Here is a 50703-nt window from a genome sequence, read left to right as displayed (position 1 = left end):
GCGCCCCCGGCAGGACTCGAACCTGCGGCCAAGCGCTTAGAAGGTGTGCGAGGTTTAGCGATGTGCTCACCTGCGTTTATGCAGGTCGCCTCAGACCACACTAAAGAAAGGCGCTTGGCCTGAGATTCTTTGGACTTTGACGCGATCCGAGCGGCTGAACGTAGCCCGCCCCGGTCGCCACTGTACGGGCGTCCGGGGCGGTCAGGGTGCGGCTCCGTGCTTTGGACGGAACGGGCCTCGCGCGTGAGGGACCTACCGCACCCGCATGGGGGCACCGGTTAACCATGGCTAACCGGTGCGTGAGGGTGATCCCCTGATCGTTGCATATGCCAAACACAGCGCAAAATTCGAACCTCGGTTCGAATGTTGAGCGGATCGCCCGGCGGGACGTCGGGGGAGCGTCGACCGCCGGGCGACCCTGTCATCGGGAGCGCGCGAGTTCGCGCTGCAGGTCGACGCGCGTGCAGCCGTGCAGGGAGCGCACGAGCTGCCCGGCGAGTACCCACCGTGCGGCCGCCGTGCCGTAGGCGACGACTTCCTTATTCGCGGTGCGCACCGGGTGCCCGAACGCCGACGACGACCAGATGCGCCCGTACACCGCGCACACCTCGCTGTTGCGGACGCGTAGGGCGACGCTGCTGTCGACGAGGTGCGGGCACTGCTCGACCGCCTTGCCCGCGCACGGCAGGCACAGCGGCGGGTGCGTCGTCATCAGGTTCTCGGGCCACCCGTTCCAATCGCCCCGGTTGTCCTCGACCACAAACAGCACGCCGCCGTTCCGGTCGCGATCAGCCGGCCGCCCGCACACCTGACACATGAGGTACTGCATCGCCACGCGCTGTCGCTCCGGGTGAACCTCGCCGTACCGCGGGCGGCCGGCGCCCTGCGCGAGGGCGCGGCCGTTCCACAGCACGCCGAATTGGTCGCGGTCCTCGGGCGCCTCGTCGACGAACGCGATACCGCCCCGCCCCGAGTACACAACCCTGCGCGTGTGCCGCTGCTCGCCGCTCCATGCCGCGATGAACGGGACGACGTCCGGCCGGGCCGGCGCCGCCTTCACGAGGCACCCCCGACGGCGCGACCCACGCGGGCGAGAGCGAAGAACAGGCGGCCGGCCTCGCGGGCGTGATTCCGGTACTCGTCGACCTCGGCGACCGTGGCGACTTGCGACAGCTCGTCGATCCCGACCGCGAGCAGCGCGGCGCCGCTCTGTTCGAGCCCGCGCACCCATCTGGGGTGCTGCACCTTGAGCGCGTAGCCGGTCCCAGGGAACCACAGCAGCGCCACGCCGCCGCGCAGGGTCAGCCGCACGCCGATGTCGGGTACCGGCTCGCCGGTCGGGACGGCGCCGAGCGACTGCGCCACCTGCCGCATGCTGGCCTCGACGGCAGCCGGGTCGACGTCGTCGAACTGCGGCGCCGAGTAGTTCAGCATCAGGCAGGGGATCGGCTCGCCGGCGGCGGTCTGTTCGAGCCACGTGCGCACGTTGACCGACATGAGCGTCGAGAGGGGCACAGCCTCGGCGACCGCGGCCTCGGCGGTCATCGTGTGCCGTCCATGGCCATGCTCGCGCTCGCGGACGCGTACGCCTCGTACAGCGCCATGCCGTCCGTGAGCGTCGTGCCCGGCGGCACGATCCACGAGCGGGCGTTCAGCGTGTGCGGGGCGACAACGGCGGGCGGCGGTACGGTCAGCAGCTCGCCCTCGGCGACGACGGTCGCGCCGTCCTGGTCCCACGCGGCGACCGAGCCGAGCGGCACGAGCACCTCGACGTACGCCTCGGTGTGCAGCACGGGCCCGACGTCGACGCCCGCAGTGCGCAGCGCCGTGACCGTACGCCACCCGTGCGACCGGTCCATGCGGACGACGTCCCATGCCTTGCCCGCGGGCAGTTCGGCGAGCTGCCCCTGATCCCACTTTGCGAGGGTCCGCGACACGCTCGCGCCGCTGTCCCTGATCCAGTCTACGGACACGAATCCGTCGAACCCGCCGGCCGCCTCGGCGAGGTTCGCTCGGCGGATGTGGTCCTGTGTGGTGCGTCCTGTCGGTGCGCTCTGCGGCAGCGCGTCATTCGTCATCACGTCACTCGCTCCGCTCGGGAGTAGTCGGGGGAATCGACTCGACGAGCAGTCGCCCGAGTTCGGCGTGCAGCATTTCGGCGTCGGCGTTCGTCAGCACGAGGTCGCCCTCGCCGACTCGGTCGCCGTCCTTGCCCACGGTGAGCGGGATCGCGATACGTCCGGCCGACGTACGCCGTAACGATCCGATGCGGTCGATGCGTACTCCCTGCGAGGGGTTCGCGGTCACGCCGACACTCCCTCGCCGAACTCGCTGAGTCGTCGTCATGACACGGACCGTAGAAGGGAAATGACGAGGCGACCCGGAAGAAAATTCCGGGTCGCCTTGTGTTCCGGGTGCATCAACTCCGGGCGGCCGAGCGCCCGTTCGAGCTACGCGAGCACGCCGACGTGCTCGGCGATGCGGTGCACGTCGCCGCGCATCTGCGGGCGCGGCCGCTTCAAGAGCGCCTGCACAGCCTCGCGCACGAGCGGAAAGTACCTGATCTCTTCCGGCGACGCTTCCATGATCTGTTTGAGCATGTAGAGCGTGCCGAAGTCGTCGCCGGTCAGCCGGTGCGAGTGCATGACCTCGACGAGGTACCGCGTCGTCCGTTCGAGCGGCAGCACGCCGCCGGGCTCGGGCACCTCGACGTCGTCGGCGAGGCGCAGCGCCTCGGCCGCGTCGCCTTCCTCGGCGGCGAGGTGCACGCCGTGCATGGCGACGTTGGTCGGGCCGAACGAGGTGTGAAAGTCGTTCCGGTCGACACCGAGCCGCCGCGCGACAGTGCTCGCCTGCGACAGCAGATCCCATGCCGTCGGCGCCTTGCTGTCCCGAATGGCGGCGATGACCGCGGCGAGGTGCAGCGCGCCGTACGCCGACAGGTGCTCGGGGGTGGCGTCGTCGCCCGGCCGGCAGTGCTCGATCGTCGTGCGCGCGAGGTCGAGCGAGTCGGCGACCTCGCCGCTCGACGTGAGGATGCCGCAGACGTTCCATGCCGAGGCGGCGATTAGGGCGGGGTCGCCCGTGCTGTCGGCGATCTGCATCGCCCGGTCGGCGGCGCGCAGCGACAGCTTGCGCTCGCCGACGCGCCGCAAGAACACTTGGTGCAGGTGCAGCAGCGAGACGAGCGCGCGGGTCGCGTCGAGTTCGGCCTCGCCGCTCGTGGCGCGCAGCGTGGCGTACGCCTCGGCGAGCAGTCCGGGCAGCATGCCGCCGACGGGCGCGTACCGCTCGGTCTCGGTCTCGTAGATGCCCCACGCCTCGACGACTCGCTCGGCGAGCTGCGGCGCGGTGTACGGGTCGCCGGGCAGCCCGAGCCCGAGGTGCGACGGCGGGGTGTTCAGCGCGCGCCGGATCGCGGGCACCGAGGGGTGCTCGGGTCCGCCGACGAGGCTTAGGTCGATCGCCGATCCGACGAGGTCGGCGACGTTGTCGAGGTTCAGCTCGCGGGCGATCCGGATGAGCATGGACAGGGAGTCGATACGGATGATGTTCCGCTCGACCTTGCTGAGCCAATCCTCGGACCGACCGACGAGACCGGCGAGGGCGGACTGCGGCTTGCCGACCTTGAGGCGGTAGTACCTGATCCGCTCCCCGGTCGTCATGACAGATGGATTGATCATGGATTCCCCTTGCTGGGCGTAGAGCACTCGCCAACCAGCGTACGACCGTGACGGGTTGATGCGCTTGGGTCATACTGGGAATCGCCCCTTCGGGGAGCACTCACCCGGCCCTCGCCGTGCACCGCGGCGGGGGCCGACAAACGCACAAAAGCGCCCCTGCCCGGCCGTTAGGCCAGACAGGGGCGCAGTGCTGTCATGCGGTGCGGCGGCGCTCGGCAGGCAGCCCGAGCAGCGTCGACGACGGGCTCGGCGACGGGTCGCTCGGCTGCGGGGCGCCGTCGCGTCTGCAGACGAGGGCGTCGGGATCCCATGACGGCGCCTGCAGGCTGTACCCGTCCGGGCACGTCTGCCCGTCGCGTCCGTCGGTTCCGTCCTCGCCGTCCTCGCCGTTCTGCCCGTCTTGCCCGGCCGGTCCGTCGGGACCGGGTGGGCCGGCGGGTCCAGTAGGACCGACCGGCCCCTGCGGACCGGTGACCGTGTCGCCGGGATCGCCCTGCGGTCCGGTTGCTCCGGGCGCCGGGGTGATCGTGGGCGCGGCCTTGCCGGGCTCGCCCTGCGGTCCGCGAGGACCGGCCGGACCGGGGATCGGTACCGGCACCTCGGCCCGCCGCGGTAGATCCTCGACCGCCCGAGCCGGGTCCGGCGCGGCTGGCGTCTTTCCCTCGGCCTTGATCTGCTCGCGCAGCACCCGCACGTCGCCGGCGAGCGTCGTCACCGCGTCGCCGCGCAGGTTCGCCTCGGCGATCGCCTCCCTACGGGCGGACGACTCGGCGTCGATGCGGAGCCACACGAGGACAACCGCACCCGACAGCACGAGCAGTACGGCGGCGACCGCGAGCGACCGCCAACGCTGCGCGAGGATCGGCTGAGCATGACGTCGCGTCACGTGGGTTGCCCTCCAAGCTCGACGATCCGGTCGCGTAGCTGTCTGTTCTCGCTCGTGAGCGCCGTGATCTGCCCCTGCAGCGCTGCTTTGTCGGCGCGCTCACTGGCGAGTTCGGCGTACGCCGCGGCGAGCTTCACATCGTTCTCGGAGATCTGCCGCGCGAGCTTGTCTCGCTCTTCCTGCAGGTTGTCGACGAGCGTCGAGTACCCGCCGAGCACGGCGCCGGACTGCGAGGCAGCGTTCGCCCCGCGGTGTCCGATCAGTGCAGCGGCGGCCGCCGCGAGCCCGACGACGATCACGCCGACCGCGCTGAGCGTCGCAGCGTCCACGCGCTACCTCCGGGTTGTGCAGTGGGGTGTGACCGGGGCCGTAAGGCCGGTGTCACCCGCTCGTCGAGTCGCCGCCGAGGTACCGCGCGCCGTCGACCGGTTCGAGCGCCTCGAACTTGGGATAGGCCGGCGGCCGCGCCCACCCGAGGAACACACCCGCGAGGTTCTGCAGGAACGTGCCCGACAGCCGCTCGCCGAGCAGTTCGAGCAGCCTGAACACGAGGTAGTACGCGATGCCGGCCGCGACGGTCACGGCGGCCGTGACGGTCGTCGAGTCGATGTCGAACCCGGCGCGTGCGACCAGGGCGAGCAGCAGCCCGACGAGGTACGGCACGGCGGTTCTCATGAACGAGACGAACAGGCCGGTAGACATGCCGGCCCCCTTTCAGTGGTGGGTGAGTGGTCGGCGGTTCCCGCCGTCCGGGGATGTTCAGGCGACGACGTCGAACCCGTGCGCCTTGCCGAGCCGCTTGAGCGACGTCACGCCGGGGATGCCGTCGGCGTCCTTGCCGCTGTAGCCGTATCGGTGCTGCAGCAGCGCGTACGCGCTGTGCGTGGCTGTGCCGGCGTGCCCGTCGGCGTACTGCTTCGCGAGCAGCCTCTCGGCAACGAGGGCATCCTCGACGACCTCGACGAGCGCGTACGAGACCGGTGTTCCTGCCCTCGGCGGGTCCGCCTTGAACGCCTTGACCAGCTTCGCGAGGGACACCTGCGGGCGCTTCGAGCCCGAGCTGCCGCTCGCGTTCGCGGGCGCCGCCTTGTACTTGGGCCGGCCGTACCCGGCGATGTCCGCCTCGGTGCGCACGCGGCGGGCGCAGATGTTCGCGGTGTTGCCCTCGATCGTGTAGACGAGGCTGCCCGACACCGAGGTCACGATGCCGACGTGATCGATCTTCCCGATCTCGTTCGTGCCCGACCAGTCGAAGAACACGATGTCACCGCGCTTGATCCCCTTCGTACCGGCGTGCCACTGACCGGCCGCCTTGAAGCGGGCGGCGTGCGCCACGGTGTACGCGTAGTCGGTGCCGAAGCACACCGACTCGTACTCGCCCGCCTCGACGGCGGCGCGGGTGATCGTGGCGTTGCACCATGGGAAGTTGTAGGCGTACGCCGAGCCGTTGCGCTCGCGGTACCACGTCTGTATCGCGTTCGGCTCGCGGGTGCCGATCCACCGCTCGACCGCCTTGATCATGCTGTCAACGCTCATGCGGACGCGCCCCCCTTCGCGGTGTCGCCGTCGGTGGGCGCGTCCTGGTCGGCGACGTCCTCGGCCGGCTCGTCGGCTGCCTCGTCGACGCCGGTCTCGGGCCCGGTGTAGAACCCGGCCATGTCCGGGGCGCCGTGCACCTGCGCGAGCAGCGCGGCCTCGTCGTCGACGGTCGGCCCGTTCCCGGTGCGCACGAGGTGCAGCGCCTGTTCGTCCTGGTCGCCGAGCCGCTCGGGGATCGGCCTTTCTGTGTCACCCATGGGTGAGCCCCTTTCCGGGCATGAAAAGAGCCCCTGCCGTGTCGGCGAGGGGCGAGCGTGAGGTGCGGCGGCGTCGGGTTACGCGGGCTCGAACAGCACCCACGCCACGACGGACGTTTCGGTGTTGCTGCTCGACGTGATCGTGAAACCGACGCCGGGGTTCTTCGTGACCGACAGGTGCCCGAGGGCGCCGCCTGCCGCCTGCCGGAACGGCAGGACGCGGGTGTTCGCGGTGATCGAGGTGTTCGCCACGGTGACCGCGCCTGCGGCGAGCGTGGCGACGTTCATGCGGGCGTTCGCGCCCTCCTTGATCGCCACGCCGCCGCCGGCCGAGCCGAGGTTCAACGCCTTCGCGGTACCGTCCCAGATGTTCCACTGTCCGCCGGACTGCCCGGACGACGCAGCGAGGTACCCGCCGACGTTCAGGTTCCCGGCGACGTCGGTCGGGCCGGCGAACGCGTCGACCGGCGTCGCCGTCGGGCCGGTCCGCTCGGCGATGTTGAGCCCGCGGCGCAGCGTGCCGTTCCCGCCGCCGTCCGACCATCCCGTCGTGTTCGCGTGCAGGAACCCGGACGCGACGGACACGTACGCCGAATCCTCGACGCGCACCCCGTACTGCGGTGAGGCTGCCTGCGTACCGTCGTCGTCGACTCCGGGGTAACACGTGATCATGCCGACGATCACGGGCACCTCGGCGCCGTCGACCTTGAGCCCGGCGTACCCGCCGCCGCCTGCGCCGTTGTTGCGGCCGTCGCGGCGAGTCAACAGGTTCTCGATCTGCAGCGGCGGGTTCCCGACCGCGTCGACCAACACCCCGTTCTGTCCGTTGCGGTCCGTCGAGCAGCCCGACAGCAGCATCCCGCCCGAGCCGGTGCCGGTCGCCCAATCGCCGGTCAGGTGATAGCCGTTGCTCACGTTCCACTCGGCGCGACAGCCGATCGCGTGCGAGTTCGCCGCGTTGTCGATCTCGAACCCGTTCGCCCCGTTGCCGATCGCCTGACAGTCGATCAAGGTGAGGTCGGTCATCACCTGCATGGCGAACCCGTGCCACCCGCAGTTGTCGATCATGACCCGGTGACAGCGCCAACTGTACGGATGGAACCCGGCGTTGTACTCGGTGTGCACGCCGGCGCCGGAGACCCGCCGAACGGTGACGTCACGCAACCCCACGTTCTGGATGTTGCCCGCGGCCCGGATGCCGTCGAGGCCCGGTGCCACCACGCCCGATCCGTCGATCATCAAGTTCAAGATCCGGTGCTCGGCGCTGATCGTCGAATACCCGCCCGTCGCGGCGTCGACGAGCGAGATCACTGCGTTGCCCTCGAACGACGGCAGGGGCTTGATGTAGCACGGCGGGTCGGTCAGACCGGGCACAGTCATGAGGTTCGTGTGCGTGCCCTGCAGGGTGACCGCGGGCGGGATCGTGAGCGGCTCACTCGTCCGGTAGGCGCCGGCCGGCAGGTACACGATGCCGCCCATCGGCGCCGCGGCGAGCGCTGCCTGAATCGCGGCGGTGTCGTCCGCGGCGTTGTCGCCGATCGCGCCGAAGTCGCGGACGTTCAGCCAGTCCCGGACCGAGCCGGCCGCCGCCTCGGCGGTGCCGACGTTGTGCGCCTCGATCCACGCGCGCGAGCTGCCGCCTGCGTCGGCCCACATGCCCTCGACGCCGTCGGGCCCGAAGAACCGAGGCAGGAACCCGTACTCGTCGGTCGTGACCGTCGTGATCGGCGTGCTGCCTGCGTCGAGCAGATCGGCGTACGGCGTGCCGCCGGTCGACTGGTCGTAGAAGGTGACGACCGAGCCGGCGGCGACACCCCACAGACCGTCGGACGGGCGCACGACAAAGTCGCCGATGCCTGCGCCGAACTCGTGGCGAGCCATGATCAGTCCACCACCCAACTAATGCCGGATCCGGGGAGCACGTATTCACCCTTCGCGATGCTTGGATGCTGCGACAGCCACACTTGACCGGGGCGGTCCGTGGCAGCCGAGTAGATGGTCAGTCGGCTGATCTCGACGCCGGTCGTGTAGCAAATGGCGTACTGGTCGCGGTTGGGGTGCCGGTAGGCGGCCGGGATCAGCACGGGCAGTCGGGACTCGTCGCCGCCCGCGAGGGTGCCGGCCGCGCGCTGGAAGCTGCCGAGGCGCAAGTGCACGTTGCCGTTGCGCTTCTGCAGCACGCTCTCGGTGCCGATGGTCCACGCGGACAGCGGGGAATTGACGCCGATCACGCCCGAGTCGTCGAACAAGCCGGCCCAAGAGTCGCCGGTCCACACCCGCACGCGCCCGGTGTTCGTCTCGAAACACATCTCGCCGGGCGCCGGGTTCGGGTTGCGGGTCGTCGAGGTGCACGGCCGGATGCGGACACCGACGTACAGCTCGTTGCGGGCGACAGTGACCGAGTTCGCCCCGGACACGAGGTTGACGTTCGCGAGTGGCACCTCGTACAGGCCCGTGTCGCCCGTGTTCTGCGTGAGGGCGGGGGCGCCGCCGCCGGGGGCGCCCGCCTTGACGACGGCGCGCACGGTCCAGTCGGACCGGTCCAGCCGCAGCACGACCCGGTCGACTCTCGTCGATCCGCTGCTGTTCGCGGTGACCGGCAGGTTCAGCGTTGACGTGCCGGACGTCCACGCGTGCCCGCGCACCGAGGCGTAGACGTTGGCGCGCAGGTTCACAGACAGGCCGGTACCGGGGGTCACGACGGCGGCGTCGCCGGGTTCGCCGTACACGCCGTCGCCGCTGAATCGGGCGGCGATCTTCTCGTACTCGGTGTCAGTGACCGCCCTGTCGTTGTGGGCCGGACTCGGCCATGAGTCTTGAGCCACGCGGAAGCCTCCTTATCGGGTTTCGAGCCGGCCGAGTCGGCGGCCGAGCGTGCGCAGGGCTTTGACCATCGCGGGATCGGTCGTCGCTTCCGGCGAGCCGATAAGCGTCGTGACGTACTCGCCCGAGTTGGGGGTCGCCTGCAGGTGGATGGAGCGCACAAGGTTCGCGATCTCGACGCCGTACGGAAGAGCGACGGTGACCCTGTCGCCGAGATCGAAGTCGCGGCCGGCCTTGAGATCCTCGGTGTCAACGGTGACCGTGGCGAGTTCGACCGGGGCGGCGCCGCCGGCGATCTCTTCCTTACCGGCCTGCGTCAGTTCGCCGTTCGTGTCGTTCTCCGCCGAGCCGTCGACGTACTTCTCTACGCGCCACCAGGACGCAGCCGCCGCAGCGTCGGCGGCCTGTACGTACACGCGCCCCGTCGTGCCGGTCTCCGGTTCTGTACCGGCGATCAGCGCGTGCGTGACGTCCGGCGCGGACTGCTTCACTTGGATCGAGCGCAGGTTGCCCAGACCGATACTGAACCGCGCCGTCGCCGTCAGATCGCGCGGCTGATAGCAGCCGAACAGAATCTGCGTCGCCGACTGCCGCGTGCGAAACCCGATCGCGCCGCCGTCGACGGCGATGCGCCTGCAGGTGTCGAGCAGCGCCTCGAACCGCGTCTTGACGGTCGTCGAGGTGCCCACGCCGGCGACGCTGTCGAGCGCGAAGTTCGCGATGCGCCGCTCGGCGCGGGCGCCCGGCCCGCAGTTCTCATTGACCAGGGCCCGAATGATCGTCTCGGCGTTCGTACTGGCGATCTGCCGGTACGTGTTCGCGAGCTGCGCCGTCCACGCGTTCGCCGGGGTTGGCCACGTGATGTAACCGGCCACGATGGCGAGGTCATCGGAGAAACTGACAGTGACCCGCCCCGATCCTGGCGACTCGGTGACCGACCACGAGAAATCGGCCGGGATCTCAAGCGGGCCGGCCATCCACACCGCGCCGTCCCGGATGAGCACGAGCCGGTTGCCGGGCTGCAGTTGCGCCATGACGTCCGGCCGCGCGGGCAAGTCGACGCTGCCCGAGCCGGGCTCGTTGAACTTCTTCGTCGCGTCGAGGTTCGTCCAGCCGTCGAGCGGGTCGCCCTGCACGTCGAGGTTCTTGTCGGTGATGAGCAGTTGCACGGCCACCGGTTCCGCCGCTCCCTTCGGTTCAGGCTGTCTCGTACCTCGGGTTGAACCGCAGATCGACGGCGCTGCCGGGGCCCGAGCCGTTCAACAGGAACGTGACCGGGTTCTTGCCGGGGGCGAGCCCCCACAGAACGGCGCTCGGCCAGTCGAGCGCGCCGACCCAGTTCGAACCGTCCTGGTAGCGCACGGTCGGCGGGTCCGTGGAGATCGTGACTTGCTGGCCGGCGAGTAGGTTGCCGTGCCCGACCGCCGTCGGGTCGACCGAGAACGACTCGCCGGTGCCCTCGTGCGTGAACGTGATCAGGCTCGCGGGACCGGTGACGGTCCACTTCGGCCACACGATCACGTCGCCGGGGTTCGTGACCTCGGTCGCGCCGAGCACCTGCGACGACGAGATCGTCGGGTATGGCGTGAAGAACGAACTCAGGCTGCCGGTTTCCCGGTGCACGGCGACCTCGACCGGGTCGACCCAGTACGGGTCTTCACACCACAGCGAGATCGCTGCGGCGTCCGAGACGATCCCGGACCCCTTCGAGCCGCGACCCTCGAACCCCTCGCGGTAGTAGACCGCGATCCGCCGCCGCGTGCCGTCCGGCCGGGCGATCTCCAACCATCCGGGCGTGCGCGTGCCGTCCGGCCCTTCGCGCAGGGTGCGCGTGAACGCGGTTGCGAGCGCCCGCCATCGACCGATGAACTCGACGTGCGTCTCGCCGTAGACGTACAGCGGCCACACGATCGCCCTCGGCTGCGCACTGGCGTACCGCAGCCGTGCGCCGCCCCGCGGGTGCGCGTCGGTGGTCAATTCGTACGGCGTCGCGCCGAGCCCGGACACGCCGTCGGCGAGCGTGAACCATCCGGCCGCCTCGTCGTTCAGCGGCCATACCTTGCCAGTCGGGTCGGTGTACGTGGCTGTCGCGAACCCGATCTCGGGCAGGGGGACCGGCGTACTGCCGCCCCCGCCCGTATCGGGCGGGGTGACTACCGGTGCGGTGATCAGCGGCATTTACCGTGGCCTCCCCACCCGAGCGAGCGCATCCTGTCGCCGCTGCAGCAGCTCCAGATCGCGCACGGTCATGTCGAGCGTGCGCGGATAGATGTTGTACGTGTGGCCCGCGTCGACGGTCGGCTGCCCGCCGCCGGACGGCAGCGCCGCCCGTACCGCCGCGGCGGCCGGTACCGGCTGCTGCAGGCTCCGGGCCATGGTCCGCACCATCGCGGCGCCGACCGCGCCGATCGACGAGTCGTGATCGAGCACGGTCTGCCCGCCGCCGAACTGCAGCAGCTCGGGCCCGTTCTCGCCGACCCATGCGACCTCGCCCGGCCGGGGCCGACCGCCGCCTGCGTACCCGCCTGCACGGTTGTACGCCGAGGCGAGCGAGCCGTACCTCGACAGCGCGTACCGCATCGAGGCGTACACGTTGGCGAGCGGATCCCACACGCCGCGGCCGCGCAGCTTCCCGGCGTACGCGTTGAACGTCGGGTCGATGACCTGCATCAGACCCTTCGAGGGCACGCCGTTCTTGGCATTGATGTCCCAATTGTTGATCGCGCGCGGGTTACCGCCGCTCTCTTGGTTCATCCGGCGCAGGGTGATCCCGAGCAGGCTCGACGGTTGCCCGACGAGCTTGAGCGCCTGCAGCACGACCGACGACCAGCGCTTGACGCCCGAGCCGCCGATGTCTCCCGACGAGCCGCCGAACATGCTCGTCGCGGCGTTGACGACCTTGTCTTTCAGGCTCGACAGCATCTTGATCGGCACCTTGCCGATCATCTGCGCGACCCTGCTCTGCCCGATCTTCGCGATCTTGTCGCGGATGAACTTGGTTGCCTTCTCCCACAGCTTGCCGGGGTTCGACAGGAAGTCGACGCCGTCCATCACGACGCCGCCGACCTTCTTCGCCTTGTCGACCGTCCAGTCGACCGCCGACCCGCCCCAACCCTTGAGCGTGTCGACGACGCCGCCGCCGGCGAACTTCTGTACCGGCAGCTCGCCGGTTTGGTTGATGTAGTTCAGGGCGCCGAACCCGATCTTGCGGGCGGACGACCGCTTGACGACGAACTCGTCGGCCATCATCAGCGCCGGGATCGAGTCCCTACCGGGAACGCCGCCGTGAGTGCGGCCGCCCTCGGCGAGCAGCTTCGGAGCGGCCGGCAGCTTGCCGAGACCGACAAAACCGGCGACCTTATCCCAGACCGCTTTAATGCCCTTCGTATACACCCATTCAATTACAAAGTTGACGGGTGTTTTCGTGAGCGACTTGATCTTGCCGAACGCCGTGCCGATCGCGTCCTTAGCCTTGCCGAACGCGTCGCCGACCAGCCGTACGGCGCTCTTGATCCTGTCGAACTGCGGCTTGAGCGCGTTGTTATACAGCCACGAGGCGACCGAACTGATCCCCTCGAACGCCGGCTTGATCGCGTTCTTCCACAGCCACGTGCCGACCGAACCGACCGCGCGCAGTCCTGTCTTGACGTACTCGAAATAGACCTTGACGCCGCTCCACCACCACGAGGCGAGCGTCACGATCCCGCGGAACGCCGGCGCGATCGCCTTGTTCCACAGCCACGAGGCGGCGGCGCCGAGGGCGGACAGACCGGCCTTGACGAACCCGAAATAGACCTTGACGCCGGCCCACCACCACGAGGCGAGCGCGACGATCCCTCGGAACGCCGGGCCGATCGCGTTGTTCCACAGCCACCCGGCGATCGCGCCGAGCGCCTTGAACGCGATCACGAGCGGCGCAATCACGATGACGGCGAGGACGGTGAACAGCACCTTGCCCGCGGTCGCGATCGCCGAGAAAACCGGCGACAGGACCGTCGACCACAGCCACACCGCGGCCGTGCCGATCGCCTGCAGTCCGATCTTGAGGTACTCGAACCCTGGCTTGAGTGCCCCGTTCCACAGCAGATCCCAGCCGGCTTTTATCCCGGCCCACGCCGCCTGTACCGCGGTCCGGAACCAAGTCACCTTGTTGTACGCGACGATCGCGGCGGCGACGAGTGCCAGGATCCCGACGACGATCAGACCGACGGGGTTCGCCGACATGACCGCGTTCAAGATGCCCTGCGCCACGGCCCACCCGCGGGTGACCGCGGTCACCGCGAGGATCACGCCGCGATAGATCGAGAACGCGGCAGTCATGCCCCACGTGGCGATCGTCGAGGCGCCGGCCACGACGGCGACGCCGCCGATCGCGACGCCGAGCGGGATGAGCCACGCGCCGTATTCCTTGACCCACTGCACGCCGCCGGCGAACGCGTCGCCGACACCCTTCGCGGCGGGCACGAGGACGCTCACGAGGGCGCCGCCGACCTTCTGTGCGGGCGGCAGCACGTACGTGTTCAGGAACTGCCCGAACGTCTTGAGCGCGGGCAGCGCGTACTTGTCCGCGAAGTTGGCGAGCCCCTGCAGCGCCTGCCGCTTGAACACCTCGATCTGATTCGCGGCGGTGTTGTGCAGGGTCTTGCCCATCTTGTCGGCCGCGCCGCCGACCTTGCCGAGCCCGTCGGCCGCCTTGCTCGGGTCGAGCGCGAACAACGCCTGCCCGAGATCCTCGCTCTGCGTTCCGAAGAGCGCGACCGCCGCCTGCGACTGCAGAACCGGATCCTTGATCCCGCGCAGCCGGTCGAGGGTGAGGTCGAGCACGCCGTTCGCGGACTTGCCACCCTTGGCGAACTTCGCCGCCATGTCGTCGGCGTTGAGCCCGAGCATCTTGAACCCGGCCGCCGACGTCTTGCTGCCGTCGACCGCCCGGATCGAGAACTCTTTGATGCTGTCGGCGACGAGGTCGCCGTCGCGGGCACCCGCCTGCAACCCCTGATTGATCAGACCGATCGCGGTCGAGCCCGACAGACCAGCCTTGCGCCATTGCGTCGAGTACTCGTTGACCGTGTCGATCAGGTCGCCGGCCTTATCGGCGCCTGACTGGAACCCGGCCGTGAGCAGATCGAATCCGGCTTTACCGTCCTTGACGAGCCCGGTCCGGATGAGCTGCCCGACCGCCTTTGTCGACTCGCCGACATCGGCGTCGAACGTCTCGGCGAGGTTCAGCGCCGCCTTGCTGAGCCCGGCGATTTCCTTCTTCGGGGCGTTGATCGAGGCGACGCCGTTCTGCGCGAGCGCCTTGAGCGAGTCGTTTACCTGGTCGATCGACTCGCCGTACCCCTTGGAGTAGACCGAGCCCGCGATCTTCCCGGCGCGCGCCGACTCCTTCTCGGTGAGCCCGAGCTGCGCGCCCAACTTCGCGTTGCTCTTGTCCTGCTCGACCGCCTCGGCGAACCCGGCGGCGAACAGCACGCCCGCCCCGGCGGCGACGCCGACGACGCCCTTCTTCAGGGCGCCGCCGATGCCGCCGAGGAACCCCTGCCCGGCGTCCTGCCCGGCCGAGGTGCCGGCCCGTGCCGACTCGCCGCTGATCTGCTGATTGAGTTGCCGGCCGAACCCGCGTGCCTCGGGCACGACGGACACGTACCCGACGCCGACCTCGACCGGCATACGTCATTCCCCCTTGGTCTGCGCGAGGATGTGCTCGTACGCCGCTTTCGCGCGCGCCTTGTCCTGGTCGGCCTTGTCCTCGTCGGGCACCGGGTCGCCCGGCCGCCACGACGGTTGAGGCCACGGCAGCGGACTGCCGCTCTTCTTCGGGTCGCGGTTGGCGTTGACGAACGCCGTCAGCAGCAGCGCGAGCAGATCGCGGCTGTCGGCGGCCGCGTAGTCGATCTGCCGCCACGCGTGCCCGTTGTTCGCGCGGGCGGTAGCGCCGTCCGGGGGCAGGTTCTCGACCAGGACGCGCAGCAGTCGCAGCGTGATCTCGCCTCGCCAGTAGGCGGCGAGCGGTCCGCCCGGCCCGTGCTCGGGGTAGTGGTGGGCGAGGTCTGCCTCGACTGCCTCGGGGTGCTCGCCGAGGACGTCGAGGACGCTGTACGTGTAGGTCTCGACGACGTCGTCGCCGGTCCCTACCCCTTCGTAGGGCGCACCTTCTGCACCTTGTCCTGCGCCTCATTGCGGATGCCGACGTACAGCAGCATCACGCCGTTGACGTCGCCGCCGGCCGCGATGAACTCGTCGTACTGGTCGCCGAGCAGGATGCGCGCGCCGGCCTCGTCGCCCTGCGCGCCGTTGAGTTCGCGCTGCATGTCGTCGGGCGTGAAGATCGGGTGCGGGAAGCTGAACACGGCGGGCGCTTCCTCGGGCCCGACCTCGAACTCGACCCGCTCGCCGCCGACCGCGTCGACGTACGAGCGCTTGACGGTCTCCAGCCGGTACCGCTTGCCGTTGGGCTTGCTCATGATCGTGTCTCTCTCTCGGGTGAGCTGCGGGTGAGCATGTGAGGGCGAGGGGCGGTCGGGGCTCACCCAGAACCGCCGCCCCCCGCCCGATCAGGGGAGGGTTACGGAGTGGCCAGGGAGCGCCACCCCGGACCGTCGACCCAGTTGCGGCACGAGGTGCCGACGACCGAGTCGCGGTAGGCGTTGAAGGTGACCGGGCGCTGCGTCTCCGTGCTGCGCGCCCACTGCTCGTCGTCCTTCGAGGTGAGCCGGGCGCGCGGGAAGAACTTGACGACGTAGATCTCTCCGCCGTCGTCGCCGTAGTCGAGCCCGATGAACAGCAGCCGGCGGAACGGGTTTGCCGGGCTCGCCGCCCGGTCCCACGTCCACGCCTCGCCCATCGCGGGCAGCGCGCCCGTACCCGCGAGCGGCAGCCCCTCGAACAGGGCGATGGTCGCCGCGTTCGTCTCCTGCGGCGCGAACTGCGCCGACAGCACGTCCGATTCGACGTCCGAGCGGGTCGGCTCGACGGACTGCGACGAGGTGACGTCGGACATGGACAGATCGGACGTGAACGTCAGTCCGTCGTCGGTGGTGTAGCCGACCGGCACGTACCCGACAGGGATCGCCGCAAGTACGCCGGTCGCCGGCGTGAACGGTGCGGTGACCGCGGCTGCCGAGTAGTCGGCGGCGAACACGGCCTGTACGAGCTGCTTGCGGATGTACTCGGTGTGCAGCCCGGTCTCAAGAGGTGTGCTCATGATGGGGTTCCTCCGTGGGAAACCCCCGGCCGTCGAGCGGTCCGGGGGTGCGGTGTCTGGGGGCGGGTGAGCCGTGATCAGGGGGCGGCGAGCGCCTTGCCGCGCAGGGACACCTCGACGGCGAACGAGCTGCGTTCCTGCCCGCTCACCGGGTCGGGCGCCGAGTCCGGCCCGCCGACGTCGACGACGTCGTACGCCACCGCGCCGCGCCACCCTGGGATCGCGAACACGAGCGCCCGCACGACCTTGACGAGGTCGGCGACGGCGCCCTCGTCGGGCCCCCAACAGTGGATGTCCAGCCGCGGCCGGTCTGTGATCCGGTCGAGCCGGCTGCCGCCGACCCGCTCGATCCGTACGAACCGAGCCGGCCTCGTACTCGGCACGCGGGTGACGACCGGCACGGCGTCGCCTCGCTCGACGAGCGCCTCGCGCAGGTACCGGCGCACGATGTCGACGCCGTCGGGGAACTCGACCGGCGCCGCCATCAGTCGACCCCGCGTGCGGCGTCGAGGGCGCGCAGCAGTGCCCGCCGCGACACCTCGGGGTCGTTGGTCGAGTAGTCGCCGATCACGGCGCCTCGGGCCCGGCGATCGCCGGTCTCGACGTCGACTCGGAACTGCCCGTCAGCCTCGGATGCCGAGGCGGCCGCGGCGGCGACTGCCCTCGTCTTCCGCTCGATCAGCGCCCGCATTTCTGGCGTGCGCAGGAACGAGGCGATGTTCCGCCGGTTGGGCACGAACCTTGCTGTCACGGCCGGTCACCCCTCGACGCTCTTGAGCCTGATCTCGTAGTGGTGGAACTCGGCCGGCGTGTAGGCCGGACCGGGTGGGCCGATCACCTCGAACGACAGCTCGCCCCACTGCACGCGGGCCGAGCCGTGCACCGTGAGCGAGCCGCCCGCGGTGTCGACCGGGTTGCAGATCATGAGCCATTCGCCGATCTGTGCCGACCGCTGGTCGGTGTCCTCGGCGCCCGTGTTCTGCTGCAGCCACGCGGCGACCTCGGCGTGCATCGTCGCGCCCGGCGACCAGTCGTCGACCTCGTTGTCGTACCGGTCGGTCGTCGTGCCGGGATGCTCGACGTCGACGAGGTGCGGCAGCAGCTCGTCGGGGATCACAGCAACCGCCGCCCGAAGCACGCCGGATCGGGGCGCCAACCTGGCAGCCCCTCGTCGACGAGGGTGAGCGAGTACGCCGTGTCGGCGTCCGGGTCGGTCGCGTCCTCGGGCTGCAGTTGGGCGATCTCGTCCTCGGTGAGGTACAGCCCGCCGTCCTCCCCGAGCGACTCGGAGTACTGCCCGATCGTGCGCTGCCGGTACCCGCCGGGGTTGGCCATGACCCGGCGGACGACCGCGACGCAGATCGCCCGCAGCGTCGCCTCGTCGGGCGTGTGCCCGGTAGGGATGTGCCGCCGCATGATCGCCGTTGCGTCGTCGAGGTACGCCTCGACCTGCGCCCGTTTCGGGCTGCCCTCGGCGAGGGTGACGGCGGCGCGCGCGGTGTAGTCGTCGACTGTTGCGAACGCCGCCACCGCCCTACTCCTTCGGCTGCTCGGGCTCGACGACGCCGGCCGCCTCGGCGGCCGCGATGATGTCCTCGCGGCTCGCGTCGGCGGCGACCTCGACGTCGTGCTGCTCGGCGAACGCCCGCCATGCGTCGACGCCCGAGCCGCGGCCCGAGCGAGGCGGCGCCTCGTCACCCGACCCGCCGCCCGCGCCCGTGGGCGTGGGCGCCTCGGCCGAGGAATCAGCGTCGGCCCACGCGTGCTCGCCGATCCGCTTCGCCACCCCCGGCGGCACCTCGCTGTCGGGCCCGTACGCCGTGCCGTCGACGTGCACGTACGCGATCAGTCGCCGCCCGCTCATGCGATCACCTGCGCCTTGAACGTCAGGTTCGGCTCGCGCAGGATCGGCAGACCGACCGCCGCGGCGTGCGTCCACAGCCGGATCGGATCCTTGCTCTTGTACGTCGCCGCGACGACGCCGGGCTGCTCGCTCGCGACGAGGCTGTACTCGGATTCGAGCGCCTCGGCGGTCGTGCCGAGCAGCGTCGCCCCGAGTTCGGTCGGCTGCCCTGCAGTCGTCGCGCCCGCCTCGGGCAGCAGCGCGATCGCGTTCGCCGGCGTGATCCGGGTCGAGACGCCGTCGACCTTGACGCGAGCGTCGTATACCTCGAACGGCGGCAGGTTCAGCGAGCGCAGCACACTGTTCGCCTGCTCGGCGTTCAGCATCGGCGCCGTGCCCGCCGGGGCGAGCGGGAACACCTGCCGAATCACCTGCTCGCACATCGCGAAGTGCTCGACGACCGCGTTCGGCGCGAGGATCACGGCCGGCGACTCGCCGTTCGTGTCCTCGTAGGTGTTGACCCACGAGCGCAGATCGGTGAGCGGCGTCGCGTTCGCATGGTCCGACCACAGCGTCGCGGCGACGACCGAGTGCGAGGCGGACCGGCCAAAGTCGACGGTCTGCTGCAGCTCGGTGACCGGAGCCTGCGCGTTCACGAGCGCCTGCCCGCGCACGACCTCGAACCGCGCGCCGATGTTGCGGGCGAGGCGCTGCGCGTCACGAGCGATCAGCCGCAGCACGCGCTCGTCGTTCTGGTCGAGCTTCCGCAGCCGCAGCCGGTCGTACTCGTTCAGCGGGATCTTTTCGGAGATCGGGGGCAGCTCGCCCATGACCTTGCCGATCCCCTCGCGGCGGCCGATCTTGCTCTCGGCGTCCCACGAGCGGAACGAGGCGGTCTCGGCGAGCCCGCCGCCACCCTTGGTGTACTCGTACGCGATGTCGTCGACCTCGACGTTCGGGAGCCACCGCGAGAGCGTGAAGCGGTTCACCTGCAGGTCGGCGAGCGCGGCCCGAATCAGGCCGGTGAGTTCGGTCGGTTCGATGAACTCAGTGTCGAGAGTCCAGCTCATCTCAGATCATCCCCTCTCAGACGAACCGGATCGAGCCGGCAACGTCGGTCTTGCCGGCGGCGTCGACCGCGACGGGCAGTCGCGAGGCGCGCACCTTGCCGTGCGTGAGCATCGCGGCCGACGGGTCAACGGTGGTGACGTCGGGCGCCTTGACCGCGGCGTACAGGAACCCGACGAGGGTCGCCCGTCCGTCAACTGCGGCGTTGTCGTAGGGCCCGTACTTGCCCGGCGTCGCGGTGATCTCGCCGAGCGGGATGCCCGACTTGAAATACCCGTCGGGGTAGTGGGTGGCCTTGGTGAATGCCGAGGTGTCGAGCGAGATCGTCTCGGTCGAGTCCGTGCCATGCGCGGACCCGAGCCACGACTGATCGTCCGACCCGAACATCTCAGTCGTCTGACCGAGAATCATGAGTCTGTCCTCCGTGTGTTCAGCTCTTGTCGGAACCCTTGCCGAGCAGCTCGCGGTACAGATCGCGGCCGGCGTCGACGCCGCCGCTCTTGCTGCTGCCGCTCTTGCTGCCGCCGCGGCGGGCTCCCTGGTCGAATCCGCCGCCGCGGCGACGGCGCGTGTCGCGCCCGCCCTCGCGGTCGTCGTCCTCGTCGTTCTCGTCCTTGCCGGACTTCTTCGGGGCGAGCCGGTCGACGAGTTCGCCGATCGCGTCCTCGTCGACCTCGCCGTCGTCGTCGACGTACCGGCGCAGGTTGACGTCGTCGGCGACGTCCTTCGCGTTGTCGAGACGCCCCTTCGCGGCTGCCAGGAACGCCGAGCGGGCGACCCGCTCGCCGGACTTCACACGTTCCTGCGCCACGGCGGCCGCGACCGCCTCGTCGACCTTCTTGTCGGCCTCGCTCATGCCCTCGCGCTTCAGCCGGGCGAGTTCCTTCGCCGACCCGGCGTTCGCCTTCGCGCGCGCCTCGTGCTTTTTCGCGAGCGCCTTCCACTTCGCGGCCTCGGCCTTGTCGTCGGCCTTGTCGTCGCCCTCGCCGCCCTCGTCGCCGTCGCCGTCGTCGTCGTCCGTGTCGGACCCGTCGCCGTCGCCGTCGTCGTCCTGGTCGCCCTCGTCGCCGCCGTCGGCGTACCAGTACGGCGAGAACGGAGTGACCGCGTAGGGGTGCGACCAGCCGGCTTCCGATTCGATGCCGGGCAGATTGGGCAGCGTGCGCGTGCGCATGGTGGTGTCTCCCGTGTCGGGGTGGGTGAGCGGGTGCGTGCGCCGTGTCGGCGCGTCGATCACGGGCTCGGAACGTCGTCCGGGCCGGTGAACTCGTGTCGGCGAACCGCGAGCAGCGGCCCGTACTCGCCGTGTTGGCGAGTGATGATCACGTCTCGATAGTCGGGGGCGCGGCCGCCCGCATCCGACTCCCCGGTGCCTTTCGCGACGGCGTCGTGCGCCTCGCGCAGCAGCGCCTCGTCGATGACGTGCCCCGGATCCTTGTTGCCGACGAGCGGCTCGACCTTGCAGTCGCAGCCGGGGTGAATCGGCATGAGGTTCTCGACCCGGTACCGCTGTGTGCTCGCCAACGTGCACAGCGCGCAGTTCTTCGTACCGGTGAGCCGGCGCCGGAAGAACCGCGCCCCGCCCCGCTGCATGGACTGCTGCGCGGCGTGCGTACGGGCGAGCTGCAGGTCGGTCTCGGTGATGGACAGCAGCCGCGTACGCCCCTCGTTGACCGCCTGCGCGTACGCCTTGCCCTTGCTGAGCGCCGTCCACGTGCTGACGAACGGGCGCGTGTAGACCTCTGCGGGCGGCACGCCGCGCAGCGCCTCGGGCAGTTGCACGCCGACCGGCGCCGCGGAGGTGCCGAGCATGTCGGCGATCATCGCCGACAGGTACGCGTCGGTGATCTGCCCCATCTGCGCCTGCGCCGCGAGCACGGTCGGCAGCACTTGCTCGATGTACGCCGCGGCGTCGCCGTCGCGGTGCCCGCCGAGGCTGTCGAACGCGTCGAGGACGAACTGAATCACCCGCGCCCGCAGCGACGTCGACAGGGAGTCGTACCGCTCGGTGAGCGCCGTCTGCAGCGCCTCACCCACCGGTACCCGCCCCCTCGTCGTCGGGCAGGTTGCCCGCCGTCGGCGCCGGGTTCGCGGGCAGCAGCGAGGCGGCGAGCAGCTTCTGCGCTGCGGCGCCGCCCGCGATCCTGCGTACGCGCTGCGGTGTCTCGCCGAGATCCTCGGCGATGACGTCGAGCGGGTAGCCGATGCTCGACAACTTGGTCGCGGCGTCCGCCTGCACAGCCGGACTCAGGTACTGCGGGTTCGCCCACCGCACCTCGGCCTCGGTGTAGTCCTCGGGCACACCCGCCTGCGCGGCCGCGAGGGACATCACCTCTTCGAGTCCCTCGCCGAACGCGGCGATGTGCTCGCGCACCTTCGCGACGTGCATGATGTCGAGCGCCGAGACCGTGTCGGCGCTGATGTTGATCAGGTCGCTCGCGTAGTAGTACGCGGGTGTCTGCGACAAGATCAGCATGTCGCGCACGTCGGACTCGTGCTCTTTGAGGAACCCTGTCAGGTCGGTTGCGTCGAGCTGCCCGAACTGCGCGTTCTCGCCCTCGCTCACCCACACCGTATTCGGGCCCGGCGTGAACGGCTGCTCGACGACAGTGAGCCCGGTGTCGGGATCCTTGCGCCGGGCGAACTTGTGCCCGCGCACCCACTTCTGCCGAAACCCGCTGTACCGGCTCGCAGCCATGCGGTTAAGCACGCCCATGTTCACGCGGTCCTGCGTGTCCAGCACGCACGCGAACTCGGGCTCGGGGTCCTCGCCCAAATCCGGCATGCGGGCGAACTCGACGAGGGGCATCCGGCCGAGGTCGTGCGGCTCGCCCTCGTCGCTGTCGCCGACGTACACCCACGAGTCCGGCCCCCACGGCAGCCGGCGCCCGCTGCACCGCTCGGCGCTGCGGTACGGGAACGAGCGGTCGTCGTACAGCACTCGGGCGTACGCGTAGCCGTCGACGTCGTTGTGATACGCCTTCAACCCGACGAGCGGCTCACCGGTCTCGGGGTCGTACTCGACGACGCACTCGCTCGGGTGCTCGGGCGTGATGAGCGGGCTCGGCCGACGGTTGTCTTCCGTCCTGGTCGGGTGCGGTCCGACGAGCATGTACCCGACCGACTGTGCCATCGAGCAGCGCCATACGAGTTTCTGCCGCGAGTCGAGGCGGTTCGCCTGCCACCATCGCGACGCCCGGTCGTCCGGCTCGCCGTCGGGCCCGGTCACGCCGAGGGCGAGCAGCCGGTGCACCGACGCGCCCGCGATCAGTCCACAGAAGTTGGTGCGCGCCTTGCGTTGAAAGTCGATGAATGCCGCCTCGGCGTTCTTCGGCAACTGCGGCAGGGGCGGCCGGCCGCGGTAGTACAGCCACCACTCGTCGAGCTGTCCCACCCTCTTACGCAGCCGACGCCCGAGGCGCAACAGCATGTAATCCGGGTTGTCTAGCTCCGGAGTCTCGTCGAGCACAGCGCCCCCCTTCGGGTCGGTCAGAACGTGCCGCCGAACATCTCTTCTTCCTCGACCGCGACGCCCTTCGCGATCGCGTCGAGGCGGCACTGCCAAGCGAGCACCGAGGCGACCGCGGCGTCGATCTTGTTCGGGCTGTCCGGGTGTGCCTTGGCGATCTGCAGGCCCGAACGGCTCGGCCGCCGACGGGCATTGCACAGATGCCGCACGAGCGCCGACGCCCCGTCGTGCGTGAGTTCGCCCTCGGTGAGCGCCGTATGGAACTTCTCAAGCGCCCGCACGATCAGCGTCGAGCGGCCGCCGGTCATCCACCACTCGACCGGATGGTTCCGGGTCGCCTGCACCTGCAGGCGCGGGCCGTACGCCGCTTCCCAATCCGCAACGTGGCTTTCCCACTTGGCGGGGTCGGCGTAGAACCCGACGACGTCGTACGTCGCGAACGCCTCGTGCACCGCGGCGAGCACCTCGACGACGGGCACCTGCCAGTCGATCGGAGCGCCGTCCGGGCCGAGCTGCGGCCGCTCGGGCTGCTCCCACACACCGATCGTGAACAGGTGCCCGTCGGACAGCCGGCAGCCGATCAGTGCCGTCGCGTCGGTCACCCCGCGCGCCCGCTTCCGCGAGCCGTCGAACCCGAGCACGATCCGGTCGCCGGGCTGCACCGAGCGGCCGAGGTCGGACGACGCCCGCACCTCGGGCTCGGTGAGCCACGCGTCGGCGGCGTGGGTGATCTGGTTCAACAGGTCGGCGCGCAGATCCTGCGGCTCGTTCGAGGTGTCCCAGAACTCAGACGTGAGCCGCTCGATCGGCGACCATCCCGGCGAGCACGGCGGGTCGTGCAGCACGCACCCGTCGGGGTGATCGCTGCTGTCGCCGTACGCGTACCGGAGCCCGGCGACGAGCGACTGCTCGTCGGTCATGTCGGTCTCGGGCGGCGCCTCGCGGTGATCGGCAAGGATGCCGCGCGCCCTCGACCGGCCGTCGATGATCGCCTGATAGTCGGCCGCCGACTTCTCAGCTACCGACCCGACGCCCGGCGTGTACGCGTTCGGTGTCTCGATCAGCGACCCGCCGAGCTTGGCGGCGTTGAACCGCATCACCTTCGCGAGCCGAACGCCGCCGTTCGTCGCCGTCCATTCCTCGGTCTGGTCGAGCGAGGCGAAACAGGCGGGGTCACCCTTGGTCGACGTCGCGCTCGACGTGATCGGGGAGACCTCGCCGCGCGGCAGATAGATCACGGTGTCGAGCACTTCGAGCCCGTAGTCGGTCGACAGGCTGCGGCCGCGCGCCATCTCCAAAAGCGGGATCCACGTGTTGTCGGTCTGCTGCTCGGTCACCGCGGCGATACGCACGAGCGGCGTACGGATCGAGTGCCACGGCCGGCCGACCGGCTCGCCGTCGGCGTCGAACCCGTCGGCGACCACATCGGCGCACGCCTCGGTGAGCGCGATCGCCCCGACGAACGGGCTCTTGCCCCACCCGCGCGGCCGGCTGAGCAGCGCGCGGTGAATGACCCGCTTACCGGTGAGCGGGTGCACCTCGTAGTACCGCAGCAGAAACTCAGCCTGCTCGGCCGTCGGAATGAACGGCTCGCCGTCGTCCCGGCCGGGCTGTGCAAGGTTCTGCATCATCCAGTCGAGGACGTAGTACCCGAGCGTCGGGCGCTCGCCCTCGTACTGTGGGCCGCGCCACGGCATGACGCCCCCTTGCTACGCGCCCTCGCCCTGGTCGGTCTTCCCGCCCGGCATCATTCGCAGGTTTCCGTACCGCTCACGCGCGGACGGACCGCCCGAGCTGCCGCTGCCGCCGTCGGCGCCGTCCGCCTCGGCGAACACCATGCGCAGCCGCGCCCGGTCCGCGGGCGTCGCCCCGAACGCTGCGACGCGCAGCCGCAGTTCGCCGGCCGCCGACAGATCGCCCGACCACAGCCGGGCGTGAATCAGGGCGGTGTCGAGCAGGTACTGCCAGTCGGACGAACCGAAGTGCTCGGCCTGCGGGCTGTCGATCCACATCTGCCACCACACGCGCGTGCGGCCGGGCCACGTGAACTCGACGAGCTTGCCCTCTTTCTCGACCTCGAAGTCGGGCAGCTCGGGCGGCGCGGCGCGCTCCCACCTGAGTACGGTCTGCGGGATTCCGTCCTTGTTCCGTCGCGCCTTCCTACCCTCTGGCTTCGGCGCCGGTCCCATGCCGCCCATGGCTGTACCTCCCGTGTCGGGTGTGCCGCAGCACGCCCGTGTCGGGGCGCTACAGCAGCGAGTCGATTACGTGCTGCAGGTCGCCGAGGCGCTGCGGCGTGCCGCCGAACGTCCGCCCCGTGACCGCGATGTACCGGCCGGTGCCGTACAGCTCGACCGAGCCGCCGCCGACCGTGATGCGCCTGCCGTGCGGCAGCGCGCCGTACCCCCAGATGTGCAGTCCGTCGCCGCCCTGCGACACCTCGACCCACGTTCCGTCGGCGGCGTCGAGGACGTTGCGCGCCCAACCTGCGACCGCGCCCTCGTCGTCGAGGCAGTGATCGAGGTCGAGGCAGACGACGCCGTCGCCGTCGAGGACGAACCCGAGCCCGGCGCCCGCCGTCGAGCGGGCAGCGTCGCGGTACGTCGACCAGGACGCGGGGTCGGTGCTGCTCGCGGCGCCGCCGTCGACGGACACCGGTACCTTGCGCGAGGTGCGCCGCACCCACCGCGGCCGGCTGGTCAGTTCCGCCGGGATCGAGCGGGCGGCACGGTGAGCAGCAGCTCGGCACGCCGGCTTGCAGAACCGCGCGTGCGACCGGGCCGTGATCGGCATCGGCTCGTCGCAGTGCTCGCAGGTGCGCCTCGTCGTCATGTGTCCATGATACCGCGGCGTACGCTTTTAGCGCTCTGACCTGCATGTATCAGGTTCGTATCGGGAGTGCGGCAGGCTGAGAGGCGCTGTGCGGCCCCTCAACCGCGCGCCATCAAATCAGCCTGCCGCATCCCTGCCCGCCCGCCAGCGGACCGCCCGCGCCCCGCAGCGCGGCCGTTTTCCCCAGACCCGTACACATCCTTAGCCGCAGCACCTCCCGAGCCGCAAAGGGGGGCGGGGAGGGGAGTCACCCCCCAGGGGGGAGGCTCGAATTCGGCGAGCGAATCTCGCGGCGATGTGTCCGGCCTGCAGTTCTGTCTCGGTCGTCAATCCGTGCCGTGCGTACGGCAGTTGCGTGCCCCTGACCTGCAGTTATGTGCGATGTCTTGCAAACGTGCAGGTCAGAGCGTTGCGGGCATGTGTGGTGCGTGCGCCTCGTCGTACGTGGTCGATGTGCTGCTGTCGTGCTCGCACCTGCGACTGAACGATGCATAAACGTGCAGGTCAGAGCGTTGCGATCGTCGTGCAGCGTGCGTGATTTGCTCGCCCGTCCGGTACTTGTGTCCTCGCCTCGCAAACCGTGCGCTGCGTACGGGAGTTGCGACGCTCTGACCTGCAGCTTTGTGCATGTCCTTCGAGGCTCGACTGTGTGCTGCCTGCCTCGGTCGGGCAGTGTCTCGGGCTCGCCTCGTACTGCACTGCTCTGACCTGCAGCGATGTACGCACCTGCGCATACGTGCAGGTCAGGGGGGTGCAACTCGGGGCGGGGGGTGGCGAGTTGGTACCGGGGGCGTCAGATCAGACCGGGGTGTCGCTCGGCCGGGCGCTGCCTGCGTACGGCCCACCGTGCGGCGTTGCCCTGTCTGCTGCTCTTGATCGCGTGGCAGTCGGCGCATAGCGCCTGCAGCATCACGATCCGGTGATCATGCTTGTCGCCGATGTGGTCGACCTGATTCGCCGGGCGTGCGCACACGCGGCCGTCGATCCGGTTGCGGCACCGGTACTCGTCGCGCTGCAGTACGGCCGGTCGGATCACGGTGTACCAGTCGGGCGGCAGTTCGGCCCGTCGGTTGCTGCCTGCCCACCCGCCGCTCATGCGTCGTCGTCCTCGTCGTCCTGGTCGCGGCCGTCGTCGTACGGCTCGGCTCGCTCGGAGCTGCTGTCGAGGGCGGCGTCGGGGGTGAACCCGAACGTCGTGCCGGGCTGCGTTGGCTGCTCGCTGCGCAGCGCGTCGAGGATGCGCAGCGCTGCGTTCTCGGCGTCGTCGAGGCGGCGTCGGCTGTAGCCCTTCGCCTTGATCTCGACCTCGTGTGTCCCGTCGGTGAGGCGTACGCGCATGGGGCGGTGTCCTCTCGACGGGGGGTGGCACGCGCGGGGCGGGCAGCAAACCCGCCATGGTTCGTAACGTCACCACCCCGCGCGAGTGGGGGTGGCGCCGCCTCGGGGGGTGAGGCGGCGCCGAGCCGGTCGAGGGTGGGGTGCTCGGCCGGCGGGTGGGGGAACGACGAACGCCCCGCTGTGAGGGGCGGGGCGTTCGGTGAGATTCGGTGTCCGGGCATGGCGGACTTGCCGACAAGAGTGCGACACGTGATCGACAGAGTCAAGTTCGGGCGGCGAGTTGAGAGTGAGATCGGTTCGAGCGCTCGCCCGCTACTACCTGTAGGTGCTCTCTCTACGGCCACCCCCCTATATAGGGGAGGGGAGGGGAACGCGCGCGCGCGAGTCCCCCGACGGTCCCCTCGGGACAGAACGCGTTGACCTGCGTACTCGTCCGAGAATCGCGAACGATCCGCGTGCGATTCGTCGACGATTCGCGATCGATTCGCACGCGATTCTCGTGCGGAACTGCGTCAAAGGGCCGTCGCCTGCCCGGACATGCAGGCGCCCCGTACCGCGAGGGATGCGGTACAGGGCGCAGGTGCAGCCGGCCGGGGTGCTACTCGGGATCGGCGACGGTCACGACGAGCTGCTGCAGCTTCCCGCCGAACGACAGCCGGCCCGTGGGTACGTCGGTGCCGGTCGCCCCGGCGGCGAACGCGTCGGCGACGAACGCGGCGATCTCGTCGAGGGTCATGAACTTGCCCGCGGGCACGTGCTCGATCTTCTTAGACACCGGTCACCCCCTGCGCGGGGCGGCGAGCTGCCTGCCCGGCGCTGCGGAACGCGTGGATGCTGCCCGCGCCGACCTCGCGGGCGCGGCGTGCGGCAGAGATACGGCTGATCGGCTGCTCGGCAACCTGCAGCGCCGGCCCGTCCGCCCGTTCGCCGATCACCTGCCGCAGCAGTCCGGCGGCACGGTCGCCGAGCGGCACGGACACCGGGCCCGAGCCTCGTTTCGGGTACTCGACTCGGGCGGTCCCGGCGCCGAACTCGACGTCGCGCACGTCGAGCGACAGGGCGTCGCCGAGGCGTACCTCGCCCTCCCACAGCAGCGCCCACAGTGCACGATGCGCGACAGGCACAGACTCGTCGGCGAGCAGCTCGTCGACCCTCGCTCGGGTCAAGGTCAGTTGAGTCATGGCGGCAGTGTCCTCTACTTCCTCGGGCCGTTCTGCGACTTCCAGCCTGCCAGGAACCCGCGATTGTTCGTGATGTACGTCGGCGCCCCGCGTCCCGACCGGCGGCCGCTCGGCAGCGCCCACACGAGCCCGCACACCGCGGCGGCCGCGAGGAACTGCACGAGGCTGTCGACGAGGATCTGCAGCGCCTGCATGCCGAAGTACGCCCCGACGCCCGCCCCGGCGGCGAACACGCCCTTCGCGGCGGTGCGTTGCGCCTGCGGGTCGAGTCCGGGTGTTGCCGGGGGCGCAACGGGCGCGGCCGACACGTACTCGGGCCCGTACTGCGGGTGCAGCATGCCGTCGATCCGTACGTACCCGATCACGCGCATGCCGGGCGGCGGGGCGGGCACGAGCTGCTGCTCGGCGTACGAGGCGACATGGGTCGGGGTCACGGTGCGGTCGAGGGGCGCCGGCCGGGCGAGGGAGCGTTCGGGGTGCATGGCGGTGTCCTAGCTCGCGGTGTCGGGTCGGTGGCGTTCGATGTGGTGGCCGAGGTCGAGCAGCAGCAGACCGAGCCGGTCGACGCCGAGCCCGGCGAGCAGCACGACGACGAGGTGCAGCAGCGGCAGCGCGAGGTGCGGGCCGTCGACGGTGTCGAGGTGAAACAGCACGACGACGATCGGCCCGACGGGGGCGGCGGTCCGCACGACGTCGCCGGCTGCGCGAACGGCTCGGGCGGTACGGCGGCGGGCGGGCGAGGGGCGGGTCATGACGAGGTGCCTCCGTCCGAGGGGAGCACGGCGTATCGGCCGTACTTGGCCTTGTGCACGCGAGGGTCGGCGGCGAGCCATCGGCCGATCGTGGCGGCGTGCGGCGGGTCGATGTCCGGGTACAGGCGGGTGATGAACTCGCGGATCGCCTCGGGCCCGATACCGGCCGGTCCGGACTTGAGCACGACCTCGTACACGAGCGCCTTGCGCGGGTCGCCGCCGGTCTGCTGCGCCTCGTCGAGGGCGGCGGGCGGCGTGTAGCCGAACCCGCTCGCCTCGAAGATGCCGCGCACCTCGGCGTCGAGGTCGGGGTCGCGCCCGGTCGTCTCGTCGATCTCGCCCCGGATCCGGCGCATCGTGGCGTCGGCGTCGGCGATCGCGTCCTCGCCGGTCGGCACCGGGGCGGGTGCCGTCGGCTCGGGGTCGTCCCAATCGGCGGTTGGGTCGCTGTAGCCCTCGCGTACCGGCCGCTCGGCGGGCGGGTCGGCGACAGCGGTCGCGGCGGGTGCGGCGCTGCCGTTGAACAGGTGGTCGGTGTTCTCCCACCTGCGGGCGTACGGCTCGCCCGCGGCGAGGCGGGACAGCTCGTCGAGTTCGGGCCGGTACTCGGCGGTCGCGACGACGATCTTCGCGATCTCGCTCGGCGTCATGCGGTACACGACCAGGGCGCGGGCGGGGTCGTCGAGAACCTTGATCGCGCCGGTACCTGCGACGGGCATGTCTTCCGGCGAGATCTTGTCGCCCCACCCGAACAGGTACGCGACCTCTCGCTCGTCCGACTTCATGGCGATCTTGAGGCCGGACTGCACGACGAGCTGCGGCTCTTCGAGCACATCCTGTGTCGCCCGCAGCGCCGAGGCGATGACGTTGCACGCGACAGCGCGCGCGAGTTCGACGACCTGCAGCAGCACGTCGCCGGCCTTGCGCAAGATCGGGTGCTTGCGAGCCTTCGCCGAGTACAGCTCGGCGACCTCGTCGGCGTTCGCGACGATGCCGGGCACGGCGGCCGACACCGGGATCTTGTCGTCGTCCGCCTCGATCTGCAGGTCGGCGTATCCCGGCTTCCTGGCCTTAGCGATGCGCAGCAGCGCCTCGGCCATGGCGAGCACCTTCTCGGGGGTGTCCGCGACCCAGTCGATCGGCGAGCGGCCGGGCCGTCCGGCTTTCGCCCACGCGCGCAGCCACGGCAGCGCGAGCGAGCCGCCGTTGAGGTCGATCACCCACACGAGGACGTCGACCATGCGGAGTTGCCCGGCGATCGCCACGTTCATCAGGTTCGACTTGCCCGACCCCTTGCGGCCGGTGAAGATCGCCGTCAACTGCCGGATGCACGGCGCGGCCTCGCTGCCGTCCTTGTGAATGCCGAGCTGCAGCCCGTCGTTCAGCGAGCGGGGCGAGTAGTCGTCGGGGTACATGGTCGGGCCGGCCGCGACCTGATTCGCGGTCTCGATGTTCGCGAGGAACGAGCCGCGGTCGGCCCCCTCGGTGATCTCGACCGAGCAGCCGTTCGGCAGCCGAGCGTCGCCGGCCAATCCGTCTTGGTGCCGCTGAATGTCGCGCCACGTATACCCGCCCTCGGGCAACCGCCCTTCGAGGGTCATGCCGCCGCTCGGCCACATCTCGACGCCCACGACGAGCACGCCCTCGATCCCGCTCACGCGCGAGAACCGCGCCGACCACTGCTCGGCGAGCGCCCGGTACCCGCGCATGATCCCGCTGTGCGCGGCCGCCGTGTCCTCGGCCGCGGCCGCCGCCTCGGCCCGCCGCCGCGCAGCCCGGTTGCCCGCCATGGCGGCGCCGAGCCCGACCGCGCCCGCCGCGAGGGTGGCAACGCAATTGACGGTCCACGGACCGGCGTTCAGCGCCCACGAGCACCATGCCCCCGCGCCGACCCATGCGGCCGCGCGGAGTACGAGACTGCCGCGCCCGGCGCCGGACTGCCGGCCCGCGATGTGCGAGCCGACGAGCCCGGCGCCTGCGACGCCGACACCCCACCAGGGGGACGCGCCGGCCGCGTTCGCCGCGTATGAGGCGGCGAGCGCGGAACCGGCGGCGCTGAGCGGGGCAGTGAACGGACCGTGCCCCGACTCCCAATCGATCTGCACTGTCTGCCCTTTCACAGAGAGGTGTCGGCGTTCGCGCGCACGTCCCACTCGCGCTCGCCCTTGCGCTGGTTCTGCAGGCGCTCGATGTCGACGTGATGCAGCTTCTGAAACGCGCCGGGCAGCTCGCGGGCGAGTTCGCTCGCCTTCATCTGCAGGCGGTAAATGCCCTGCATGATCTCGATGATCCGGGGGTCGAGCGGCTGCTCTTCGTGGGCGCGTGCGGTCGAGATCTTCATCGCGTTCGCGATGTGTTCGAGGGCGTCGGGCAGCTTCCCGAAGTCGCGGCCGACCTGCATCATGCCGTCGGGCGAGTAGGTCGTCGCGATGCGTTCGAGTTCCATCGCAGGTGCAAGGAAGTGGTGTCCGCCGGACATGGCGTGTCCTCCGTGAGTCGAGCGGGAACCGCCGGCGAATGCCGGGCGGCGTACGAATGTGGCGACGGGCGGCGGCGACGAGGCGACCGTCGGGCCCGTCATGGCCGGACCGCCGGCCGTACGGCGAGTTGCCCGACGCTGTCGGCGGCGCTGCCAGACGGCGCGCAGCGTGGCGAGGCCGGCGCGCACGCTGCGGTTCCACACGAACGAGGCGGCGCCCGCAATCCCGGAAAGGGCGCCGTCCCACAGCGCGCCCGCGGCACGGCCGATGCGGCGAGCAGCAGCTCGTCGTGCCGTCGCGGTGTTGCGCCACAGTGCGCGGGCGGGGGCGGCCGCCCACCGACCGGCGCGACCTATACCTCGGGCAGTGCGCGCGATGCCGCGCCCCGTGGCACGGATGCCGCGCCCCGTGTTGACCATGCCGCGACGGGCTGCGCTCGCGGCGGGGCGCACCCGCCCGAGCAGGCTGCGCGAGCGGGGCGTGCGCGTCCTGGTCGACGAGGTCGAGGGCGACGTCGAGGGCGAGGTGCCGCCCCGCTTGGGGCGCTTGTGCTTGCCCCCGCTCGTGGGCGTGGGCAGCCGGGGCGACTTGAGCCGCCCCGCGCCCCGACCGCCGAGTGAGCCGAGGGCGCCGAGGGCGCCCCGCCGGGTCCGCCCCGGTGTCCGGGGCGCCGCCCCGCCCTGCGCCCCGGCGGCCGCCCCGCGGGATCCGCCCCGACGGGGCGCCCCGCCCCGCCCCGAGGTGCCGCCCCGCCCTGCGCCCCCGGACGCCCCGCCCCGAGTACGCCCTCGGTTCGAGGTGCCCGCCCCGCCCCGAGTGCGCCCTGCGACGGCGGTCGTACGACGGCGGACGGAACGGCGGCGCTGCAGGGCGCCCCCGGCCGCGAGGGCGACGACGGTCGCGGCCGCGCCCGCCAGTCCAGCCGGGCCGGCTGCCTGATACGCGGCGGTCGCCACCATGGCCGAGGTGTTGCTGACGCCGATCACGAGCGGCTCGACCGGCACGCCGCGGCTGCGGGTGGCGCGCGGTGCGGGCTCGGTTGCAGCCTCGGCAGCCGGCTCGGGCGTGGGTACGGGCGGCGGCGCTGCGGCCGCCTCGACGGGCGGTTCGGGCGCGGCCGCGGCGGGCGCGGGCGGTGCTGCGGTGTCTGACACCGGGGTTGCTCCTTCACTGCGACTGCGGTCGTTGTGATCGAGGGGTGGGTGCGAGGGGGGTGTATCGGCCGGTCAGAGGGGGGCGGGGTCGAACTGTGACTGCAGTCGCGGTCACAGTCAGACCGTCATGTGCCGGTGAGCGCCCGCACGTTGGGCGAGCCGAGTTCGAGCAGCTTCGGGTCGTCCGCCTCGACCTCGTCGCGCAGCTTCTGCGCGTGGCGGCGGGACTTGTACGGGTAGCCGAGCGCGTGCTCGGACTGCAGCAGCTTGACGATCACGCCCTCGCCGGGCCGGCCGTTCAGCTCGGCGTACAGCGCCTTGATCTTCTTCTTCACCTCGGCTCGGGTCGGCGGCCGCTGCTCGTCGCGGGGCGCCTCGGTCTCGTCCTCGTCGGCGGGGCGCTCCGGGGCGCCCTCGTCGTGCGGGGCGGAATCCTCGGGGGCGCCCTCGCTGTCGGGGGCGCCGCCCTGCGGGGCGCCCTGGTCGTCGGGGGCGGGGCGTTCGGGGGCGCCCTCGTTCTGCGGGGTGGACTCGGCCGGGGCGCCCTCGGGTTCCGGGGCGGGGCGCTGCGGGGCGCCCTGCGCCGGGGCGGCCGGGGGCGGGGGCGGCAGCTCGGGGGCGCCCTGCGGGGCGGGGGCGATCGCCGGGGCGCCCTCCCGTTCCGGGTCGTCGAACGGGGCGGCCTCATCCCATGCCGGGTCGTACCCGCCGGCGTAGTCGATCGCCGGGGCGGGGGCGGCCGGGGCGGGCTCGGCGACGAGGGCGCCCTCGACCGGGGTGAGGGGGCGCCCGTACCGGGTGAGCCGCAGCGCGAGCACTTCCTCGAACGGCGCCTTGCTGCGCCACCTGCGCCCGTACCGGTGCCGCAGCCGAGCCCGCTCGGTCAGCCGCTCCTGTTCGAGGGCGATCACCTGCTCGTACGACCGCAGTTCCCACAGCTTCATGCGCCGCCACAGACGGAACGTCGAGATCGGGTCGAGCAGCCACCGCGACAGGCGTACCGACTCCATGTGCTTCGCGGCGCTGATGTCCGCGGCGATGCCGATCGCGTGCCGCGCCGCCTCGACGACGACCACGAACAGAATCGGGATCACGGCATGCATGCCGACGCCGATCGGGTCGGGCCACGCGGCCGCCCCGTTGAACGCGATCGTCGCGACGGTCAGCAGCCACGCGGTTTGACGCAGCAGCCCGAGCGGCATACGCAGCCATGTGAGCAGCAGATCGAGCGCGAGCAGCACGAGAATCCCGGCGTCGAGCCCGATCGGGAAGAGCAGCGCGAACGAGCCGAAGTGCTTCGCTTCCGCGAGGGTGCGAACCGCGGCGTACGAGCCGATGAACCCGATCAGGGCGATCACGGCAGCGCCGAGCGCTACGCCAGCGATGAGCTTGCGCTGCAGGGCGGTGAGCTGCGGTCGGTCACGCTCGGGTTCGGTGCGGCGCTCGCCGTTACTATCAGCCACGGATCGGCCCTCTGCTCGACAGTTGGGGGCACGGTCCGCCCCGACCACATGGCGTTCGCGGCGCCGGCCGGGGCATTCCGTTGTGCGGGTTCGACCGTAGGTGAACCTGCTTTACAGTGTCAACAAGGTTAGGGCAGGATGAGCGCCATGCCAGAGCGGGAAGAGCCGCCGACACACGGTGCGGGCGAGGGAGAACCGAGGTTGGGGAACATGTCCCAGGTTGCTGCCGAACTCGGTGTGTCGCGGCAGTACGTGCACACGTGGCGCCGTACACACGAGGACTTCCCAGCGCCCCGCCGTCGGCCCGGCAGCACCCGTGACGAGTGGGATCTCGACGAGGTGCGTCGCTACTGGGATGCGCGAGACCTACGGCCCGGCGAGCGCACCGACCTACACGCCGACGACGAGCAGTGACCCGGACCCCGCCCGATGTGGCGGGGTCTCGTCGTACCCGGACGGGGCACCTCGCGCTGCGAGCGGCGGCAGCCGGCCGGACCATGACCGTATGGACGCGCAGCGCCCCGTGATCGTGAACCCGCCCTCGCCGACCGGCGGCCGCCGCGTGCGGGTCGACGGCGAGATTCTCGGGCTCGCGCACAGCCTCGTCGACGTCGCCGAGTTCCTGCGCCGAGCCGGCCTCGAACTCGAACCGAGCGAGGTCGCCGAGTCCGGCCTGATCGAATGGCGAGGCGGCGGCCCCCAATCGTGGGGAACCGCCGCCGACGGGTGAGTGCTACGCGGCCGCGCGATCCCGAGCTGCTGCTCGCTGTCGAGCCCGGTCGTCGGCCCGCTTCCGGCGCCGAGCCGCCCCGTCGAGTTCCCGCTGCAGGGTGGCGAGCTGCGCGGGCGTCGACCACGTACGGCGGCCGCCGTCGAGCCCGACCGGCGCCGAGCAGTCCGGACCGGCACACGTCACCGCGTCGTTCTCGCCGCCGCCCGCGTGCATCGTGAGCGCGCTGCCGCAGTACGGGCACGGCCGATCCATTGTCACGGCGTACCGGTCGATAGTGCCGCCGATCGTCCGCTCGATCCGGCGCGCAGCCTCGCGGGCGACGAGCCCGATCGCTGCCCGGTGATGGTCGCGCAGCGGCATGCACGGCCCCTCGTCGCCGCGCAGCCGGCCGAGCAGCCACTCGGCCGCCCGTACCGCGCTGCGGTCGCCCATGGTGAAGTGCCACCGGGCAGGGTCGGCCTCGTCGCGTGCGGCGAGCATGGCGAGGGCGAGCCCGACCGGGTCGCCGGGGATCGGCCGGCGCAGCGCCTTGACCGTGTCGCGCTGAATCTCGGCGGCGACCTGATCGGCGATCGAGCACAGAGCGACCTCGACCGCGCGGCACGCGTCGACGACGTGCAGCCGCAACGGCACCGGGCGCTCGCCGAGCTGTCCGGGGTGCCGGTCGGGGCGCGGCAGGTGACTGCGCCCCTCGCCGACGTACTCGCAGTGCAGGCACTCGTACCGCGGCCGGCCGTGCTCGTCGGTCTTGGTGACGAGGTGCTGCGCGTGCTGCAGCAGTAGGGCGGTCTCGTCGCGGTCGTGCTCGTCGAGGGTGCGCAGGTACTCGGCCTTGCCCATGGCGGGCGGCCACGAGTCCGAGGTCTGCGAGGTGTCGATCAGGGCGCGCAAGTGGGTCCAGTGGTCGACGACGACCTGCAGGTCGTCGAGGGCGGTACGGGGGCGGGCGGTGTGCTGCATGGTGAGCGCTCCTGTGGTGCGTGGGGCGTAGGCTGATCACACCGCGAAGGGGAACGGGGCGCCCGGTGCTTGCCGGCTTGGGGCGCCCCTTCGTCGTGTCAGACCGTTCGGCGCCGCTTGTCGCGAGCCCGCCGACGGGCAGCTCGCAGTTCGCCGCGCGCGAGCACGCCGTGCCGCTCGTTCGGCTGCGAGGGCGGCAGATGGTCGACCGGGCTGTACTCGACCCGCCCCTGCGCGTCCCACACATAGTTCCGGTACCGGTGCATCCCGCGGTGCCCGCGCCGGTAGGCGCAGCGCCAATGCCGGTATCCGCCGCCCGCCTCGTCCGTGCGCGGGCAGTGATTGCAGTAGCCGCGCGCGACGGCGAGCAGATCCTGCAGGCGGTCGTGCCACACCTTCCGGTAGATGCGCAGCCTCATGACGCGCCCCTCTCTCCCTGCTCTTCGGCACTGGCCTCGGCGGGCGGCATGAACCGCGCGATCTGCCGCATTGCTCGCGCCTCGACGAGATCCCACGCCCGCGCGGCGTCGGCGAGGATCCGGCGGCGCAGCGACATGACCTCGTGGTGGGCGTTGACCGCCTCGGGCAGCGAGGTCGCCTCGGGCAAGTCGAGGCGGCGCTCGATCCGGCCGACGGCGGCACGGTCGAGGATCGCGTCGAGCCCGGCGAACTGCGGTGCGTCGAAGTGCGGGTGCTGGTGTCGCCATGCCCGGATCTCGTCGAGCGCGGCGGTCAAGTGGTCGGCCGCCGGGGCGGTAGTGGTGTTGTCCACGGGGTTCCTCACAGTCTGTGGATGGCGGGCGGGACTACAGGGGCGGGAGGTCGACGACGCTGCGGCCGATCGCGTCCGGCTTGCGCCGCCGGGTCACGGGAGTGCAGTAGCCGGCGAGCGGGTTTTTCTCGTACAGCCAGTCGAGGGCGGCCGCGAGGTCGTCGTCGGAGAGGTCGGCGAGCTGCTCGACGTCGGCCTCGTCGAGGTCGTCGAACTCGTCGGGCTCGAACTCGTCGCTCATGCCGCCTCTCCTGTACCGGTGTTGAGCCATGGGGCGAGGGCGCCGAGCACGACGTCGATGCGGGCCTCGGTCCGGTCGGCGATGCACCTGCACTGAGAGGTGCGCTCGCACTTCGGGCACGGAACGGGACGGCGTAGGGCGTGTTCGAGGACGCGTCGAACGACGAGCGGGGCGGCGCCCACCTTATCGCCCACGCCCATGGGCATGGGCAGTACCTGCTCGTCGTCCTGGTCGACGAGCACGATCTCGGTCGCGCCCTGATGTCCGTGGATGAACTCGACCGACACGCGCCCCCGGTCCCAGAACACGGCCGAGGGGTGCTCGCCGCGCCACCGGACGTTCGCGGTTCCGTCCGGCCACAGCACGCCGTCGGCGACCGACCCGTCGCCGCTCACTCCGCTCACGTCGTGATGACGGCGCAGGGTGAACCGCAGCGGCACGAGCTGCTGATCGGGGCGTACGACGCGGCGCCCGGTGAGTTCGAGGGTGGCCTCGTCGAGCAGTGCCCGCGCGGCCTCGTCGTCGACGACGCGACGGGCGAACGCGAGCAGCGCCTCGACGGCGGTCATTGGCTTCTCGGTCATGCTGCTGTCTCCCTGGTCTGTCGGTAGCGGTTGTTCACGCCGTAGCCGTTCGAGTGATCGATCTCGGCGACAGCGGCGCCGAGTTCTGCCCAGTGGCGCGCGGCGTCGGGGTCCGGCTTGCGGCGCTGCTGCTCGCGGGCGCGGCCGCGGCGGGGTCGGGGTCGGGCGCCGCCGAACGTGCCGTCGGGCACGGTCTCGGCGAGCTGCTTGTCGACGGACACCTTCACGAGGACACCTCGCATTCCTGGGGTGCGGTGCGCGCAGCCTCGCGGGCAGCCCGTACCGCCTCGCGAGCCTGCAGGTACGTGTCGTTCGGACGACCGGCGGCCGCCGGCTCGGATCCGGTGAGCAGCGCCCGCAGCTCTACCGGATCGGCGCCGCCGCGGCGTACGCCCTCGCGTTCGGCCCGCAGCGCCGCCCGGTAGCCGGGGATGTTGTCGGGGTCGAGGTGCGGGTGCGAGGTCGGCTCGAAGGTGCCGACGTGCCGGTCGAGCCGGCGGCGAGCCTCGGTGCGCCACCGGGCGGCGATGTCTTTCGGCATGACCGCCCACGCCGACTCGGCGTAGTGGTCGCCGACCGCCCGGCCGGCGAAGTCGAGGGGGACGTCGCGCAGGATCGCCGCCCACATCGTGAGCTGCGCAGCCTGCTCGGTCTCGTTCACCTTCACGACTCGGTCGTCGACGAGGGAGATCTGCGAGAGCAGTTCGAGGGTCTCGTCAAGGGTCACGACGCGGTACCTCCGTTCAGGCGCTCGCGCAGCCGGTCGAGCCCGGCGCGCTGCTGCTGTGACTTGGTCATGGGCTGCTGCGCGAAGGGGACGACGACGCCGCCCGGCCCCTGCGCCGCCTCGGTGCGCTCGTTCTCGGCCCACTGCTGCCAGCGGCCGCCGAACCCGGCGGCGCGCACCTGGTCGTCGAGCATGCGCTGCCGGAACTTGCGGGTGACGGCGTCGATCTGCTGCCCGGTGAGCTGCTCGCGGCCGCTGTCGGCGCGGGCGAGCTGCGCGGCGCGCACGTCGTCGTCGCTCGGCTGCCAGTCGGCGGCGATCTGAGAGAGAGCCGCCCGGCCGCGCATACCGCCTGCAGGTGCCTCTCTACCTTCACCCCCCTCGTGGGAGGGGAGGGGAGGGGAGGGGTTCGCGTGCGCACGAGTCCCCGAGCTGTCCCCAGGGGACGCACCGCCGCGACCTGCGTAGTCGTCATATTCCGGCGTACGGTCCGTCGACGAATCGTCGTCGAATCGTCCGCGGTTCTCGTTCAGACCGTCGGCGAATCCGCCACGGTTCGGCAGCGGATCTTGCACGGCGCGCTGCCGCCGCTTCTTCTCTGCAGCCCGCTCGCGCTTGCTCTCTACCTCGGCGCGCGACGGGTTGTACGGGGCGAGGTAGTCGTGAATGAAAAAGTCGCCGGGCGCCGGCTGCGCGCACTTCGGGTGCCTGCACGAGTGCCCGCGTTCGTGCCACAGCCCGGCAGCGACCAACTTCGCGATCTGCGGCTTCGAGCCGTACATCTTCGCGATGACGCCGGGCACGATGCCGTCGGTCAGGTGCTGTGCGGCGTAGGCGCCGCAGCGCAGCCACAACCCGAGCGCCGCGTTCCCGGCGGCGATCATCTTCGGGTGGCTGTGGGCGTTGTCGTCAACGACGAACCATGGCATCGGGGTTCTCCTATCCGAGGGTGAGCTGTCCCTCGGGAACCGAGGTCGTACGGGGGCGGCGCCCGCCTCGCCCGCGCCCGTGGGCGTGGGCGCCAGTGCCGGGGGGCGCCGTGCACTGATGGTCGATCACGTGCGGGCGGGTGCACTCCGCCTTGCGTCGGTGGCAGTCGGCCCACTGCAGGTCGGGTCCGCCCGCCGAGGTGCGTACACACCAGTCGAGCCGGTTCGGCTCGCGCAGCAACGCGGCCGCCGCGGCGGTCAGTTCGTCGGCGTCGGCGGTCACAGCGAGCGCCGCACGGTTGCCGACGAGCTGCCGCAGTACGGTGCGGCCGCAGCGGCAGCGCTCACGACGAGCGCCGCCACTGCTGCTCGGGGGGCGGGGCATCAGAACTGCTCGGCTCGGTTTCCGCCTCGCTGCGCACGCTTGCGTTCCTCGTGCACCTCGAACTCGACCTCGGTCGGCTGCTCGGCGAGCAGCGCGGCGACGGTCGCCTCGACGTCCTGCGAGCCGGGCCCGATCTCGTCGAGCGTGCCGTTCATCTTGCGCTGCCGGTACATGGCGCGCTGCACCTCGCGCAGCAGCCGTATCGTGTCGCCCTCGGTGGCGACCTCGGCGAGCTTGACCCTGAGCTTTACCTGCGGGTCTTTGTCCTCGTCGGCCGCGTGCCCGGTGTACGTCGTACTCGCGAACTCGACGACCGCGACGATCCTCGATCCGGGCGCCTCGAACAGCCCGCGGCGCAGGATCGCGGGAATCGCCTGCTGCAGCATCGCGCCGGCACTGTCGAGCTTGACCTCGACCTCGGCATCTTCGTTCAGCCTCGGCATGGGTGAGTCACTTCCTTCGCTTCTTCTTCATGGACCGCTCAAGAGCGGCGTACTGGCGTGCGCCTTCTTCTCTGACCTCGGGGATCGGGCACTCGTCGCGGCGGTGCCGGCCGTAGCGGACGGCGAGCAACTCGACCTCGGCGTATCCGACGGCGTCCTCGGCGTGCCCGCACGGGCACGTGAAGTCGCCCGAGGCGAGGCTCTTCGCCTTGTTGCTGTCGAGGCGGACCCGCAGCCCGTAGCCGGGGTGCGGGTTGCCGATGGTCGGCCCGAGCCCCTTCACGGCTGCTCGCCGCCGAGGGCGTCGACCGCCTCGTCGTCGAGCAACCCGCAGTCGCGCCAGTGCTCGACGAGGTCGCCCTGATCAGGGACCGGCGGAACCGGCCGCGACATCGCCGCGGTGATCTCGTCGGACGTCCGGCGGCGCGGCTTCACAGCCGTGCCGGGGATGGTGGGGGCGCCGGCCGCGGCGCAGCGGCGCCTCATACCGCGACCTCGACGCGTAGCTCGCTGCCGTCCCGATCGACTACCGGGCCGGCCGCGGCCTCGAACACGACCTCGGCGAGCAGTGGCGGTATCGCGTTCCCGACCTGCCTGAACTGCGAGGTGCGGGTTCCGTGGAACGGGTGCCCGGCCGGGAACGTCTGGAGAGTCGCCGCTTCCGCCAACGAAAGGTTGCGCTCCTCGATGCCGTCGCCCACCCATTTGCAACTGATCGCCGACCCGGTGATGGTGAAAGCGGGTGCGCTGATCGCGCGTTCGTACCGCTCGACGGGCTGATCGGGGCGCGACTTCCAGACTTGACCGGAGCGGAGTTTCCAGGAACGGGCCCGGCCAGTAAGGGCGTTACTCGGGCCGTCGGCCGGGAACTCGTTCCCGCCCGCCGCCCGCCCCCGCTCGTCCTTCGGCCGGTCACCGCGGGTGTTCACCACCACGCCGGGCGGCAGCCCGAGCGCCTCGGCCATCGACACCCACGGCGTCCCCCACAACCAATCGCCGCGTGCCGGGTCGTAGTGCGTCGGCTCGGGCCACACGACCTCGCGGATCCGCGAGGCGGCGAGAACCGCCCGGCGACGGGTCTGCGGCACGCCGTAGTCGGCAGCGTTCAGCACGCGCGCCGACGCCGAGTACCCCCAGCGGGTGAGCACCTCGACGTACTGCTGCCACAGCGGCAGCACGTCGGGCACCTGTTCCATCACGATCCACTCGGGGCGCAGGTCGTGATGCCACCGCATCGGCTCGGCCGCCAGGATCGACAGCTTGTCGGCGCACTCGGCCCGCAGCGCGGCGCGGGTGTCCCGGCCGTGCGCGAGGTCGTCAATCGCCTGCGCGACGACCGGCTGATCGACCTTTCCGAGCCCCTTCCCGGCGCGCGAGTACGGCGTGCACACCGGTGAGTCGACCTTGCCCGTGATCCGGTCGCGGAACGGGGCGGTCGGGTAGGCGGTCACGTCACACCGGATCGTCGGGTGGCCGGCCGCGGCACGCGTGGCGCACGCGTCGCGGTCGGTCTCCATACCGACGTGCCGCGCGCCGCGCCGCTTGAGTGCGACGGCCCAACCGCCGGGCCCCCCGAATCCCTCGACGATCATGCGGCCGCCCCCATCACGTAGCGCTGCACGTACGCGTCGGGCCAATCCGCCTTGCCGAGGGCGTCGCGCTGCGCCTGCGGCATCGAGAACCGCGGCAGCCCGCACCAGTCGTAGCCGGCCGCGCGCAGCCACCATGCGTCGGCCTGGTCGGCGCCCTCGTCGTTCTCGAACTGCGCGCCGTCGGCGAGGAACGCGGCCGCGGTCATGTCCCGTTTCGAGGCGGCGCCGTTGTCGGCGGCGTACTTCTTCAACGTCGCCGGGGCCACGTACGCCCACGGCACGTCGGCGTCGAGCAGCAGCGCTTGCACGACGCCGTGCAGGGCGGCGATCGGCTTGAGCGACCTCGGGTGCATGCGGGTCGGCAGATCCTCAATCACGGCGAGGTGCGGCCGGTGCTCGGCGATCTCGGCGATCAGGGCCCCCCGGATGTGCAGCAGCCGGCGCGGTCCGTCCTTCTGCCGGGTCCGGATCCGGAACGTCGAGCCGTCGGGCCTGCACACGCCGGTCGAGGTGATTGAGAGGTCGAGCCCGAACACGCGGAACTCGTCGGGGCTGCCGGTGCGGCGGTCGGCGAGCAGCGGCTCGTCGCCCACGGCGATCAGTCCGGGGATCGAGTGCGTCATGCCGCACCGCCCGAGCGCGGACTGATCGGGCCGTACAGGGCGCGCAGCACGCCGAGCGGCTGCACCTCGCCGTCGTCCTCGGCCCGCAGCAGCGGCTCGCCGAGCCGGTCAGTGCTGCCGTGCCACTTCCACTCGCGGTCGAACTCGTCGCCCCACAACAGCGACAGGTCCCACGAGTCCCCGCGGGGGTCGCGGTACACGCCGCGGTCGCGGTCGAGGCGGCCGCCGCGCGGGTCGGCCGGCCGGTCCTCGCGCGGCCGGTCGTGCTGCTCGGGCGCCGGGGTGCAGGGGAACGGGCCGTGTTCGGCGTCGAGCCGGTCGGCGATCCCGCGCAGCAGCTCGGCGGCGAGCGACTTGCACACGCCCGGCGTGCGCACGGTGTACGAGCCGTCGCGCTGCACCGCGACCACGATCACGGCGCTGCCGTTGCGGTCGACGTCGAATCCGATGATGTTCCGGTCGGTCATGCGGGTGCCCCTTCGGTGCTCGGCTCGACCCACGGGCGCAGCGGCCACGCGCGGTCGACGACCGCGTTCGGGTCTGTCTTCCGGAAGTGCTTTTCGAGCCCGGCCGCCTGCTCGGCCGCCCACTCGATCTGTGCGGCGTGCAGCTCGGCGAGCGAGAGATCGCGGAACGCGTAGAACCGCGGCCGCCGGATCGCTTGGATCCGCTCGGGCAAGTCACGCCACCGCGTGTGTGCGATCTCCGCGATCGAGCGGGCGATCTGTGCGGCGGCGAGTGCGTCGAACGAGCAGCCGTGCGCCGCCTCGTCGTCCCACGGCACGCCGTAGACCTGCGCGAGCGTGACGAGCTGCCGCGCCCCTTGCTGCTCGCTCGGGCGCTTGCGGAACTGGTCGGCGTGCTGGTCGAGCACGCGAGTGTCGATCACGTGCAGCGGGGTGCCGTCGAGCCGGTCGTGCAGGGTCGGCAGTTCGTACCGGCGGCACTCGCGGTCGAGCAGCGTCAAGTCGTACGACACGTTGTGCCCGACGATCGCCGAGCCGGCGAGCAGCACCTGCCCGGCGAGTTCCGCGGCGATCTCGCGTACGACGTCGCGCGCCGGGTCACCCTTCGCTCGCGCATGCTCGGTCGTGATCTTGTGTACCTCGGTCGCCTCGGCGGGGATCTCGACACCGGGGTCGGCGAGCCATTCGCCGGCCTCGGCCTCGATGCCGCCGCCGCGCGAGAGCACAGCGCCGGTCACGATCCGGTCGTTCTCGACGTCGACGCCCGTCGTCTCCAGATCGAACGCGGACCATCGGCCGAAGTGCCACGTCATCGGCGTGCCCCCGATCCGGGCTGCGCCGCCGCCGGCCATGAGGTCGCGGGCTGCGCGGTCGGCGGTTCGGTTGCGTCCTGGTCGCCCTCGCCGAGCACCTCGACGTCGTACACGCCGTCGTCGTCCGGCCCGAGTTCGTCGCCCTCGCCGCCGTCGTCCTGGTCGCCGACCTCGCCCGTCGTCGGGTCGATCCCCTTGTCGATGTCCTCGGCGATCCGCATGAGGTCGCGCGACAGCTCGTCGGACCCGTCGCGGGCGACGTGCCCGGCGCGGTTCGCCCGGTGCCACACCTCGCGCACCTCGGCGGACGTACGGCACGCGCGGGCGTCGGCGAGGTAGTCGGGCAGCTCGGCGGGCGCGGCCTCGATCGCGGGCCGATTGAGGCTTGCCGGATCGAGGGCGGCCGCCGTGCTGATCGGACCGGTAAGGGCGTGCCGCAGCTTCGGCAGCGACGGCACGATCATGATCACTTGGAACTGCTTTGTCTTGCCCTTGCGCAGTGCCTTGCGCTGCTCGATCCACATGCGGACGGGCATCATGCCCTTGCCGCCCGTCGCCTGCAGCACGGTGTCGAGCCCGCCGGCGAGCGCGTCGGCCGCGTAATACGACTTCGTCTCGATCCGCCACACGCCGAGGTCGGGAAGATCGGGCAGGAACACGCCGACGCGGGACGTCGGGCGGCACACCTCGTCGGCGGGGCGCTCGTGCCAGTCCTCGCCGTACCGCGCGAGGCAGATGCACGGGTCGCCCGACAGGCGCTCGGTCACGCCGTCGCAGCGCCGCGCGCAGCCGCCGCCCGTCCACATCTCGTTTGACTGGTCGAGCGGGTCGCCGGCGGGCAGGATCGCCCGCAGCTCGGTCGCCTCGGTGATGACCCGCCACTGCGCGACGGGCTGCCCCTGCGGGGTCCACTGCTCGACCCGGCCGCCGTACAGCTCGGCCGCGGCCGCGACGTACTCGCGCGAGTGCGACGTGAGGATGAACGTCTTGGACTTGACCGGGATCGGCCGCCCGTTCGGCTTCGGGTTGGGCCGGCTGTAGCCGGTGCGGATGCGGCCGAGTTCGGCCGCCTGCCGCTTCATGGTCATGATGCGCGATCCCATGGTCACGCTGCCTTTCGATCGGATGCGCCCGGCGCCCACGGCGGGTCGACCGCCGGATACGAGGTCGGGGCGTCATGCAGGTAGCGGGAGGTTTCGAGAGCGCCGAGGAACGCCCGGAACTGACGCCGGCCGGACGGCACTTCGATGAGCCGACGACTGCGCGTCCGCAGGTTCAGGAGCGCCGTACGGTGCACCCGCGGCGCCGGCTCGCTGCTGTCGTCCGGCAGCAGCCACTCGGGGGCGTGCCGCAGGCCGGCGAGCTGCAGCGGCTGATCGTCGTAGACCGTGCTCGCCGGCTTCTTCGCGCTCGTCTTGTAGTCGATGAGCCACAACTGCCGCCGCCGATACCGGCCGGTCGGCAGCCACACCCACAGATCGCCGGTCCCGGCGTACCCGCGCTTGCGGTTCATGACAGTCATCTCGACCGCCAACACGTCGCGCTCGAAGTCGACGCGCCACAGCCGGAACCACGCGGCGAGCTGCACCGCGTACGGCTCGACCTCGGGGTCGTACGGGTAGGGCGTGTTCAGCACGAGCGACACGGCCCGCAGGTGCACCCGCGTGCCGAGGTCGCGAGCCTTGTCGGTGTACTCCCGTGACACCGCCACGAGTTCGCGTCGCAGCGCGGTCGGCTCGGTCCGTGCTCGCCGGGCGGTCGCGATCGGGTCGGCGATGACGGCGTCGGCGGTAAGGCCGGCTGCCCACGGCACGAGCGCCGGTTTCGCGATGCTCGACAGCGCGTTCGTGACGCTGATCAGGTCCGGCCCCCCGGCGGGGTCCTGGTAGTACCGACCCCGGTCGGTCGCGACGGCCCACTTCGGGTCGGTCACCGCAGCTCACCCACCCACAGGTGCGCGTCGCCGTGCCCGTTCTTGACGCCCGCGGAGAACGCGCCGATGCGGGCGCGGTACCGGGCTCGGATGAACGACGACTCGGGCAGCGCCGACGGGCGCGGGCACTGGCACGGCAGCACGGTCGGGAACTCGCACGGGCGCGGGTGCCGTTGCTCGTGAGTGGACTCGCCCTGTTGCGGCGATCCGCCGCGGGTGTCCTTCTCACTCGGCTCGACGCTGATCTGCCAAACGGCGCCGCCGGTGTAGCCGATGGGCGAGTCGTCGTCGGGGTGCGCCCAGAACTGCCGATCGACGTCGCCGTCTTCAGTCCGCCAGTCCCAATACCGGCCGTGCGCGTCCACCTCGGCGACGTCGTCGCAGGCGGCGCGGGCGGCCTCGCGGGTCAGGTGCAAGGTCAGCGGGGCGCTGTCGTAGTCGGCGACGTACAGCGGCGAGATCGCGCGCTCGGCGTCGTACTGCGCGAGCAGCCGCTCGACGACGTGCTGCGGGTCGCGGCTGTCGGCGTAGTACACGCGCAGCGCGTGCTCGATCACGGTCCGGGCGCTCACGACTGTTCACCCGCCCCGCGGTCGTCATTGAGCAGCGCGACGAGGTACTCGGCGAGCACGCGGTCGCCGACCTCGACGACCGGTCCGGGGCAGCACGAGTACACGCTCGCGTCGACCCGCTCGTGCTCCGGGTCGGGGCACACGGGCGCGATGCACCGCGGCTCGGTCCGGCCGGTGTCGTCGTCGGCGGCGAGGCGCCACTCGGGCAGTCCGTCGAGGTCGTACTCGCGCAGGCACTCGGCGGCCGCACGGCGGGCGTTGGGGAGCGGGATCACGCGCGCTCACCCGCCTCGGCGAGCTGCGGAATGCCCCGCTCGGTACGGAACTCGGCGATCGCCTCGCCGCAGCACACGGGCTCGCCCTCGACGCTGCGCTCGTCCTGATTCGTCGAGTCGTCGGCCGCCTCGTCTGCGGTGAGCACCTCCCACCGCAACCGGCAGTACGAGCACGTGTGCGTCTCGCTGCAGGTGACGGTCACCTCGTCGACCTGCGGGCGCTGCCGCAGCTCGGCGGCGATCTCGTCGCAGCGTCGCCGGTAGTCGCCCTCGACGTCGCGGCTCACGAGGCTGTCACTCATGGACAGGGCGCCGAACCCGAGGCTGCCGAGGCGGCGCGGCAGAACCGCGACCGTGATCGGCCCGCTCGCGGCGACGAACTCGGCGAGTTCGTCGAGGCCGGTGAGCCCGAGGTCGGCGGGGCGGCGAGGCTTGAGAGTGACCATCACTCGCCACTCGTCGCGATACGTCAGCTTCACGCGGCCGCGCCCCTCTCGGTGCGCTGAGCGGCGGCCGCCCGGCGGTCGGCGAGGGACTGCAACTGCCCGGCGAGGCTGAGCGTCAGCAGCCGCTCGGCGAGGCGCCCGCACTGCCGGCCGTAGACCGGCAGTTTCGTGCGCACCTCGGCGACGAGGTCGTCGACGAGCCCCTCGAACGGCAGATCTTGCGGCCGCTCGATCAGGTGCGGGTCACGCGCCTGCATGTCGACGAGCCCGTCGAACCGGTCGAGGAACCGGTCGGTGAGCAGCGCCTCGACGACGTCGGTCACGATGCCCTGCACGAACGGCTCGACGTCGAGCGTTACGCCGGTCGGAATCGGCTCGGTCGTGATGCGGTACGGCCCGTCAACGGGCCTGTTGGTGTTGGTCATCGGGAACCCCCGGCAGAAGAAGCGAGCAGCAGAGCGATCGCGACGAGCGCGATGATCACGGCGCTGATGACGTTGTCGATCACGGCCGGACCGCCATCCGGCGACCGAGGTCGGCGAGCTGCTCGCCGTACAGCGCGGGCACGCCGACGCCGACGAGGCGGGCACGGACACCGCCGTACGTGCAGCGGACGGTCATCGACACCCCGGTCGAGTCGGCTCGCGAATCGCCGACGCCGAGGGCGTGCATCCACTGCTTCCAGTCGGCGAGTGACCTCGGGTGAACGACGAACCGCACTTCGCCGCCGACCGAGGACACGTCGGGCGTGCCCGGCATGCCGTCGATCTGCGCGCGGGCGGTGTCGGCGATCCGCTTCGCCTTGCCGCACTCGGCGAGGGCGGCGACGGCGGCCGGGCTCGGCGCGGGCCGGTTCTTACCGGGCGTCGAGAACGGGTCGGTCGACCGGGTGAGCAGTCCCAACTCGTCGAGCTGCTGCGCCGCTTCGAGGGCGGGGTCGCCCGTCGTGCCGTGCACGACGGCGGCCGCGATCGCGCGGGCTGCCCGTTCGATGTTCGTGTTCGTCATGCCGACGCCGCCCCTCGGAACTCGGCCGGCACGAACTCGTCGTGCACGAGGGGGACGTGTACGAGGATCCGAACGGTCGAGCCGTCGGCGCGCTGCGGTGTCTCGGTGCGCAGCGTCCACAGCGACGCCCCGTCGAGGGCGGGCGCGCGGTTCACGTCGCCGCCGAGGGCGTACGTCCACTGTGCGAACTGCTCGCCGTCGGCGACGACGACGTGTACGCCGTCCTCGCGAACGAGCGGCGGCCGCACGGTCGGCAACATCAGGTAGTCGATCGCCGCCTCGACCGCGACGAGCTGCGGGTCGATCTTCGGCGCTTTCGCGGAACGGAGCGGGATAGGCTGTGCGCTCAAGGCACTCGCCTCGCTTTCTGCAGTAGTTGAGTGGGGCGCGAGCCGACAGGGGTCGTTCCGGATGCCGGTCCGGGTCGGCCCCGACTTGCGTCCGGGGTGATGTCAGGCGGCGGCCGAGCCGGGGCGGTACTGCGCGAGCTGCTGCCGCGCCTCGGCCCGCTTCTTCTCCTTCGCGGCCTCGCTCTTCGCGCGGCGGGCGGCCGCCGACTTGAGGGCGAGCGCGCTGTAATGCGCCTTGCGCAGCGACTCGGCGACCTGCGTGATCTCTGCCTCGGTCGCGTCGGGGTGCTGCTCGCGCGCCATGGCGAGGAACCGCGTGTGGTGCGACGCCCTACGGGCGGCGGCGGTACGGGCCGACCGGTTCGGCGTGTTCGCCCAACTCATGTGGGCCGCGAACCTCATCTGCTGCGAACGCTCGCTCGTGTTCACTTCGAGCCCCTTCCTTCGGATGACCGCCCACGCCCATGGGCGTGGGCAGTGGGTCGTAAAAAAGAGCGTCTCGGCGTACGTCGAGCACCTCGCATATGCGGTCGGCAACGTCCTCCGTGACCGAAGGTCGTTCACCGGACAGCAGCGCGCCGATCTTGCTCTTCGAGACGCCGACGGCGTCGGCGAGCTTCCGGATATCCAGTGAGCTGCCGCCCGGCGCCCATGTCATCAGTCCGCGCAGCACGTACCTGTCGGTCAGATGCAGTCGCCGGGCATGAGCCATGGATGAGCCTCCGCTTTGCTGCCCACGATCGTGGACAACGCCAGTACAGCACATCGTTCGAGCGGTGTCCACGATCGTGGGCAGCTTATGCGGGGGTTAAGAATCAGCCGGGAATCCCCCCCGGCCCCCATAGCTGCCCCTGATCGTGGACAATGTCTGCCAAGTGAAAAAGGTTGTACGCCCTGACCTGCGAATTCGCATATTCGCCCGGTTTTGGGCGTGGACTTGTGAGCCTTGAGAGGCGGAGGGATGCCACAGCAGCGGGACGCGCTCACGGAACTCGTGAAGGCGCATGTCGGCCGAGACCGACGCATGTCGACACGCGAGTTCTCCGCTGTCGCTGTGGACCCGGATACCGGATGGTCGCCGAGCAAGAGCCTTACGGCGAAGATCATCGGTGATCAGGGGTACGACATCACGCCGCAGCTCGTCGGCGCCGTCGCGATCGGCCTCGGCCTCGACCGCGAGATCGTCGCGGCGGCGGCGCACCTGCAGGTGATCGGGTACACCGACGCCGAGCTGTCGGCCGGCGCACCCGCGCGGCTGATTCGCGCCATCGGCGCAGAGGGCGAATCGACCGATAAGGCGCAGGCTGTAGCAGATCGGTGGGACGCCGAAAAGTAAGCGCTCACCCGAACGGGTGACGCTGCCGGGAACTGCGTTTAGCTTGCATATATCTGGTGACGAGGTCACCCACTGTTGCGTGTGATACGCCCTGTGTTTACGGCTCGCCTCGTCGTAGAGTGATCAGACCTCGCGCGTGTCGAACGCCGGTTCGATTTGTGGTGCTCGTAAATCGGACGGCGGGAACAGGGGGTCACGTGACAGATGTGCGGGTTGAGCAGGTCGAACTCGACCGCGGTACGCCAGTGGTGTACCGCGACTTCGGCGGGTACGTCCGGCTCGCTCATGATCCCCAGCAGATCGACGAGGCTGCGGCGCTCGCACTCCTGTGCCTCCGTATGCCACAGCTCGTCGGGAACCTCGAAGTGCAGCGAGGCTAACCCCCCACCCTGCACAAGTACGCCCCGGTAGCCGGCTCTCGTCGACGAGCCGGGCACCGGGGCGCAGTCGTTTTTCAGCCGAGGCGGTCGGCCGGGCTGAGACGAGCGTGAGCGGAGCGGGCGCGCTCGGCGCCGGCCGACGACGCGTATCGGGACAGCATCTGCCGGGAACTCCACCCTGTGATGCGCATGAGGTCGTCCTCGTTCCCGCCGTTCACCTTCCACAAGTGTGCGAACGTGTGCCGGAATTGGTGGGGGTGGATCGGGTCGATCTCCGCCTCGGCGCACCGCCGCTTGAGCATGGTCCCCACGCCCCAGATGGTGAAGCGGTGCATCTTCTGCCCGCGGTCGCCCCACCACAGCCACATGTCCTCTTCGAGCGCCTTGCCCTTGTGCTTCGCCGCCGCCCGCAGGTACCGGTCGAGGGCGGTCGCCGCGGTCCGGCCGAACGGCACTGAACGCCATTTGTCCTTCTTCCCGAGGACGCGCAGCACCATGAGGTCGAGGTCGAGGTCGACGACCTTGCGGTCGGTGAGTTCCGACAGCCGCACGCCCGTGTCGAGGAACAGCAGCAGGATCGCCGTGTCTCGACGGTCGGCGTACGTCTTGCCCTTGCACGCCCGGAACAGCTTCACGAGGTCGGCCTCGGGGATGACGGGCACCTCGTTCTCGGTGACCGTCGGCGGTTTCATCGTCCGCATGGGGGTGCGGTCGATCTCTTCCTCGTCCGTGAGCCAGTTGAAGAAGGTTTTCAGCGCCCGGAAGTGCTGGTGTGCGTTCGCCGGCGACGTACGCGCGATCGTGGCGGCGATGTACGCCTGCACATGCTCGCGGTGCACCTCGTCGAGTTCGGACGGCGCGGGCCGTCCGGGTGTTCCTTCCTCGTCGGCGACCGGCCGATACCCGGCGTCCTGGTCGAGCAGGAACCGCGCGAACGAGTTCACGGCGTTCGCGTAGATACGAATGGTGTTGTCACTCTTGTTCTCTGACTTGAGGGCGCGCAGCCAAGAGGCAGCCATGGGCCCGATGTTGTACCGCTCATCTGCCATGAGAACACCATGTGCCCACGATCGTGGACAGTCAAGGCGCTTGGCCCGAAAGCGATGTGCATAGGTCGGGAAAAAGAAATGACCAGCGTTTCCGCTGGTCAGAAGGCGTTT

Annotated in this window: 70 protein-coding genes; 4 read left to right on the top strand and 66 right to left on the bottom strand. The window is 70.9% G+C overall.

The features are described 5' to 3' along the window. Positions 1-421: 421 nt before the first annotated feature. From OHA98_RS42085 to OHA98_RS41895, 39 genes are all read right to left on the bottom strand, one after another. Positions 422-1060: a hypothetical protein gene (locus OHA98_RS42085; protein WP_266931055.1), complete on the bottom strand. Its 639-nt coding sequence runs from the start codon at positions 1058-1060 to the stop codon at positions 422-424. Next, on the bottom strand, positions 1057-1545 hold the full coding sequence (locus tag OHA98_RS42080; protein WP_266931054.1) for a hypothetical protein: 489 nt from the start codon (positions 1543-1545) through the stop codon (positions 1057-1059). The genes OHA98_RS42085 and OHA98_RS42080 overlap by 4 nt, the downstream gene beginning before the upstream one ends. Continuing rightward, on the bottom strand, positions 1542-2078 hold the full coding sequence (locus OHA98_RS42075) for a hypothetical protein (RefSeq protein ID WP_266931053.1): 537 nt from the start codon (positions 2076-2078) through the stop codon (positions 1542-1544). The genes OHA98_RS42080 and OHA98_RS42075 overlap by 4 nt, the downstream gene beginning before the upstream one ends. Before the next feature lie 4 nt (positions 2079-2082). Then, a complete protein-coding gene (locus OHA98_RS42070) occupies positions 2083-2307 on the bottom strand; it encodes a hypothetical protein (RefSeq protein WP_266931051.1) in 225 nt (74 codons plus the stop codon). A 143-nt stretch (positions 2308-2450) separates the two neighbouring features. After that, positions 2451-3683, bottom strand: coding sequence for a helix-turn-helix domain-containing protein (locus OHA98_RS42065; protein WP_266931049.1), 1233 nt, complete (start codon positions 3681-3683; stop codon positions 2451-2453). A 193-nt stretch (positions 3684-3876) separates the two neighbouring features. After that, positions 3877-4569, bottom strand: coding sequence for a collagen-like protein (locus OHA98_RS42060; protein WP_266931048.1), 693 nt, complete (start codon positions 4567-4569; stop codon positions 3877-3879). Continuing rightward, positions 4566-4898, bottom strand: coding sequence for a hypothetical protein (locus tag OHA98_RS42055; protein ID WP_266931046.1), 333 nt, complete (start codon positions 4896-4898; stop codon positions 4566-4568). The genes OHA98_RS42060 and OHA98_RS42055 overlap by 4 nt, the downstream gene beginning before the upstream one ends. Positions 4899-4950: 52 nt before the next feature. After that, positions 4951-5271 (bottom strand): hypothetical protein, encoded by a 321-nt coding sequence (locus OHA98_RS42050; protein WP_266931044.1) that lies wholly within the window; start codon positions 5269-5271, stop codon positions 4951-4953. A gap of 57 nt (positions 5272-5328) precedes the next feature. Continuing rightward, positions 5329-6105 (bottom strand): CHAP domain-containing protein, encoded by a 777-nt coding sequence (locus OHA98_RS42045; RefSeq protein ID WP_266931042.1) that lies wholly within the window; start codon positions 6103-6105, stop codon positions 5329-5331. After that, positions 6102-6365 (bottom strand): hypothetical protein, encoded by a 264-nt coding sequence (locus OHA98_RS42040; protein ID WP_266931040.1) that lies wholly within the window; start codon positions 6363-6365, stop codon positions 6102-6104. Before OHA98_RS42040 ends, OHA98_RS42045 begins: the two co-directional genes overlap by 4 nt. A 78-nt stretch (positions 6366-6443) precedes the next feature. Beyond that, a complete protein-coding gene (locus tag OHA98_RS42035; RefSeq protein WP_266931039.1) occupies positions 6444-8246 on the bottom strand; it encodes a right-handed parallel beta-helix repeat-containing protein in 1803 nt (600 codons plus the stop codon). Between the two features lie 2 nt (positions 8247-8248). Next, positions 8249-9190, bottom strand: a complete 942-nt coding sequence (locus tag OHA98_RS42030) for a hypothetical protein (protein WP_266931037.1) — start codon at positions 9188-9190, stop codon at positions 8249-8251. A 12-nt stretch (positions 9191-9202) separates the two neighbouring features. Next, complete coding sequence (locus OHA98_RS42025; protein ID WP_266931035.1) at positions 9203-10363, bottom strand: siphovirus ReqiPepy6 Gp37-like family protein; 1161 nt, start codon at positions 10361-10363, stop codon at positions 9203-9205. Positions 10364-10385: 22 nt separating this feature from the next. Continuing rightward, complete coding sequence (locus OHA98_RS42020; protein ID WP_266931033.1) at positions 10386-11366, bottom strand: phage tail protein; 981 nt, start codon at positions 11364-11366, stop codon at positions 10386-10388. Further along, complete coding sequence (locus OHA98_RS42015) at positions 11367-14861, bottom strand: phage tail tape measure protein (RefSeq protein WP_266933683.1); 3495 nt, start codon at positions 14859-14861, stop codon at positions 11367-11369. It lies immediately after the preceding gene. A gap of 461 nt (positions 14862-15322) precedes the next feature. After that, positions 15323-15655 (bottom strand): hypothetical protein, encoded by a 333-nt coding sequence (locus OHA98_RS42010; RefSeq protein ID WP_266933681.1) that lies wholly within the window; start codon positions 15653-15655, stop codon positions 15323-15325. Positions 15656-15756: 101 nt separating this feature from the next. Further along, on the bottom strand, positions 15757-16395 hold the full coding sequence (locus OHA98_RS42005) for a phage tail protein (protein WP_266933679.1): 639 nt from the start codon (positions 16393-16395) through the stop codon (positions 15757-15759). A 77-nt stretch (positions 16396-16472) separates the two neighbouring features. Then, complete coding sequence (locus tag OHA98_RS42000) at positions 16473-16880, bottom strand: hypothetical protein (protein WP_266933677.1); 408 nt, start codon at positions 16878-16880, stop codon at positions 16473-16475. Then, the gene (locus tag OHA98_RS41995) at positions 16880-17146 is read right to left on the bottom strand and encodes a hypothetical protein (RefSeq protein ID WP_266933675.1); all 267 of its coding nucleotides are present in this window, start codon (positions 17144-17146) and stop codon (positions 16880-16882) included. Before OHA98_RS41995 ends, OHA98_RS42000 begins: the two co-directional genes overlap by 1 nt. 6 nt (positions 17147-17152) lie before the next feature. Continuing rightward, positions 17153-17512, bottom strand: coding sequence for a hypothetical protein (locus OHA98_RS41990; RefSeq protein ID WP_266933673.1), 360 nt, complete (start codon positions 17510-17512; stop codon positions 17153-17155). Next, a complete protein-coding gene (locus tag OHA98_RS41985; protein ID WP_266933671.1) occupies positions 17509-17925 on the bottom strand; it encodes a hypothetical protein in 417 nt (138 codons plus the stop codon). Before OHA98_RS41985 ends, OHA98_RS41990 begins: the two co-directional genes overlap by 4 nt. 4 nt (positions 17926-17929) lie before the next feature. Next, positions 17930-18259 carry a hypothetical protein gene (locus OHA98_RS41980; protein ID WP_266933669.1) on the bottom strand — a complete coding sequence of 110 codons (330 nt, stop codon included), beginning with the start codon at positions 18257-18259 and terminating at the stop codon, positions 17930-17932. Next, positions 18256-19308: a major capsid protein gene (locus OHA98_RS41975; protein ID WP_266933667.1), complete on the bottom strand. Its 1053-nt coding sequence runs from the start codon at positions 19306-19308 to the stop codon at positions 18256-18258. The genes OHA98_RS41980 and OHA98_RS41975 overlap by 4 nt, the downstream gene beginning before the upstream one ends. Positions 19309-19324: 16 nt before the next feature. Beyond that, entirely contained in the window at positions 19325-19717 is a 393-nt protein-coding gene (locus OHA98_RS41970; protein WP_266933665.1) for a head decoration protein, read from the bottom strand. A gap of 19 nt (positions 19718-19736) precedes the next feature. Next, positions 19737-20480, bottom strand: coding sequence for a hypothetical protein (locus OHA98_RS41965; RefSeq protein ID WP_266933663.1), 744 nt, complete (start codon positions 20478-20480; stop codon positions 19737-19739). A gap of 59 nt (positions 20481-20539) precedes the next feature. Beyond that, positions 20540-21343 carry a hypothetical protein gene (locus OHA98_RS41960; protein WP_266933661.1) on the bottom strand — a complete coding sequence of 268 codons (804 nt, stop codon included), beginning with the start codon at positions 21341-21343 and terminating at the stop codon, positions 20540-20542. After that, complete coding sequence (locus OHA98_RS41955) at positions 21336-22775, bottom strand: phage portal protein (RefSeq protein ID WP_266933659.1); 1440 nt, start codon at positions 22773-22775, stop codon at positions 21336-21338. Before OHA98_RS41955 ends, OHA98_RS41960 begins: the two co-directional genes overlap by 8 nt. Before the next feature lie 20 nt (positions 22776-22795). Beyond that, on the bottom strand, positions 22796-24472 hold the full coding sequence (locus OHA98_RS41950) for a terminase (RefSeq protein WP_266933657.1): 1677 nt from the start codon (positions 24470-24472) through the stop codon (positions 22796-22798). A gap of 12 nt (positions 24473-24484) precedes the next feature. Further along, a complete protein-coding gene (locus tag OHA98_RS41945) occupies positions 24485-24973 on the bottom strand; it encodes a hypothetical protein (protein ID WP_266933656.1) in 489 nt (162 codons plus the stop codon). Between the two features lie 49 nt (positions 24974-25022). After that, positions 25023-25607 carry a DNA primase gene (locus OHA98_RS41940; protein ID WP_266933654.1) on the bottom strand — a complete coding sequence of 195 codons (585 nt, stop codon included), beginning with the start codon at positions 25605-25607 and terminating at the stop codon, positions 25023-25025. A gap of 793 nt (positions 25608-26400) precedes the next feature. After that, a complete protein-coding gene (locus tag OHA98_RS41935) occupies positions 26401-26703 on the bottom strand; it encodes an HNH endonuclease (RefSeq protein ID WP_266933652.1) in 303 nt (100 codons plus the stop codon). After that, a complete protein-coding gene (locus tag OHA98_RS41930) occupies positions 26700-26945 on the bottom strand; it encodes a hypothetical protein (RefSeq protein WP_266933650.1) in 246 nt (81 codons plus the stop codon). The genes OHA98_RS41935 and OHA98_RS41930 overlap by 4 nt, the downstream gene beginning before the upstream one ends. Before the next feature lie 598 nt (positions 26946-27543). Beyond that, positions 27544-27720, bottom strand: a complete 177-nt coding sequence (locus OHA98_RS41925) for a hypothetical protein (RefSeq protein ID WP_266933647.1) — start codon at positions 27718-27720, stop codon at positions 27544-27546. Next, positions 27713-28126: a tyrosine-type recombinase/integrase gene (locus OHA98_RS41920; RefSeq protein ID WP_266933646.1), complete on the bottom strand. Its 414-nt coding sequence runs from the start codon at positions 28124-28126 to the stop codon at positions 27713-27715. Before OHA98_RS41920 ends, OHA98_RS41925 begins: the two co-directional genes overlap by 8 nt. A gap of 14 nt (positions 28127-28140) precedes the next feature. Next, positions 28141-28608 carry a hypothetical protein gene (locus OHA98_RS41915; protein WP_266933644.1) on the bottom strand — a complete coding sequence of 156 codons (468 nt, stop codon included), beginning with the start codon at positions 28606-28608 and terminating at the stop codon, positions 28141-28143. A 9-nt stretch (positions 28609-28617) separates the two neighbouring features. Beyond that, positions 28618-28878 (bottom strand): hypothetical protein, encoded by a 261-nt coding sequence (locus tag OHA98_RS41910; protein WP_266933643.1) that lies wholly within the window; start codon positions 28876-28878, stop codon positions 28618-28620. Then, on the bottom strand, positions 28875-30983 hold the full coding sequence (locus OHA98_RS41905; RefSeq protein WP_266933642.1) for a hypothetical protein: 2109 nt from the start codon (positions 30981-30983) through the stop codon (positions 28875-28877). The genes OHA98_RS41910 and OHA98_RS41905 overlap by 4 nt, the downstream gene beginning before the upstream one ends. A gap of 11 nt (positions 30984-30994) precedes the next feature. Continuing rightward, positions 30995-32512, bottom strand: a complete 1518-nt coding sequence (locus tag OHA98_RS42845; protein ID WP_323179661.1) for a hypothetical protein — start codon at positions 32510-32512, stop codon at positions 30995-30997. Between the two features lie 125 nt (positions 32513-32637). Further along, positions 32638-33912 carry a DUF2637 domain-containing protein gene (locus OHA98_RS41895; RefSeq protein ID WP_266931008.1) on the bottom strand — a complete coding sequence of 425 codons (1275 nt, stop codon included), beginning with the start codon at positions 33910-33912 and terminating at the stop codon, positions 32638-32640. Between the two features lie 273 nt (positions 33913-34185). Between OHA98_RS41895 and OHA98_RS41890 the strand changes: the two genes are divergently transcribed. Together OHA98_RS41890 and OHA98_RS41885 are read left to right on the top strand one after the other, a co-directional pair. Then, positions 34186-34389: a hypothetical protein gene (locus OHA98_RS41890; protein WP_266930813.1), complete on the top strand. Its 204-nt coding sequence runs from the start codon at positions 34186-34188 to the stop codon at positions 34387-34389. Between the two features lie 91 nt (positions 34390-34480). Further along, positions 34481-34705: a hypothetical protein gene (locus tag OHA98_RS41885; RefSeq protein ID WP_266930812.1), complete on the top strand. Its 225-nt coding sequence runs from the start codon at positions 34481-34483 to the stop codon at positions 34703-34705. A 3-nt stretch (positions 34706-34708) separates the two neighbouring features. Here OHA98_RS41885 and OHA98_RS41880 read toward each other — a convergent pair whose 3' ends face one another. From OHA98_RS41880 to OHA98_RS43050, 26 genes are all read right to left on the bottom strand, one after another. Then, entirely contained in the window at positions 34709-35668 is a 960-nt protein-coding gene (locus OHA98_RS41880) for a hypothetical protein (protein ID WP_266930811.1), read from the bottom strand. Positions 35669-35766: 98 nt separating this feature from the next. Next, positions 35767-36087 (bottom strand): hypothetical protein, encoded by a 321-nt coding sequence (locus OHA98_RS41875; RefSeq protein ID WP_266930810.1) that lies wholly within the window; start codon positions 36085-36087, stop codon positions 35767-35769. After that, entirely contained in the window at positions 36084-36440 is a 357-nt protein-coding gene (locus OHA98_RS41870) for a hypothetical protein (RefSeq protein ID WP_266930809.1), read from the bottom strand. Before OHA98_RS41870 ends, OHA98_RS41875 begins: the two co-directional genes overlap by 4 nt. 34 nt (positions 36441-36474) lie before the next feature. Then, on the bottom strand, positions 36475-36681 hold the full coding sequence (locus OHA98_RS41865; protein ID WP_266930808.1) for a hypothetical protein: 207 nt from the start codon (positions 36679-36681) through the stop codon (positions 36475-36477). Continuing rightward, on the bottom strand, positions 36678-37265 hold the full coding sequence (locus OHA98_RS41860; protein WP_266930807.1) for a hypothetical protein: 588 nt from the start codon (positions 37263-37265) through the stop codon (positions 36678-36680). The genes OHA98_RS41865 and OHA98_RS41860 overlap by 4 nt, the downstream gene beginning before the upstream one ends. Continuing rightward, the gene (locus tag OHA98_RS41855) at positions 37262-37492 is read right to left on the bottom strand and encodes a hypothetical protein (RefSeq protein ID WP_266930806.1); all 231 of its coding nucleotides are present in this window, start codon (positions 37490-37492) and stop codon (positions 37262-37264) included. The genes OHA98_RS41860 and OHA98_RS41855 overlap by 4 nt, the downstream gene beginning before the upstream one ends. Continuing rightward, entirely contained in the window at positions 37489-37992 is a 504-nt protein-coding gene (locus OHA98_RS41850; RefSeq protein WP_266930804.1) for a hypothetical protein, read from the bottom strand. Before OHA98_RS41850 ends, OHA98_RS41855 begins: the two co-directional genes overlap by 4 nt. After that, entirely contained in the window at positions 37989-38921 is a 933-nt protein-coding gene (locus OHA98_RS41845; RefSeq protein WP_266930803.1) for a hypothetical protein, read from the bottom strand. The genes OHA98_RS41850 and OHA98_RS41845 overlap by 4 nt, the downstream gene beginning before the upstream one ends. Positions 38922-38931: 10 nt before the next feature. Further along, positions 38932-39306: a hypothetical protein gene (locus tag OHA98_RS41840; RefSeq protein ID WP_266930801.1), complete on the bottom strand. Its 375-nt coding sequence runs from the start codon at positions 39304-39306 to the stop codon at positions 38932-38934. After that, positions 39306-39749 carry a hypothetical protein gene (locus OHA98_RS41835; RefSeq protein WP_266930799.1) on the bottom strand — a complete coding sequence of 148 codons (444 nt, stop codon included), beginning with the start codon at positions 39747-39749 and terminating at the stop codon, positions 39306-39308. The genes OHA98_RS41840 and OHA98_RS41835 overlap by 1 nt, the downstream gene beginning before the upstream one ends. 7 nt (positions 39750-39756) lie before the next feature. Next, complete coding sequence (locus tag OHA98_RS41830; protein ID WP_266930798.1) at positions 39757-40032, bottom strand: hypothetical protein; 276 nt, start codon at positions 40030-40032, stop codon at positions 39757-39759. After that, on the bottom strand, positions 40029-40235 hold the full coding sequence (locus OHA98_RS41825) for a hypothetical protein (protein ID WP_266930797.1): 207 nt from the start codon (positions 40233-40235) through the stop codon (positions 40029-40031). Before OHA98_RS41825 ends, OHA98_RS41830 begins: the two co-directional genes overlap by 4 nt. Then, a complete protein-coding gene (locus OHA98_RS41820) occupies positions 40232-41341 on the bottom strand; it encodes a DNA cytosine methyltransferase (RefSeq protein WP_266930795.1) in 1110 nt (369 codons plus the stop codon). Before OHA98_RS41820 ends, OHA98_RS41825 begins: the two co-directional genes overlap by 4 nt. Next, positions 41338-41964 (bottom strand): crossover junction endodeoxyribonuclease RuvC, encoded by a 627-nt coding sequence (locus tag OHA98_RS41815; protein WP_266930792.1) that lies wholly within the window; start codon positions 41962-41964, stop codon positions 41338-41340. Before OHA98_RS41815 ends, OHA98_RS41820 begins: the two co-directional genes overlap by 4 nt. Next, complete coding sequence (locus OHA98_RS41810) at positions 41961-42431, bottom strand: phiSA1p31-related protein (RefSeq protein WP_266930791.1); 471 nt, start codon at positions 42429-42431, stop codon at positions 41961-41963. Before OHA98_RS41810 ends, OHA98_RS41815 begins: the two co-directional genes overlap by 4 nt. Beyond that, complete coding sequence (locus OHA98_RS41805; RefSeq protein ID WP_266930790.1) at positions 42428-43243, bottom strand: exonuclease domain-containing protein; 816 nt, start codon at positions 43241-43243, stop codon at positions 42428-42430. The genes OHA98_RS41810 and OHA98_RS41805 overlap by 4 nt, the downstream gene beginning before the upstream one ends. Next, positions 43240-44331 carry a hypothetical protein gene (locus OHA98_RS41800; protein WP_266930788.1) on the bottom strand — a complete coding sequence of 364 codons (1092 nt, stop codon included), beginning with the start codon at positions 44329-44331 and terminating at the stop codon, positions 43240-43242. Before OHA98_RS41800 ends, OHA98_RS41805 begins: the two co-directional genes overlap by 4 nt. A gap of 17 nt (positions 44332-44348) precedes the next feature. Further along, positions 44349-45176, bottom strand: coding sequence for a hypothetical protein (locus OHA98_RS41795; protein WP_266930787.1), 828 nt, complete (start codon positions 45174-45176; stop codon positions 44349-44351). Then, positions 45173-45748 (bottom strand): hypothetical protein, encoded by a 576-nt coding sequence (locus OHA98_RS41790; RefSeq protein WP_266930786.1) that lies wholly within the window; start codon positions 45746-45748, stop codon positions 45173-45175. The genes OHA98_RS41795 and OHA98_RS41790 overlap by 4 nt, the downstream gene beginning before the upstream one ends. Then, positions 45745-46023: a hypothetical protein gene (locus OHA98_RS41785; RefSeq protein WP_266930785.1), complete on the bottom strand. Its 279-nt coding sequence runs from the start codon at positions 46021-46023 to the stop codon at positions 45745-45747. The genes OHA98_RS41790 and OHA98_RS41785 overlap by 4 nt, the downstream gene beginning before the upstream one ends. Then, on the bottom strand, positions 46020-46502 hold the full coding sequence (locus OHA98_RS41780; RefSeq protein ID WP_266930784.1) for a hypothetical protein: 483 nt from the start codon (positions 46500-46502) through the stop codon (positions 46020-46022). Before OHA98_RS41780 ends, OHA98_RS41785 begins: the two co-directional genes overlap by 4 nt. Next, positions 46499-46894 carry a hypothetical protein gene (locus OHA98_RS41775; protein ID WP_266930783.1) on the bottom strand — a complete coding sequence of 132 codons (396 nt, stop codon included), beginning with the start codon at positions 46892-46894 and terminating at the stop codon, positions 46499-46501. The genes OHA98_RS41780 and OHA98_RS41775 overlap by 4 nt, the downstream gene beginning before the upstream one ends. 79 nt (positions 46895-46973) lie before the next feature. Next, positions 46974-47477 (bottom strand): hypothetical protein, encoded by a 504-nt coding sequence (locus OHA98_RS41770; RefSeq protein WP_266930782.1) that lies wholly within the window; start codon positions 47475-47477, stop codon positions 46974-46976. After that, complete coding sequence (locus OHA98_RS41765; RefSeq protein ID WP_266930781.1) at positions 47474-47827, bottom strand: hypothetical protein; 354 nt, start codon at positions 47825-47827, stop codon at positions 47474-47476. Before OHA98_RS41765 ends, OHA98_RS41770 begins: the two co-directional genes overlap by 4 nt. A gap of 102 nt (positions 47828-47929) precedes the next feature. Then, a complete protein-coding gene (locus tag OHA98_RS41760; protein WP_266930780.1) occupies positions 47930-48130 on the bottom strand; it encodes a hypothetical protein in 201 nt (66 codons plus the stop codon). A gap of 28 nt (positions 48131-48158) precedes the next feature. Continuing rightward, positions 48159-48485: a helix-turn-helix transcriptional regulator gene (locus OHA98_RS43050; RefSeq protein ID WP_353962260.1), complete on the bottom strand. Its 327-nt coding sequence runs from the start codon at positions 48483-48485 to the stop codon at positions 48159-48161. Between the two features lie 303 nt (positions 48486-48788). On the opposite strand from OHA98_RS43050, the gene OHA98_RS41750 reads away from it, so the two are divergent. Then, the gene (locus OHA98_RS41750; RefSeq protein ID WP_266930778.1) at positions 48789-49163 is read left to right on the top strand and encodes a hypothetical protein; all 375 of its coding nucleotides are present in this window, start codon (positions 48789-48791) and stop codon (positions 49161-49163) included. 197 nt (positions 49164-49360) lie between these two features. Then, on the top strand, positions 49361-49543 hold the full coding sequence (locus OHA98_RS41745) for a hypothetical protein (RefSeq protein WP_266930776.1): 183 nt from the start codon (positions 49361-49363) through the stop codon (positions 49541-49543). Positions 49544-49617: 74 nt separating this feature from the next. Here the strand turns inward: OHA98_RS41745 and OHA98_RS41740 are convergent, their stop codons facing one another. Next, complete coding sequence (locus OHA98_RS41740; protein ID WP_266930775.1) at positions 49618-50562, bottom strand: tyrosine-type recombinase/integrase; 945 nt, start codon at positions 50560-50562, stop codon at positions 49618-49620. Between the last annotated feature and the right edge of the window lie 141 nt (positions 50563-50703).

The organism is Streptomyces sp. NBC_00654, from assembly GCF_026341775.1.
Lineage (GTDB): Bacteria > Actinomycetota > Actinomycetes > Streptomycetales > Streptomycetaceae > Streptomyces.
The sequence above is the reverse complement of the archived record's forward strand: the minus strand, read 5'-3'. Positions and strand labels throughout refer to the sequence as shown.

What these genes read in the sequence shown, in the direction of transcription:
- OHA98_RS41740 (WP_266930775.1), bottom strand. Translation starts at nt 50,562, where the DNA reads ATGGCTGCCTCTTGGCTGCGCGCCCTCAAGTCAGAGAACAAGAGTGAC.
- OHA98_RS42015 (WP_266933683.1), bottom strand. Translation starts at nt 14,861, where the DNA reads ATGCCGGTCGAGGTCGGCGTCGGGTACGTGTCCGTCGTGCCCGAGGCA.
- OHA98_RS41825 (WP_266930797.1), bottom strand. Translation starts at nt 40,235, where the DNA reads ATGAGGCGCCGCTGCGCCGCGGCCGGCGCCCCCACCATCCCCGGCACG.
- OHA98_RS41965 (WP_266933663.1), bottom strand. Translation starts at nt 20,480, where the DNA reads ATGCGCACGCGCACGCTGCCCAATCTGCCCGGCATCGAATCGGAAGCC.
- OHA98_RS41940 (WP_266933654.1), bottom strand. Translation starts at nt 25,607, where the DNA reads ATGACGACGAGGCGCACCTGCGAGCACTGCGACGAGCCGATGCCGATC.
- OHA98_RS42045 (WP_266931042.1), bottom strand. Translation starts at nt 6,105, where the DNA reads ATGAGCGTTGACAGCATGATCAAGGCGGTCGAGCGGTGGATCGGCACC.
- OHA98_RS41800 (WP_266930788.1), bottom strand. Translation starts at nt 44,331, where the DNA reads ATGACCATGAAGCGGCAGGCGGCCGAACTCGGCCGCATCCGCACCGGC.
- OHA98_RS42035 (WP_266931039.1), bottom strand. Translation starts at nt 8,246, where the DNA reads ATGGCTCGCCACGAGTTCGGCGCAGGCATCGGCGACTTTGTCGTGCGC.
- OHA98_RS42040 (WP_266931040.1), bottom strand. Translation starts at nt 6,365, where the DNA reads ATGGGTGACACAGAAAGGCCGATCCCCGAGCGGCTCGGCGACCAGGAC.
- OHA98_RS41880 (WP_266930811.1), bottom strand. Translation starts at nt 35,668, where the DNA reads ATGCAGCACACCGCCCGCCCCCGTACCGCCCTCGACGACCTGCAGGTC.
- OHA98_RS41875 (WP_266930810.1), bottom strand. Translation starts at nt 36,087, where the DNA reads ATGAGGCTGCGCATCTACCGGAAGGTGTGGCACGACCGCCTGCAGGAT.
- OHA98_RS41920 (WP_266933646.1), bottom strand. Translation starts at nt 28,126, where the DNA reads ATGACTCAACTGACCTTGACCCGAGCGAGGGTCGACGAGCTGCTCGCC.
- OHA98_RS41945 (WP_266933656.1), bottom strand. Translation starts at nt 24,973, where the DNA reads ATGGGCGGCATGGGACCGGCGCCGAAGCCAGAGGGTAGGAAGGCGCGA.
- OHA98_RS41885 (WP_266930812.1), top strand. Translation starts at nt 34,481, where the DNA reads ATGGACGCGCAGCGCCCCGTGATCGTGAACCCGCCCTCGCCGACCGGC.
- OHA98_RS41935 (WP_266933652.1), bottom strand. Translation starts at nt 26,703, where the DNA reads ATGAGCGGCGGGTGGGCAGGCAGCAACCGACGGGCCGAACTGCCGCCC.
- OHA98_RS41915 (WP_266933644.1), bottom strand. Translation starts at nt 28,608, where the DNA reads ATGCACCCCGAACGCTCCCTCGCCCGGCCGGCGCCCCTCGACCGCACC.
- OHA98_RS41750 (WP_266930778.1), top strand. Translation starts at nt 48,789, where the DNA reads ATGCCACAGCAGCGGGACGCGCTCACGGAACTCGTGAAGGCGCATGTC.
- OHA98_RS42065 (WP_266931049.1), bottom strand. Translation starts at nt 3,683, where the DNA reads ATGATCAATCCATCTGTCATGACGACCGGGGAGCGGATCAGGTACTAC.
- OHA98_RS41860 (WP_266930807.1), bottom strand. Translation starts at nt 37,265, where the DNA reads ATGACCGAGAAGCCAATGACCGCCGTCGAGGCGCTGCTCGCGTTCGCC.
- OHA98_RS41980 (WP_266933669.1), bottom strand. Translation starts at nt 18,259, where the DNA reads ATGAGCGGGCGGCGACTGATCGCGTACGTGCACGTCGACGGCACGGCG.
- OHA98_RS42010 (WP_266933681.1), bottom strand. Translation starts at nt 15,655, where the DNA reads ATGAGCAAGCCCAACGGCAAGCGGTACCGGCTGGAGACCGTCAAGCGC.
- OHA98_RS42050 (WP_266931044.1), bottom strand. Translation starts at nt 5,271, where the DNA reads ATGTCTACCGGCCTGTTCGTCTCGTTCATGAGAACCGCCGTGCCGTAC.
- OHA98_RS41950 (WP_266933657.1), bottom strand. Translation starts at nt 24,472, where the DNA reads ATGCCGTGGCGCGGCCCACAGTACGAGGGCGAGCGCCCGACGCTCGGG.
- OHA98_RS41810 (WP_266930791.1), bottom strand. Translation starts at nt 42,431, where the DNA reads ATGACCGACCGGAACATCATCGGATTCGACGTCGACCGCAACGGCAGC.
- OHA98_RS42005 (WP_266933679.1), bottom strand. Translation starts at nt 16,395, where the DNA reads ATGAGCACACCTCTTGAGACCGGGCTGCACACCGAGTACATCCGCAAG.
- OHA98_RS41805 (WP_266930790.1), bottom strand. Translation starts at nt 43,243, where the DNA reads ATGACGTGGCACTTCGGCCGATGGTCCGCGTTCGATCTGGAGACGACG.
- OHA98_RS41865 (WP_266930808.1), bottom strand. Translation starts at nt 36,681, where the DNA reads ATGAGCGACGAGTTCGAGCCCGACGAGTTCGACGACCTCGACGAGGCC.
- OHA98_RS41815 (WP_266930792.1), bottom strand. Translation starts at nt 41,964, where the DNA reads ATGACGCACTCGATCCCCGGACTGATCGCCGTGGGCGACGAGCCGCTG.
- OHA98_RS41970 (WP_266933665.1), bottom strand. Translation starts at nt 19,717, where the DNA reads ATGATTCTCGGTCAGACGACTGAGATGTTCGGGTCGGACGATCAGTCG.
- OHA98_RS42075 (WP_266931053.1), bottom strand. Translation starts at nt 2,078, where the DNA reads ATGACGAATGACGCGCTGCCGCAGAGCGCACCGACAGGACGCACCACA.
- OHA98_RS42080 (WP_266931054.1), bottom strand. Translation starts at nt 1,545, where the DNA reads ATGACCGCCGAGGCCGCGGTCGCCGAGGCTGTGCCCCTCTCGACGCTC.
- OHA98_RS41760 (WP_266930780.1), bottom strand. Translation starts at nt 48,130, where the DNA reads ATGGCGCGCGAGCAGCACCCCGACGCGACCGAGGCAGAGATCACGCAG.
- OHA98_RS42000 (WP_266933677.1), bottom strand. Translation starts at nt 16,880, where the DNA reads ATGGCGGCGCCGGTCGAGTTCCCCGACGGCGTCGACATCGTGCGCCGG.
- OHA98_RS41845 (WP_266930803.1), bottom strand. Translation starts at nt 38,921, where the DNA reads ATGCCATGGTTCGTCGTTGACGACAACGCCCACAGCCACCCGAAGATG.
- OHA98_RS41910 (WP_266933643.1), bottom strand. Translation starts at nt 28,878, where the DNA reads ATGACCCGCCCCTCGCCCGCCCGCCGCCGTACCGCCCGAGCCGTTCGC.
- OHA98_RS41840 (WP_266930801.1), bottom strand. Translation starts at nt 39,306, where the DNA reads ATGCCCCGCCCCCCGAGCAGCAGTGGCGGCGCTCGTCGTGAGCGCTGC.
- OHA98_RS41820 (WP_266930795.1), bottom strand. Translation starts at nt 41,341, where the DNA reads ATGATCGTCGAGGGATTCGGGGGGCCCGGCGGTTGGGCCGTCGCACTC.
- OHA98_RS41975 (WP_266933667.1), bottom strand. Translation starts at nt 19,308, where the DNA reads ATGAGCTGGACTCTCGACACTGAGTTCATCGAACCGACCGAACTCACC.
- OHA98_RS41890 (WP_266930813.1), top strand. Translation starts at nt 34,186, where the DNA reads ATGTCCCAGGTTGCTGCCGAACTCGGTGTGTCGCGGCAGTACGTGCAC.
- OHA98_RS43050 (WP_353962260.1), bottom strand. Translation starts at nt 48,485, where the DNA reads ATGACATGGGCGCCGGGCGGCAGCTCACTGGATATCCGGAAGCTCGCC.
- OHA98_RS41835 (WP_266930799.1), bottom strand. Translation starts at nt 39,749, where the DNA reads ATGCCGAGGCTGAACGAAGATGCCGAGGTCGAGGTCAAGCTCGACAGT.
- OHA98_RS42020 (WP_266931033.1), bottom strand. Translation starts at nt 11,366, where the DNA reads ATGCCGCTGATCACCGCACCGGTAGTCACCCCGCCCGATACGGGCGGG.
- OHA98_RS41775 (WP_266930783.1), bottom strand. Translation starts at nt 46,894, where the DNA reads ATGACCAACACCAACAGGCCCGTTGACGGGCCGTACCGCATCACGACC.
- OHA98_RS41770 (WP_266930782.1), bottom strand. Translation starts at nt 47,477, where the DNA reads ATGACGAACACGAACATCGAACGGGCAGCCCGCGCGATCGCGGCCGCC.
- OHA98_RS41930 (WP_266933650.1), bottom strand. Translation starts at nt 26,945, where the DNA reads ATGCGCGTACGCCTCACCGACGGGACACACGAGGTCGAGATCAAGGCG.